The 57,671-nt window shown below is 47.7% G+C and carries 44 protein-coding genes and 6 tRNA genes (2 of these 50 cut by a window edge); 37 read left to right on the plus strand and 13 right to left on the minus strand.

Annotated elements, in window-relative coordinates; genetic code table 11:
• Positions 1 to 991: the 5' portion of a 2-oxoacid:acceptor oxidoreductase subunit alpha gene (locus tag BACSA_RS12550; protein WP_013618462.1), read on the minus strand. Its footprint begins 863 nt before the window's first position; 991 of the gene's 1,854 nt are visible here — the first part of the coding sequence; the start codon lies at positions 989 to 991; its stop codon lies off the left edge, out of view.
• A 164-nt stretch (positions 992 to 1,155) separates the two neighbouring features.
• On the opposite strand from BACSA_RS12550, the gene BACSA_RS12555 reads away from it, so the two are divergent.
• Positions 1,156 to 1,227 (plus strand) — tRNA-Arg (locus tag BACSA_RS12555).
• Positions 1,228 to 1,303: 76 nt separating this feature from the next.
• Here the strand turns inward: BACSA_RS12555 and BACSA_RS12560 are convergent.
• The 3 genes from BACSA_RS12560 to secDF all read right to left on the minus strand — a co-directional run bounded on the left by BACSA_RS12560 (position 1,304) and on the right by secDF (position 5,301).
• A complete protein-coding gene (locus BACSA_RS12560; RefSeq protein ID WP_013618463.1) occupies positions 1,304 to 1,849 on the minus strand; it encodes a 7-carboxy-7-deazaguanine synthase QueE in 546 nt (181 codons plus the stop codon).
• Positions 1,836 to 2,168 carry a 6-pyruvoyl trahydropterin synthase family protein gene (locus tag BACSA_RS12565; RefSeq protein WP_013618464.1) on the minus strand — a complete coding sequence of 111 codons (333 nt, stop codon included), beginning with the start codon at positions 2,166 to 2,168 and terminating at the stop codon, positions 1,836 to 1,838. The genes BACSA_RS12560 and BACSA_RS12565 overlap by 14 nt, the downstream gene beginning before the upstream one ends.
• 139 nt (positions 2,169 to 2,307) lie before the next feature.
• A complete protein-coding gene (secDF, locus tag BACSA_RS12570) occupies positions 2,308 to 5,301 on the minus strand; it encodes a protein translocase subunit SecDF (RefSeq protein WP_013618465.1) in 2,994 nt (997 codons plus the stop codon).
• 480 nt (positions 5,302 to 5,781) lie between these two features.
• On the opposite strand from secDF, the gene BACSA_RS12575 reads away from it, so the two are divergent.
• Positions 5,782 to 6,807 carry a threonine aldolase family protein gene (locus BACSA_RS12575; protein WP_013618466.1) on the plus strand — a complete coding sequence of 342 codons (1,026 nt, stop codon included), beginning with the start codon at positions 5,782 to 5,784 and terminating at the stop codon, positions 6,805 to 6,807.
• A gap of 66 nt (positions 6,808 to 6,873) precedes the next feature.
• Here BACSA_RS12575 and BACSA_RS12580 read toward each other — a convergent pair whose 3' ends face one another.
• Together BACSA_RS12580 and BACSA_RS12585 are read right to left on the minus strand one after the other, a co-directional pair.
• Positions 6,874 to 7,386: a gamma carbonic anhydrase family protein gene (locus tag BACSA_RS12580; protein ID WP_013618467.1), complete on the minus strand. Its 513-nt coding sequence runs from the start codon at positions 7,384 to 7,386 to the stop codon at positions 6,874 to 6,876.
• 204 nt (positions 7,387 to 7,590) lie between these two features.
• Complete coding sequence (locus tag BACSA_RS12585; protein WP_013618468.1) at positions 7,591 to 9,378, minus strand: aminopeptidase P family protein; 1,788 nt, start codon at positions 9,376 to 9,378, stop codon at positions 7,591 to 7,593.
• Positions 9,379 to 9,544: 166 nt separating this feature from the next.
• Here BACSA_RS12585 and rpsU point away from each other — a divergent pair, with 166 nt between their 5' ends.
• The 20 genes from rpsU (at position 9,545) to BACSA_RS12680 (ending at position 29,332) form a co-directional block, all read left to right on the plus strand.
• Positions 9,545 to 9,736 carry a 30S ribosomal protein S21 gene (gene rpsU, locus BACSA_RS12590; RefSeq protein WP_013618469.1) on the plus strand — a complete coding sequence of 64 codons (192 nt, stop codon included), beginning with the start codon at positions 9,545 to 9,547 and terminating at the stop codon, positions 9,734 to 9,736.
• A 75-nt stretch (positions 9,737 to 9,811) separates the two neighbouring features.
• Positions 9,812 to 10,690: a tyrosine-type recombinase/integrase gene (locus BACSA_RS12595; protein ID WP_013618470.1), complete on the plus strand. Its 879-nt coding sequence runs from the start codon at positions 9,812 to 9,814 to the stop codon at positions 10,688 to 10,690.
• Positions 10,691 to 10,705: 15 nt separating this feature from the next.
• Positions 10,706 to 11,005 (plus strand): ribosome hibernation-promoting factor, HPF/YfiA family, encoded by a 300-nt coding sequence (gene hpf / locus BACSA_RS12600; RefSeq protein ID WP_013618471.1) that lies wholly within the window; start codon positions 10,706 to 10,708, stop codon positions 11,003 to 11,005.
• Between the two features lie 93 nt (positions 11,006 to 11,098).
• A tRNA-Thr gene (locus BACSA_RS12605) sits at positions 11,099 to 11,172 on the plus strand.
• 17 nt (positions 11,173 to 11,189) lie between these two features.
• Positions 11,190 to 11,272: transfer RNA gene (locus tag BACSA_RS12610), tRNA-Tyr, on the plus strand.
• Between the two features lie 11 nt (positions 11,273 to 11,283).
• A tRNA-Gly gene (locus BACSA_RS12615) sits at positions 11,284 to 11,356 on the plus strand.
• An 18-nt stretch (positions 11,357 to 11,374) separates the two neighbouring features.
• Positions 11,375 to 11,446: transfer RNA gene (locus tag BACSA_RS12620), tRNA-Thr, on the plus strand.
• 60 nt (positions 11,447 to 11,506) lie between these two features.
• Positions 11,507 to 12,691 carry an elongation factor Tu gene (tuf, locus tag BACSA_RS12625; RefSeq protein ID WP_013618472.1) on the plus strand — a complete coding sequence of 395 codons (1,185 nt, stop codon included), beginning with the start codon at positions 11,507 to 11,509 and terminating at the stop codon, positions 12,689 to 12,691.
• 57 nt (positions 12,692 to 12,748) lie between these two features.
• Positions 12,749 to 12,821: transfer RNA gene (locus BACSA_RS12630), tRNA-Trp, on the plus strand.
• A 16-nt stretch (positions 12,822 to 12,837) separates the two neighbouring features.
• Entirely contained in the window at positions 12,838 to 13,035 is a 198-nt protein-coding gene (gene secE / locus BACSA_RS19410) for a preprotein translocase subunit SecE (RefSeq protein WP_013618473.1), read from the plus strand.
• A gap of 11 nt (positions 13,036 to 13,046) precedes the next feature.
• A complete protein-coding gene (nusG, locus tag BACSA_RS12635; protein WP_013618474.1) occupies positions 13,047 to 13,589 on the plus strand; it encodes a transcription termination/antitermination protein NusG in 543 nt (180 codons plus the stop codon).
• Positions 13,590 to 13,651: 62 nt separating this feature from the next.
• The gene (gene rplK, locus BACSA_RS12640; protein ID WP_013618475.1) at positions 13,652 to 14,095 is read left to right on the plus strand and encodes a 50S ribosomal protein L11; all 444 of its coding nucleotides are present in this window, start codon (positions 13,652 to 13,654) and stop codon (positions 14,093 to 14,095) included.
• Between the two features lie 16 nt (positions 14,096 to 14,111).
• A complete protein-coding gene (gene rplA / locus BACSA_RS12645) occupies positions 14,112 to 14,813 on the plus strand; it encodes a 50S ribosomal protein L1 (RefSeq protein WP_013618476.1) in 702 nt (233 codons plus the stop codon).
• A gap of 12 nt (positions 14,814 to 14,825) precedes the next feature.
• Positions 14,826 to 15,341 (plus strand): 50S ribosomal protein L10, encoded by a 516-nt coding sequence (gene rplJ, locus BACSA_RS12650; protein ID WP_013618477.1) that lies wholly within the window; start codon positions 14,826 to 14,828, stop codon positions 15,339 to 15,341.
• Positions 15,342 to 15,391: 50 nt separating this feature from the next.
• Positions 15,392 to 15,769, plus strand: a complete 378-nt coding sequence (gene rplL, locus BACSA_RS12655; RefSeq protein WP_007564160.1) for a 50S ribosomal protein L7/L12 — start codon at positions 15,392 to 15,394, stop codon at positions 15,767 to 15,769.
• A gap of 112 nt (positions 15,770 to 15,881) precedes the next feature.
• Complete coding sequence (rpoB, locus tag BACSA_RS12660) at positions 15,882 to 19,694, plus strand: DNA-directed RNA polymerase subunit beta (protein ID WP_013618478.1); 3,813 nt, start codon at positions 15,882 to 15,884, stop codon at positions 19,692 to 19,694.
• 25 nt (positions 19,695 to 19,719) lie between these two features.
• Positions 19,720 to 24,006, plus strand: a complete 4,287-nt coding sequence (gene rpoC, locus BACSA_RS12665; RefSeq protein WP_013618479.1) for a DNA-directed RNA polymerase subunit beta' — start codon at positions 19,720 to 19,722, stop codon at positions 24,004 to 24,006.
• A gap of 141 nt (positions 24,007 to 24,147) precedes the next feature.
• A complete protein-coding gene (locus tag BACSA_RS12670) occupies positions 24,148 to 24,618 on the plus strand; it encodes a DUF456 domain-containing protein (protein ID WP_013618480.1) in 471 nt (156 codons plus the stop codon).
• A 431-nt stretch (positions 24,619 to 25,049) separates the two neighbouring features.
• The gene (locus BACSA_RS12675) at positions 25,050 to 26,852 is read left to right on the plus strand and encodes a sigma-70 region 4 type 2 (protein ID WP_013618481.1); all 1,803 of its coding nucleotides are present in this window, start codon (positions 25,050 to 25,052) and stop codon (positions 26,850 to 26,852) included.
• A gap of 155 nt (positions 26,853 to 27,007) precedes the next feature.
• Positions 27,008 to 29,332, plus strand: a complete 2,325-nt coding sequence (locus BACSA_RS12680; protein WP_013618482.1) for an outer membrane beta-barrel family protein — start codon at positions 27,008 to 27,010, stop codon at positions 29,330 to 29,332.
• Positions 29,333 to 29,439: 107 nt separating this feature from the next.
• On the opposite strand, the gene BACSA_RS12685 is transcribed toward BACSA_RS12680, so the two are convergent.
• Positions 29,440 to 30,324: an Rpn family recombination-promoting nuclease/putative transposase gene (locus BACSA_RS12685; RefSeq protein WP_013618483.1), complete on the minus strand. Its 885-nt coding sequence runs from the start codon at positions 30,322 to 30,324 to the stop codon at positions 29,440 to 29,442.
• Positions 30,325 to 30,558: 234 nt separating this feature from the next.
• The gene (gene lgt, locus BACSA_RS12690; RefSeq protein ID WP_013618484.1) at positions 30,559 to 31,389 is read right to left on the minus strand and encodes a prolipoprotein diacylglyceryl transferase; all 831 of its coding nucleotides are present in this window, start codon (positions 31,387 to 31,389) and stop codon (positions 30,559 to 30,561) included.
• A 358-nt stretch (positions 31,390 to 31,747) separates the two neighbouring features.
• Between lgt and BACSA_RS12695 the strand changes: the two genes are divergently transcribed.
• Positions 31,748 to 32,983, plus strand: coding sequence for a site-specific integrase (locus tag BACSA_RS12695; protein WP_005861712.1), 1,236 nt, complete (start codon positions 31,748 to 31,750; stop codon positions 32,981 to 32,983).
• A gap of 12 nt (positions 32,984 to 32,995) precedes the next feature.
• Positions 32,996 to 33,358, plus strand: coding sequence for a hypothetical protein (locus tag BACSA_RS12700; RefSeq protein WP_005861710.1), 363 nt, complete (start codon positions 32,996 to 32,998; stop codon positions 33,356 to 33,358).
• A 77-nt stretch (positions 33,359 to 33,435) separates the two neighbouring features.
• On the opposite strand, the gene BACSA_RS12705 is transcribed toward BACSA_RS12700, so the two are convergent.
• Both BACSA_RS12705 and BACSA_RS12710 read right to left on the minus strand, forming a co-directional pair.
• Positions 33,436 to 33,741, minus strand: coding sequence for a helix-turn-helix domain-containing protein (locus BACSA_RS12705; protein ID WP_005861708.1), 306 nt, complete (start codon positions 33,739 to 33,741; stop codon positions 33,436 to 33,438).
• Between the two features lie 31 nt (positions 33,742 to 33,772).
• Complete coding sequence (locus BACSA_RS12710; RefSeq protein WP_004291426.1) at positions 33,773 to 34,072, minus strand: helix-turn-helix domain-containing protein; 300 nt, start codon at positions 34,070 to 34,072, stop codon at positions 33,773 to 33,775.
• Between the two features lie 202 nt (positions 34,073 to 34,274).
• Here BACSA_RS12710 and BACSA_RS12715 point away from each other — a divergent pair, with 202 nt between their 5' ends.
• From BACSA_RS12715 to BACSA_RS12775, 13 genes are all read left to right on the plus strand, one after another.
• Positions 34,275 to 34,631 (plus strand): helix-turn-helix domain-containing protein, encoded by a 357-nt coding sequence (locus tag BACSA_RS12715; RefSeq protein ID WP_005861705.1) that lies wholly within the window; start codon positions 34,275 to 34,277, stop codon positions 34,629 to 34,631.
• Between the two features lie 2 nt (positions 34,632 to 34,633).
• Entirely contained in the window at positions 34,634 to 34,984 is a 351-nt protein-coding gene (locus BACSA_RS12720; protein WP_005861703.1) for a helix-turn-helix domain-containing protein, read from the plus strand.
• A gap of 19 nt (positions 34,985 to 35,003) precedes the next feature.
• Positions 35,004 to 36,572 carry a DUF3945 domain-containing protein gene (locus BACSA_RS12725; protein ID WP_005861701.1) on the plus strand — a complete coding sequence of 523 codons (1,569 nt, stop codon included), beginning with the start codon at positions 35,004 to 35,006 and terminating at the stop codon, positions 36,570 to 36,572.
• A gap of 62 nt (positions 36,573 to 36,634) precedes the next feature.
• Positions 36,635 to 38,725 (plus strand): type IA DNA topoisomerase, encoded by a 2,091-nt coding sequence (gene topB, locus BACSA_RS12730; protein WP_008672316.1) that lies wholly within the window; start codon positions 36,635 to 36,637, stop codon positions 38,723 to 38,725.
• A gap of 239 nt (positions 38,726 to 38,964) precedes the next feature.
• Positions 38,965 to 39,417 carry a DUF1896 domain-containing protein gene (locus tag BACSA_RS12735; protein ID WP_009292480.1) on the plus strand — a complete coding sequence of 151 codons (453 nt, stop codon included), beginning with the start codon at positions 38,965 to 38,967 and terminating at the stop codon, positions 39,415 to 39,417.
• Positions 39,407 to 45,238: an N-6 DNA methylase gene (locus tag BACSA_RS12740; RefSeq protein WP_013618485.1), complete on the plus strand. Its 5,832-nt coding sequence runs from the start codon at positions 39,407 to 39,409 to the stop codon at positions 45,236 to 45,238. Before BACSA_RS12735 ends, BACSA_RS12740 begins: the two co-directional genes overlap by 11 nt.
• A 655-nt stretch (positions 45,239 to 45,893) precedes the next feature.
• Positions 45,894 to 47,819 (plus strand): tetracycline resistance ribosomal protection protein Tet(Q), encoded by a 1,926-nt coding sequence (gene tet(Q), locus BACSA_RS12745; protein ID WP_005861693.1) that lies wholly within the window; start codon positions 45,894 to 45,896, stop codon positions 47,817 to 47,819.
• Positions 47,819 to 50,137 (plus strand): hybrid sensor histidine kinase/response regulator, encoded by a 2,319-nt coding sequence (locus BACSA_RS12750; RefSeq protein ID WP_005861691.1) that lies wholly within the window; start codon positions 47,819 to 47,821, stop codon positions 50,135 to 50,137. Before tet(Q) ends, BACSA_RS12750 begins: the two co-directional genes overlap by 1 nt.
• Positions 50,130 to 51,452, plus strand: coding sequence for a sigma-54-dependent transcriptional regulator (locus BACSA_RS12755; protein WP_005861689.1), 1,323 nt, complete (start codon positions 50,130 to 50,132; stop codon positions 51,450 to 51,452). The genes BACSA_RS12750 and BACSA_RS12755 overlap by 8 nt, the downstream gene beginning before the upstream one ends.
• A gap of 280 nt (positions 51,453 to 51,732) precedes the next feature.
• Complete coding sequence (locus tag BACSA_RS12760) at positions 51,733 to 52,155, plus strand: dihydrofolate reductase family protein (RefSeq protein ID WP_005861687.1); 423 nt, start codon at positions 51,733 to 51,735, stop codon at positions 52,153 to 52,155.
• A gap of 238 nt (positions 52,156 to 52,393) precedes the next feature.
• Positions 52,394 to 52,999, plus strand: a complete 606-nt coding sequence (locus BACSA_RS12765) for an RteC domain-containing protein (protein ID WP_005861685.1) — start codon at positions 52,394 to 52,396, stop codon at positions 52,997 to 52,999.
• A 103-nt stretch (positions 53,000 to 53,102) separates the two neighbouring features.
• Entirely contained in the window at positions 53,103 to 53,582 is a 480-nt protein-coding gene (locus BACSA_RS12770; RefSeq protein WP_004293873.1) for a Panacea domain-containing protein, read from the plus strand.
• Positions 53,551 to 54,306, plus strand: a complete 756-nt coding sequence (locus BACSA_RS12775) for a hypothetical protein (RefSeq protein WP_004293874.1) — start codon at positions 53,551 to 53,553, stop codon at positions 54,304 to 54,306. Before BACSA_RS12770 ends, BACSA_RS12775 begins: the two co-directional genes overlap by 32 nt.
• Positions 54,307 to 54,358: 52 nt before the next feature.
• Here BACSA_RS12775 and mobC read toward each other — a convergent pair whose 3' ends face one another.
• The 3 genes in view from mobC to mobA are tightly spaced (at most 30 nt apart) and all read right to left on the minus strand, a layout consistent with a single transcriptional unit that may run on beyond the window.
• On the minus strand, positions 54,359 to 56,365 hold the full coding sequence (gene mobC / locus BACSA_RS12780; protein WP_005861683.1) for a conjugal transfer protein MobC: 2,007 nt from the start codon (positions 56,363 to 56,365) through the stop codon (positions 54,359 to 54,361).
• Positions 56,366 to 56,395: 30 nt separating this feature from the next.
• Positions 56,396 to 57,643 (minus strand): conjugal transfer protein MobB, encoded by a 1,248-nt coding sequence (gene mobB / locus BACSA_RS12785; RefSeq protein WP_005861681.1) that lies wholly within the window; start codon positions 57,641 to 57,643, stop codon positions 56,396 to 56,398.
• Positions 57,622 to 57,671, minus strand: the 3' portion of a protein-coding gene (mobA, locus tag BACSA_RS12790) for a conjugal transfer protein MobA (protein WP_004312006.1). Its footprint extends 379 nt past the window's final position; 50 of the gene's 429 nt are visible here — the last part of the coding sequence; its start codon lies off the right edge, out of view; its stop codon occupies positions 57,622 to 57,624. The genes mobB and mobA overlap by 22 nt, the downstream gene beginning before the upstream one ends.

Raw genomic sequence — 57,671 nt, forward strand, 5'->3', positions numbered from 1 at the left:
CAGCCAGGTTCATCGCCTCACTCTTCAGACAGATGCCCGGTCCGGAGGTTGTAGTAACCGCCAGTGCACCTGCAAAAGCCGCTCCTACTGCCGAAGCACATCCGGCAATCTCGTCTTCGCATTGCACGGTTTTCACACCCAGTGACTTATGTTTTGCCAATTCATGCAAAATGTCTGTGGCGGGAGTAATCGGATACGAACCTAAATAAAGTTGCAGCCCTGCTTTTTCGGCAGCGGCAATCAATCCGTATGACGTAGCCTTATTTCCGTTAATATCCATATAACGGCCTTTTTCCTTTACCTGCTTGCTTGGCACCATATAGCTTGCTGAAACCGAAGCATGCGTGTTCTCGCCAAAATGGAAACCGTCATACAATACTTTCACGTTGGCTTCTGCTATTTCGGGCTTCTTGGCAAATTTCTCACGAAGCAGTTTTTCGCCTACGCTGATGTCGCGATGGAACAGCCAGCAAACCAATCCTAACGCGAACATATTCTTGGTACGCATGATGGATTTGTTGTCCAGCCCGCTATCTTTCAGGCTTTCTTTACACATGGTGGTAATAGCGGCTTCCACTACTTCATTCTTAATGCCTAATTCCGAAAACGGATTCTCCAATTGGAATTGCGCCTTTTCCAAATCCCGCTTGGTGAACGAGTCTGTATCAATGATAATTACCGATTGAGGCTTACAAAACTTATATTGTGTCTTCAATGCTGCCGGATTCATCGCAACCAACACATCGCATTTATCACCCGGTGTATAGACTTTGCCCGAACCAATGTGCACCTGAAAACCTGACACGCCGGTCAACGTACCTTGCGGAGCACGGATGTCAGCCGGATAATCCGGGAATGTACTGATATCATTTCCTTCTGTTGCCGAAATATTGGAAAACATATTTCCGGCAAGCTGCATGCCGTCGCCCGAATCTCCAGAGAAACGGACAACCACATCATTTAGTTCCTTGACTACCATTTCTTTTGCCATATTCTTTTTTTTAAGAGTTCACACATTTCAACCTCGCAAAATTGGTGAACTTCCTTTAAAATTCAAAATAAAAAGGCAATTTTATTGCTGGGAGTCAAGTTATTTACTATTTTTCTAAACAAAAATATGGAAATTAGCAAAGAAAGCAGTACATTTGCACACCCGCCTTGGTAGTTCAACGGATAGAACAAGCGTTTCCTAAACGTTAAATAGGGGTTCGATTCCCCTCCGAGGTACTTTTATTTACTATTTTGCTATTTACGGTTTACTATTTTAAGCAAATGACAAAATAGTAAATTGTAAAGCCGCAAATCAAGGGATGTTTATCAATTTATGCGTCTGAAGGCTTAACCGCCACTGCGGATGCTTCTTTATATACTCAATCACTTCTTCGGTATTTTGACACGAACACGGCTGGAGGAAATGCTCTTTTGCTTCTATTAATAAATAAGGAGAGACATCTTGCCCGATATAAACCACTTTCACCTCATCAATATGTCTGACGCGGAGCACTGTTCCTTCTTTGGGGGAACAAGTCACCCAATCCACCGCTTCGGGCAGAACTTGTGTTCCATTGGTTTCGACGGCAACATATTTGCCGGCTTTGTGCAGCAAATCGACCAATGCGTCGTCTATCCACAATCCCGGCTCTCCGCCTGTCATGATAACCATCCGGCAGGGATATTTGCATACTTCTTCTATAATTTCCTCATCGCCCATTTCGGTTCCAGACTCATGCGATGTATCACAAAAAATGCACTTCAGATTGCATCCCGAAAAGCGTACAAATACAGCAGGGGTTCCTGCATGTGCCCCTTCTCCCTGCAGGCTATAGAATATTTCGTTAATCTTTCTCATAAATTACCGTATTCCCTTCCGATTCCCTTACCTCTACCTTAAAACAATACGGCACTTGTTCACATACCCAACGGGCAATATTCTCGGCTGTCGGGTTGAATGGCAACACATCGTTCAGGTGGCGATGGTCTAACGCACCTTGTACCACTTCTTTAATCTGAGAAAAATCAACAACCATGCCATATTCATTCAGTTCCTTGCTACGGCAATATACGGTAATAATCCAATTGTGACCATGCAGATTTTCACACTTGCTGGGATAGGGAAGTGTCAGGCTGTGCGAAGCCGATATTTCCATGCGCTTTATAACTGTGTACATATCTTAAGAAGTTAAGAAGTTAAGGAGTTATAGAAGTTAAGGAGTTAAGTCAATAGCCTTATTGCTGAATATATCGCAAAAGTATTGACTTAACTCCTTAACTTCTTCACTCCTTAACTCCTGATTACATTATTATGAGTTAAGCTTTTACAGCTTTCGCTTCTTTTTCGTCTTTCTTTCCTCCTAAAGCCAGATAAGCTACCGGAGCCGCTACAAACAATGAAGAGAATGTTCCGATTACGACACCCAGAATCATTGCGAACGAGAAGCTACGGATGCTGTCACCGCCCAAGAAGAAGATAATGAGCAATACAATCAATGTACTCTGACCGGTATTCAACGTACGGGCCAATGTCGTATTCAAGGCATCGTTAAACAGTTGGGTACGGTTCCGGTTCGGATAAAGATGGGTAAACTCACGCACACGGTCGAAAATAACCACCTTGTCATTGATAGAATAACCGATTACGGTCAAGACGGCACCAATAAAGGTCTGGTCTACTTCCAATGAGAACGGCATCCATCCATAGCACAATGAATAGGCACCCACAACCAAGAAGGCATCGATAGCCAACGCTACAGTAGCACCCAAGCTAAACGCAATGTTGCTGAATCGGATCAAGATATACAAACCGATGGCAATCACGGCAAAAATAACCGCCCAAACAGCCGAAGTACGCATATCATCCGCCATACTCGGACCTACCTTCTGTGAACTGATGATAGAGCAGCCCTCCGTGTTGTCACGGTCGATAAATTGAGCCAAGGTCAAACCGTCGGGAAGCAAATTGCCTTCCTTGAAAGCTTCATACAGAATACCCTCTATTTCGGTATCTACGTGAGCGCCGTCTTCTTCAATGCGGTAGTTGGTGCTGACACGGATGCGGTGACCGTCTGTACCCAACGCGATAGCCTGAATATTGGCATCTTCTACCTTATTTTCCAATAAGTCGCGGATGGTTTCAGGCTGTACCACTTTATCGAACTGTACGACAAAGTTACGTCCGCCGGTAAAGTCAATACTTTGAGACAAGCCACGCACTGCAAATGAAATAATGCATATTACGATGATGGTGCCCCAAATTGTAAACGAACGTTTGGTAATGCCCATGAAGTTATAATGCGCATTTTGGAAAAGGTTCTTCGACAGGCTGGTCGAGAAAGTCAGGTTACGCAATTTGCCTTTCGACAAGAAGTATTCGTATATCAAACGGGTTATATACACCGCAGTAAAGAACGAACAGATAATACCGATAATCAAGGTCGTAGCGAATCCGCGGATAGGTCCGGTTCCGAAATAGAACAGGATGACACCGGTAATGATTGAAGTCAGGTTCGAGTCGAAGATTGCCGAGAAAGCACCTGAATAACCAGCCGAAATGGCTTCTTTCATATTCTTTCCGGCTTTCAGCTCTTCCTTCGTACGTTCGTGAATCAGCACGTTCGCATCGACCGCCATAGCCAAAGACAATACGATACCGGCAATACCCGACAACGTAAGGGCAGCCTGGAACGAAGACATGATACCCATGGTAAAGAAGAAGTTGAGTACCAACGCTGTATTGGCAACCATGCCCGGGATAAACCCGTACATCAGACAAAGGTAAGCCATCAGGGCTATCAATGCCACTACAAATGAAATCAATCCTTGGTTAATGGATTGCTGACCCAGCGAAGGACCTACGATGTCCTCTTGCACGATACGCGCGGGAGCCGGCATCTTACCCGACTTCAACACGTTTGCCAAGTCTTTGGTCACTTCCGGAGTAAAGTTTCCGGTGATTTCCGAATTACCCCCTGTAATTTCCGTATTTACACGCGGCGCACTGTATACATAACCGTCCAATACAATGGCTATTTCCTTTCCAATATTCTTTTTGGTCAGAGCTGCCCAACGGCGAGAACCGTCGGTGTTCATCGACATCGTTACACAAGGCTTGTTAAACTGGTCGTAAGAATCTCTTGCATCCGTGATGACATCACCTTCCAGCGGAGCACGGCCGTTGCGTTCGGTTACCCGGATGGCATACAATTCAAAGATGTGCCCGGTCTTATCAATGTCAGAAGCTTTCACGCCCCACATCAATTTTAAGTCGCGCGGCATGATTTCCTTTACTTCTTTCATGTTCAAGACCGTATTGATGGATGCGGTGTCCTTATAGTCCGCATAACCCACAATAGCTCCGATGCCACTCTGGTTAGGCTGGAATACAGCCAACAGCGGATGCTCTTTCTTCAATTGCTCCAGATTAACGGCATTGTTGTCAACGGTTTCGCCTTTCAATACAGCCGCCAGGCTGTCTTTCGAAGAAACCGCTTCCGTTTCTTCCGCTGCTGCAACCGTTTCTTCAACTTTCACCGTATCAGAAGTTAAGTTCATGGCTACACGGGCGCGTTCGTCTGCTGAAACCAATACAGGAACAATGTCTTTTGCCTCGTATGTTTCCCAAAACTCCAGATTGGCGGAACCTTGCAACAGGTTTCTCACACGTTCAGGCTCTTTGATACCCGGAAGTTCCACCATGATACGTCCCATGGTACCTTCCAGCGGTTGGATATTCGGCTGAACTACACCGAAGCGGTCGATACGCGTACGCAATACATTATAAGAATTGTCGATGGCAGCCTGCACTTCTTCGCGCAATGCCCGTTCCACTTCCGCATCCGTGCTGCGTGTGTTCACTTTCTCCTTCAACTGCTGGGTGGCAAACAACTCTGCCAATTTTCCGTCCGGAACCAGTCTCTTGTACTCTCTCACAAAAAGGGTGATGAAATCTTCCTGGCTGGTCACTTGTTGCTTGGCCGCTTCTGCCACTGCCTTATTGAAAGCCTCATCGGGCTTGTTGTCAGCCAAAGCCTTTACTACATCCGGAACAGATACTTCAAGGATGACGTTCATACCGCCCTTCAAATCCAGTCCCAAACCGATTTCCATCTCACGACATTGTTTCAGCGTATAACTGCCCAGCCAAACCTTCTTGTTCATCATTGAGTCAAGATAGTGTGCCTCTCCTTTCGGGTCTTCTGCCGCTTTGTTCATGTGATAGCGGGTCACGAATGAAAACGAAAGATAGAACACGCAGACCAGTGTCAGTAATATCGCAAAAACCTTTACGAATCCTTTGTTTTGCATGTTACTTTAATTTATTATTTACCTTTTAATTAATATGCGTTTATTTCAAGGTTGCAAATATAGTTCTTTTTTCTTTTCCATGCGGAAAGCTTTTTAAATATTTCAATTTTCTGATATAAAAAACACGATTTTCCATAAGAATCGGTTTAAAAACAAGCCTCTGCAACCCTTCATTTTTATAATAAGGCAGATAAAAGGAAATATTCTGATTTTATCCAGACGCATACCCATGCCAAGGCAACTATATGCACTGGGCTGATGCAGCCCAGTGCATCGGGCATTGCGGTTATCCGTATCTTCGCCCTGTTTTCACACTTCTTTACTCAATTATTATCAAATGATAATGAAAGGGTTGGAAGATGCTGATGAAGGGAAATGGAGGCGATGTGCCGAAAATGGGACGGGAAAGTTTACAGAACTGTGGTCATGAAAGCATTTTCTTTCTTATATTTGTATCATCTTATTAATGCTGAAAAAACTATGCTACATTTTGAAAGTGATTATCTGGAAGGTGCTCATCCGTTGGTTTTAGAGCGGTTGATGCAGACGAATATGGAGAAGACTCCGGGGTATGGAACGGATTGCTATTGCGAAGCGGCACGGGAGAAAATACGCCGGGCGTGCGGTGCGCCTGAGGCGGAAGTGCATTTCATGGTAGGCGGCACTCAGACCAATGCTACCATGATAACGGCTATGCTTCGTCCGTATGAAGGCGTGATAGCAGCCGAAAGCGGGCACATCAACCAGCACGAGGCAGGTGCCGTTGAGGCCGGAGGACATAAGGTGTTGGCATTGCCCCATGCCGAGGGCAAGCTTTCGGCTACGGATGTAGACCGTTACATTACAGATTTTTATCAGGGCCCGAGCTGGAGCGCAATGGTTGCGCCGGGTATGGTGTACATTTCGCACCCTACGGAATACGGCACGCTTTATACATTAGGTGAACTGGAAGCTTTGTCAGCGGTATGCCGCAAGCATCATGTGCCTTTGTTCTTAGACGGGGCGCGGCTGGGATATGCTTTGGCATCTGCCGGTACGGATGTAACGTTGGAAGCAATCGCTTCGCTTTGTGATGTGTTTTATATTGGTGGGACGAAAGTCGGAGCCTTGTTTGGCGAGGCGGTGGTCCTTCCTCGTCCGGGGCAGGTGAAACAACTGGATACGATTATCAAGCAACGGGGAGTTTTATTGGCTAAGGGACGTTTGCTCGGGCTTCAGTTTGATACCCTTTTTACCGGCGGGCTTTATATGCGCATTGCCCGGCATGCGATTGAGCTGGCAGATAAGATTGTAAGGGCGTTGAAAGAAAAGGGATACCGTTTCTTGGTGACACCTCAGAGCAACCAGCTGTTTGTGGTGATGGAAAACAGGCAATGGGAACGCATTTCTGCCCAGGTAGGGCTGGAAGTGTGGGAATATCCGGACGAACATCATACCGCGGTGCGCATTGCTACCAGTTGGGCTACCCGCGAGGAAGATGTGGATGCATTAATCGGGATGCTTTGATGGATGAAGAATGAGGAATGAAGAATTCCATGCGGACGCAGCGATTCTTCATTCTTCATTTTTCATTTATTTGTACCACGATGCATACATCAGGTATCCGTTTGCGATTTTCTGGTTCAGTTCCTTGCTTTGGGCAGGGTCTACTCTCTTGATGAACTTTGCCGGGACACCTCCCCAGAGGGTATGCGGTTCGATAATGGTATGGGAGAGCACCAGTGCGCCGGCGGCTACGATGGCGCCTTCGCCCACTACGGCATGGTCGAGCAGGGTAGCTCCCATTCCGATAAGGGCATTGTCGTGTATGCATGCCCCGTGAAGCGTGACGTTGTGTCCGATAGACACATCATTGCCGATTTCTACGGTCGATTTTTCATAAAGCGTATGCAGCACGCTCCCGTCTTGGATATTTACCCGGTTCCCGATGCGTATGGAGTTGACGTCTCCTCGCAAGACCGTGTTGAACCAGATACTGCAATCGTCTCCCATTATGACATCGCCAATGATTGTGGCATTGTCGGCAAGGAAACAATTGTTCCCTATTTGAGGAGTGAATCCTCTTACAGATTTGATTAAAGCCATTGTTCAGATAAGTTTAAAAGTGAAACATAACGGGTTGGCAGGTTGGGTTATATGCCTGCGTCTCCTGCACGATTAGTAATCGTATATCTGTACGATTAGTAATTGTCATGCCGTACGATTACTAATCGTGCAGGTGATGCAGTTATCCGCACCGGGCGGCGCAGCTATAAGGAAGTGTGCGGATGCCTATCTGCCTTGCTTGGCTCAGATAGGTGCGGTGGCACCTTCCAGCCATTTTTGTTCTTCGGGGTTCAGCAATGGGGCGAGCTCCTGGTACACTTTCCGGTGGTAGGCATTCAGCCACGCTTTTTCTTCGGGTGTCATCATGTCGGGACGGATCGGCTTCTTGTCGATGGGACAAAGTGTCAGCGGTTCGAATTTATAAAACTCCCCGAACTCGGTGGTCTGGCTGGGCACGATGAGCATGGTGTTTTCGGTGCGCACGCCATATTGCCCGGCACGGTAGATGCCCGGTTCGTTGGTTATGGTCATGCCGGGTAGGAGTGGAGCCGGGATATGGTTCATGCGTATCTGGTGAGGCCCTTCGTGTACATTCAGGAAATGTCCTACGCCGTGTCCGGTGCCGTGCCCGTAATTGATTCCGGCTTTCCACATGAATTGGCGGGCGAGCACGTCGAGCTGAGTGCCGCAGGTTCCTTCCGGGAATTCGGCTTTGGAGAGAGCGATGAATCCTTTTAATACTAAGGTGTAGTCGGTGCGTTGCGCTTCGGATACCGGTCCGAGGGCGATGGTTCGGGTGATGTCGGTAGTTCCGTCGGTATATTGTGCTCCGCTGTCCAGCAAGAGAAGCCCTTCAGGCTTTAATGTGGATGCCGATTCGGGCGTTGCTTCATAATGGACGATGGCTCCATGTGCCTGGTATCCGGCAATGGTGTCGAAACTGATGCCTTGGAACAGGTCTTGCCCGGAACGGAATTCGTATAATTTCTCGTCGATGCTGGTTTCGGTCTCTTTCCCGCTCTGCACGGCTTGCTCCAGCCACATCAGGAAGCGTACCATTGCCACTCCGTCGCGTTTCATCGCTTCGTGGAAACCTTTGATTTCGGTTTCGTTCTTGATGGCTTTCATGTATTTGACGGGGGAGTCCGTCCGGATAACGGAAACGGAAGAAGGGATGGAGGCGGATAACGCGTAGTTCGTTTCGGGAGGTACCAGCAGGCTTTTTCCCGTGAAATGGGTGATTTCATCGGCTATTCCGGCATAGTCTTTGGTTTGAATCCCGTTTCCAGAAAGGTATGCGCTTACTTCGGGGGTGAGTTTCCGGGGCGAGATGAAAAGGGTCACCTCGTCGGGCGTAATGAGCAGATAACTGATGAATACCGGATTGCAGTGCACGTCGTTTCCCCTGAGGTTGAGTGTCCAGGCTATTTCATCGAGTGCGGAAACCAGGATGCTGTCGGCATTGCATTGGTTTAGATGCCGGCGTATGGCTTGTATCTTCTCGGATGCGGATATGCCTGCGTAAGCCAACGGGAGTATATGTGCCGGGCTTTCCGGCAGGTTGGGGCGGTCTTCCCACATGTGTGCGAAAGGGTCTTCGGTGATTGTCAGTTGTAAGCCGTAAGATTTGAGTTCCGTGCGCAAGGCAATTGCCTCTTCGGTGGTGTTCACCCATCCGTCGATGCCCACTTCGCTTCCGGGAGGAAGTACGCTTCCCAGCCATTCGGGGATAGAAGGGGTTTCCGGCATCCGCTCTTTGAATAAGGTGATGCCGGTGTCTTTCAATTGCTCTTCCGCCTGAAGGAAGTAGCGCGAGTCGGTCCAAAGCCCTCCTATATTATATAAGGTGATGACTGCCGTTCCGGCTGAGCCTGTAAATCCTGAAATCCATTTGCGCGACTCCCAATGTCCGGGCACGTATTCGCCCGAATGCGGGTCGGTGCTGGGGACGATGAATGCGGCAAGCCCTCTTTCTTTCATAAAGGCCCGCAAGGCTTCGATTCTTTCTCTTATTTCTGTCTTAGTATCCATCTTTTGCGTAATTAAGGTTTGTATACGGGAAACAAAGATACAATTTCCGTGTCATATTTAATAAAATCTGACGGAAAGTTTTGTAAATAAAGAAAGTATATGTAATTTTGCGCCGCGAATTGACTATGCAAAATAATTTAATAACAACATATTAATTTTTTAAAACATGATTGTAGTACCAGTAAAAGAAGGCGAAAACATTGAAAAAGCGCTGAAGAAATTCAAAAGAAAATTTGAAAAAACAGGTGTTGTAAAAGAATTGAGACGCAGACAACAGTATGACAAACCGTCTGTATTGAAACGTTTGAAGATGGAACATGCCATCTACGTTCAAAAAATGCATCAAACAGAAGAATAATTTCCGCGAAATTCTTTGAATTATTGAATTCTTTTTCATAAATTCGTTGCTGTAAATGATAAAGGCGATATTTTTATGTTGAAAGAATCTTTCCTGAAGTATCTTCAGTTCGAAAAGAACTATTCCGAGAAGACGGTAGTCAGTTACGGAATCGATCTTTCGGGCTTTGAGGCATACTTTAAGGCGGTGGATGAAACATTGGACTTTGCTACGGTCGATGCGGATGTCATCCGGGGATGGGTCGTCTCATTGATGGATGAAGGGTATGCCGCTTCTTCGGTAAACCGGAAGCTGAGTTCGCTGCGTTCTTTTTATCGTTATCTGTTGCGCGAGAAGGTGGTTTCGGTAGACCCTGTCCGGAAGGTGACAGGTCCTAAAAAGAAGAAACCGTTGCCTGTATTCGTGAAAGAGGCCGATATGGACAGGCTGCTTGACGCTGAATGCGGGACTGATTTTGAAAGTGTCCGGAATAAGGCGATTGTGGCTGTTTTCTACGAAACGGGCATCCGGCTCTCGGAACTGATAGGTTTGAAAGACGCAAATGTGGATTTCTCGGCAGGCACGATTAAAGTGACGGGGAAGAGGAATAAGCAACGCGTGATTCCTTTTGGCGAGGAATTGGAAAATATTCTGCAAGTTTATCTTTCTGCAAGAAACGAATATTGCCATACAGAGTGCGAAGCGTTTTTTGTCCGTAAGGAAGGAAAGGCAATGTATCCGGGTATGGTGTATTTGTTGGTGAGACAAAATTTGTCGAGGGTTGTTGCGCTGAAGAAGCGAAGTCCTCACGTGCTGAGGCATTCTTTCGCGACGGCGATGCTGAATAATCAGGCAGGGCTGGAGGCGGTGAAGGAACTGTTGGGGCATGAGAGTCTGACTACGACTGAAATCTATACGCATACAACTTTCGAAGAATTAAAAAAAGTTTATCAACAAGCTCATCCAAGAGCGTAAAAAAAGGAGGTTTTTATGGAAGTAAGAATTCAATCCATTCATTTCGATGCATCTGAGAGGCTGGAAGCTTTTATTCAGAAGAAGGCAGAGAAGTTAGAAAGATTTTGCGATAATATAAAGAAAGTAGAGGTGTCATTAAAAGTCGTAAAGCCGGAAACAGCTATGAATAAGGAAGCTGGAGTTCGCGTATTGGCGCTGAATACAGAGTTTTACGCTGAAAAAGTATGTGATACATTTGAAGAATCCATCGATGTATGTATGGAGGCCTTGTCGAAACAATTGCTGAAAGCAAAAGAAAAACTGCAAGGAAAATAAAAAAATCACGGTAAAAGTTTTGTGATTCAAAAAATATATCTAACTTTGCAGCCGCTAAGCTACGAAAGCGGTGTGGCTGCAAAGTTTTAATTTGCCTCTTTAGCTCAGTTGGCCAGAGCACGTGATTTGTAATCTCGGGGTCGTTGGTTCGAATCCGACAAGAGGCTCGAAGTAAAGAAAAGTTGGGCAAATACCAGAGTGGCCAAATGGGGCAGACTGTAAATCTGCTGGCTTACGCCTTCGGTGGTTCGAATCCATCTTTGCCCACTTGATGACATGCGGAAGTAGCTCAGTCGATAGAGCATTAGCCTTCCAAGCTGAGGGTCGCGGGTTTGAGTCCCGTCTTCCGCTCTCTTTCTTTTCTTCTTTGCTGTTATAGCTCAGCGGTAGAGCACTTCCTTGGTAAGGAAGAGGTCCCGGGTTCAAGTCCCGGTAACAGCTCGCGAATATATATTAATGTGTAAATACTGATTATTAATCAAATAAACAAATAGTAAAGCTATGGCTAAAGAGAAATTTGAACGTTCAAAACCGCATGTTAACATCGGTACTATCGGTCACGTTGACCATGGTAAGACTACTTTGACCGCTGCCATTACTACAGTATTGGCTAAGAAAGGTCTCTCTGAAATGCGTTCTTTCGATTCTATCGACAACGCTCCTGAAGAAAAGGAAAGAGGTATTACAATCAACACTGCTCACGTTGAATATCAGACTGCAAACCGTCACTATGCACACGTTGACTGTCCGGGACACGCCGACTATGTGAAGAACATGGTAACTGGTGCCGCTCAGATGGATGGTGCAATCATCGTGGTTGCTGCAACTGATGGTCCGATGCCTCAGACTCGTGAACATATCTTGTTGGCTCGTCAGGTAAACGTTCCGCGTTTGGTTGTATTCTTGAACAAATGCGATATGGTTGACGATGAAGAAATGTTGGAACTGGTAGAAATGGAAATGCGCGAACTGCTGTCATTCTATGACTACGATGGTGACAACACTCCGATTATCCGTGGTTCTGCATTGGGTGCTTTGAATGGCGTTCCTCAATGGGAAGAAAAGGTAATGGAATTGATGGATGCTGTAGACAGCTGGATTCCTCTGCCTCCGCGTGATGTAGATAAACCGTTCTTGATGCCGGTTGAAGACGTGTTCTCAATCACTGGTCGTGGTACTGTTGCTACAGGCCGTATCGAAGCAGGTCGTGTAAAAGTTGGCGACGAAGTTGAAATCTTGGGTCTGGGCGAAGACAAGAAATCAGTTGTAACTGGTGTTGAAATGTTCCGCAAGATCTTGGATGAAGGCGAAGCTGGTGATAACGTAGGTTTGTTGCTCCGTGGTATCGACAAGAACGAAATCAAACGTGGTATGATTTTGTGTCACCCGGGTCAGGTTAAGGCTCACTCTAAGTTCAAAGCTGAGGTTTATATCCTGAAGAAAGAAGAAGGTGGCCGTCACACTCCGTTCCACAACCACTATCGTCCTCAGTTCTATCTGCGTACTATGGACTGTACAGGTGAAATCTCTTTGCCAGAAGGAACAGACATGGTAATGCCGGGTGATAACGTAACTATCACTGTAGAATTGATTTATCCGGTTGCATTGAACGTAGGTTTGCGTTTCGCTATCCGCGAAGGTGGACGTACAGTAGGTGCTGGTCAGATTACTGAAATTCTTGACTAATTAGAGAATTAACTCATTATTATATAGTTCCCGGACTTGTCTTCGGGAACTATTTTTACGGGAATAGCTCAGTTGGTAGAGCATCGGTCTCCAAAACCGAGTGTCGGGAGTTCGAGTCTCTCTTCCCGTGCTAAATTGATAAGAATATGTTTAAAAAGATAACGAATTATTGTAAAGAATCTTACGACGAACTAGTCCATAAAGTATCTTGGCCTACTCGTAAAGAACTTTCTAGTAGTGCAGTAGTTGTTTTATATGCTTCCCTGCTTATTGCACTCGTTGTTTTTCTTATGGATTCTGCCTTCCAGTTCATCATGGAAGATGTTATCTATCCGCACTCATAAACAGTTAGAAAATGTCTGAGATTGAAAAAAAATGGTACGTGCTTCGTGCTGTGAGTGGTAAGGAAGCCAAGGTGAAGGAGTATATTGAAGCAGAAATGCGGAATACCGAACTTGGCGAATACGTATCTCAGGTATTGATCCCTACCGAGAAGGTATATCAGGTTCGCAATGGTAAAAAGATTGTGAAAGAAAGAAGTTATCTTCCGGGGTATGTCTTGATAGAGGCTGCATTGGTCGGTGAAGTTGCTCACCAGTTGAGGAACATTACTAACGTAATCGGCTTCTTGGGCGGTTTGGATCATCCGGTGCCTTTGAGACAATCAGAGGTTAACCGCATATTGGGTACGGTAGACGAACTGCAAGAAGTAAGTGAGGACATGAATGTGCCTTATGCCGTAGGAGAAACAGTGAAAGTTTCTGTGGGACCGTTTAGCGGATTCAGTGGTGTCATTGAAGAAGTGAGCGCGGAAAAGCGGAAACTGAAAGTGATGGTCAAGATATTCGGACGGAAGACTCCGCTCGAATTAGGCTTTACGGATGTGGAAAAGGAATAAGGGCATTTTGTTACGTGCTGTTGTTCCCTTCGTTAATTACACTTATATTAAAAATTAAAGAAATGGCTAAAGAAGTTGCTGGACTAATCAAATTACAGATTAAAGGAGGCGCTGCAAATCCATCTCCTCCCGTTGGACCTGCCTTAGGTTCTAAGGGTATTAACATTATGGAGTTTTGCAAGCAATTCAACGCCAGAACCCAGGACAAGGCAGGCAAGGTATTGCCTGTAATCATTACCTACTACACAGACAAGTCTTTTGACTTCGTGATTAAGACTCCTCCTGTAGCGATTCAGTTGCTTGAGGCTGCGAAGATTAAGAGTGGTTCTGCTGAGCCTAATCGTAAGAAAGTCGCAGAGTTGACTTGGGATCAGATCCGTACGATTGCTCAGGATAAGTTGGTTGACTTGAACTGTTTTACTGTTGAGGCTGCTATGACAATGGTAGCAGGTACAGCTAGAAGTATGGGTATCGCTGTAAAAGGTGACTTCCCGGGTAATAATTAATTAACTTCAATTCACAATGGGTAAACTGACAAAAAATCAAAAGTTGACTGCAGGTAAAATTGAAGCAGGGAAAGCATACTCACTGAAGGAAGCTGCGGAATTGGTAAAAGAAATCACTTATACCAAGTTTGACGCTTCGTTAGATATCGACGTACGTTTAGGTGTAGATCCTCGTAAAGCTAACCAAATGGTAAGAGGTGTCGTATCTCTGCCTCATGGTACTGGTAAGCAGGTTCGTGTACTTGTTTTGTGTACGCCGGATGCTGAAGCTGCTGCAAAAGAAGCAGGTGCTGACTATGTTGGTCTTGATGAATATATAGATAAGATCAAAGGTGGATGGACTGATGTGGATGTTATCATCACAATGCCGTCTATTATGGGTAAAATTGGTGCTCTGGGTCGTGTGCTCGGTCCTCGTGGCTTGATGCCGAACCCGAAGAGCGGAACTGTGACTATGGATGTAGCTAAAGCTGTTAAGGAAGTTAAGCAAGGTAAGATTGACTTTAAGGTTGACAAGAACGGTATCGTTCATACTTCAATCGGTAAGGTTTCTTTTACTCCTGAACAGATTCGTGAGAACGCGAAGGAATTTATCGCAACTATCATTAAACTGAAGCCGACTACAGCTAAAGGTACTTATATTAAGAGTATTTATCTTTCAAGTACTATGAGTAAGGGTATTAAGATTGACCCGAAATCAGTAGACGAGAATCAATAATAAGGAGGAATCATGAGAAAGGAAGATAAAGGCGTAATTATTAGTCAGTTAGCTGATGCCGTAAAGCAATATGGACATTTCTACCTGGTAGATACAACTGCAATGGATGCAGCCGCTACCAGTGATTTGCGTAGAAAGTGCTTTAAAGCCGGCATTAAGTTGGTGGTTGTGAAGAATTCATTGCTTCACAAGGCTTTGCTAAGCTTGGATGTTGATTATTCACCCTTATTTGATTCTTTGAAGGGTACTACTTCGGTAATGTTTTGCGAAGTAGCCAATGCCCCTGCAAAATTGCTGAAAGAATATAAAGAAGGTGTACCTGCACTGAAAGCTGCTTATGCAGAAGAAGGTTTCTATATCGGTGCGGAACAATTGGAAGCCTTGGCAACTATCAAGAGCAAGAACGAAGTTATCGCAGATATCATTGCTTTGTTGCAATCTCCTGCGAAGAATGTGGTTTCGGCTCTTCAATCTGGTGGCAACACCATTCATGGAGTTCTTCAGACACTTGCAGAACGTCCTGAATAACAACTTTAATATTTTTCAATTAGTAACAAACATTTAAATTTCATACAAAAATGGCAGATTTGAAAGCTTTTGCAGAACAATTAGTTAACTTGACAGTAAAAGAAGTTAATGAACTTGCAACTATCCTTAAAGAAGAATATGGTATTGAACCTGCTGCTGCAGCTGTAGCTGTTGCTGCTGGTCCCGCTGCTGCTGGTGCAGCTGCTGCTGAAGAAAAAACTTCATTCGATGTAGTTTTGAAGAGTGCAGGTGCTGCTAAATTGCAGGTAGTTAAAGCTGTTAAAGAAGCTTGTGGTCTTGGTTTGAAAGAAGCAAAAGACTTGGTTGACGGAGCTCCTAGCACAGTAAAAGAAGGCTTGGCTAAAGACGAAGCTGAATCTTTGAAGAAAACTCTGGAAGAAGCTGGAGCAGAAGTTGAGCTTAAATAATATTAGCCTGTTAAACAGGTAATCCGGTTAAGAGTCCTCTTCCGAGGATTCTTAACCTTTTTGCGTCTACACAGGTTTTTACTCCTGAAATTAACAAATTAACTCCATACAGATGTCTTCAAATACAAATAACCAACGAATTAATTTTGCTTCTATTAAGAATCCGATGAAGTATCCGGATTTTTTGGAAGTGCAGTTGAAGTCATTTCAAGACTTTTTGCAATTGAACACGCCGCCTGAAAAACGTAAGAATGACGGCTTGTATAAGGTATTTGCCGAAAATTTCCCGATTGCAGATACACGTAACAATTTCGTATTAGAGTTTCTTGATTATTACATTGATCCGCCTCATTATACCATTGATGAATGTTTGGAGCGTGGATTGACGTATAGTGTCCCCTTGAAGGCTAAGCTGAAACTTTATTGTACCGATCCTGACCATGAGGATTTTGATACAGTCATCCAAGATGTATTTTTGGGCCCTATTCCGTATATGACCCCCAAAGGCACTTTTGTCATCAATGGAGCTGAACGCGTTGTCGTTTCTCAATTACACCGCTCTCCGGGTGTGTTCTTCGGACAAAGCATTCATGCCAATGGCACCAAGTTATACTCTGCCCGTATCATCCCGTTTAAAGGTTCTTGGATAGAATTTGCTACTGACATTAATAATGTCATGTATGCTTATATCGACCGTAAGAAGAAATTGCCTGTAACCACATTGTTGCGTGCTGTCGGATTCGAGAATGATAAAGATATCCTCGAAATCTTTAATCTGGCAGAAGATGTAAAGGTAAATAAGGCTAATCTGAAAAAGATTATCGGGCGCAAGTTGGCTGCGCGTGTTTTGAAGACATGGACAGAAGACTTTGTAGATGAAGATACCGGTGAAGTGGTTTCTATCGAACGTAATGAGGTAGTAATCGACCGCGAAACAGTTATCGAACCGGAACACATCGATTTGATTTTAGAGTCTGGTGTCCAAAATATACTTGTTCATAATGAAGAAGCTAACGCTTCGGATTATTCTATTATATTCAATACTTTACAGAAAGACCCGAGCAACTCGGAAAAAGAAGCTGTATTGTATATCTATCGCCAGTTGCGTAATGCCGATCCGGCTGATGATGCAAGTGCAAGAGAAGTGATTAATAACCTGTTCTTCTCGGAAAAGCGTTATGATTTAGGTGAAGTCGGCCGTTATCGTATCAATAAGAAATTGAATCTTGATACGCCGATGGATGTCAAGGTCTTGACCAAGCAGGATATCATTGAGATTATCAAGTATCTGATTGAACTGATTAACTCGAAGGCGGATGTAGATGATATCGACCACTTGAGCAACCGCCGTGTACGTACGGTAGGAGAGCAGTTGTCCAATCAGTTTGCAATCGGGCTGGCACGTATGTCCCGTACAATCCGTGAACGCATGAATGTGCGCGACAATGAAGTGTTTACTCCGATAGATTTGATTAACGCGAAGACTATTTCTTCGGTTATCAATTCTTTCTTTGGAACGAATGCTTTGTCTCAGTTTATGGACCAGACAAACCCGTTGGCGGAAATTACACACAAGCGCCGTTTGTCTGCATTAGGTCCCGGAGGTTTGTCGCGTGACCGTGCCGGATTCGAGGTGCGTGACGTACACTATACTCACTATGGCCGTCTGTGTCCGATTGAGACTCCTGAAGGTCCGAACATCGGTTTGATTTCTTCTTTGTGTGTATATGCGAAAATCAACGATTTAGGCTTTATCGTCACTCCTTACCGTAAGGTGAAGGACGCTACAGTCGACTTGTCTCCGGAAGGCATTGAATATTTGTCTGCCGAAGAAGAAGAAGACAAGATCATTGCACAGGGAAATGCGCCATTGAATGATGACGGTACATTTATCCGCGATAGAGTAAAAGCTCGTCGGGATGCCGATTATCCTGTAGTTACTCCCGATCAGGTTGAACTGATGGACGTATCTCCTCAACAGATTGCGTCAATTGCCGCTTCGTTGATTCCGTTCTTGGAACACGACGACGCGAACCGTGCGTTGATGGGTTCGAACATGATGCGTCAGGCAGTGCCTTTGTTGAGAACAGAGGCTCCGATTGTGGGTACAGGAATCGAAAAGCAGTTGTGTGAAGATTCTCGTACGCAAATTGCGGCAGAAGGGGACGGTGTCATCGAATTTGTTGATGCGACAACCATCCGTGTATTGTATGACCGTACTCAGGAGGAAGAGTTTGTTAGCTTTGAACCGGCATTGAAAGAATACCGCATTCCGAAATTCCGTAAGACGAACCAAAGCATGACCATTGACTTACGCCCGATCTGTAATAAAGGCCAGCGCGTGAAGAAAGGCGATATCCTGACTGAAGGTTATTCTACCGCAAACGGTGAATTGGCATTGGGTAAGAACTTGCTGGTCGCTTACATGCCGTGGAAGGGATACAACTATGAGGATGCGATTGTACTGAACGAACGCATGGTGCGTGAAGACATTTTGACTTCAGTACATGTCGATGAATATATCTTGGAGGTCCGCGAAACGAAGCGCGGTATGGAAGAGTTGACTTCTGATATTCCGAATGTAAGTGAAGAAGCGACCAAAGACTTGGATGAAAACGGTATCGTACGTATCGGCGCACGCATCGAGCCGGGCGATATCTTGATTGGTAAGATTACTCCAAAGGGAGAATCAGACCCTTCACCAGAAGAAAAACTGTTGCGTGCAATCTTCGGTGATAAAGCAGGTGATGTAAAGGATGCCTCTTTGAAAGCTTCTCCTTCATTGCGGGGTGTAGTAATCGACAAGAAGTTATATTCTCGTGTAATCAAGACACGTAGTGAGAAGAATGCAGACAAGCAGATACTTCCGAAACTGAATGAAGAGTTCGAAGAAAAGGCGGCTGCATTGAAAGAGATTCTTGTAGAAAAACTGTTGGTACTGACCGAAGATAAGGTTTCACAAGGAGTGAAAGACTATTTGGGTACCGAAGTGATAGCTAAAGGCGCTAAGTTTATCAAACATGACTTGGAATCTTTGGACTATACCGTGATTCAGTTGAGCAAATGGACTTCGGATGCTCATAAGAATGAGATGATTCGTGATTTGGTAATGAATTATCTGAAGAAGTATAAGGAATTGGATGCCGAGTTGAAGAGAAAGAAATTCGCTTTGACTATCGGTGATGAATTGCCTTCAGGTATCATTCAAATGGCGAAAGTTTATATTGCGAAGAAACGTAAGATCGGTGTCGGCGATAAGATGGCGGGCCGTCACGGTAATAAAGGTATCGTGTCGCGCGTAGTCCGTCAGGAAGATATGCCGTTCTTGGCAGACGGAACTCCGGTGGATATTGTATTGAATCCGTTGGGTGTGCCTTCTCGTATGAACATCGGTCAGATTTTCGAAGCTGTACTTGGACGTGCCGGTAAAGAATTGGGCGTGAAGTTTGCGACTCCGATTTTTGACGGCGCTACATTGGACGATTTGGATAAATGGACGGATAAGGCAGGTCTGCCGCGTTATTGCAAGACTTATTTGTATGACGGTGGTACAGGCGAACAGTTTGACCAGCCTGCTACGGTGGGTGTGACTTACATGTTGAAGCTGGGTCACATGGTAGAAGACAAGATGCACGCGCGTTCTATCGGTCCGTACTCTTTGATTACTCAACAGCCGCTTGGCGGTAAAGCACAGTTTGGTGGACAGCGTTTCGGAGAAATGGAGGTTTGGGCAATTGAAGCATTCGGTGCGGCTCACGTTCTTCAGGAAATCCTGACAATCAAGTCGGATGATGTTGTCGGACGTTCGAAGGCATACGAGGCCATTGTAAAAGGTGAACCGATGCCTACTCCGGGTATTCCCGAATCGTTGAATGTCTTGCTGCATGAACTGAGAGGTCTTTGCTTGAGTATTACATTGGAATAATAGTTAATTTTGAAAATAAGAAAGTATGGCTTTTAGAAAAGATACTAAGATAAAAAGTAATTTCTCGAAGATTACGATCGGATTGGCGTCACCTGAGGAAATCTTGGAAAACTCGTATGGTGAAGTGCTGAAGCCGGAAACTATCAATTACCGTACTTATAAGCCGGAACGTGACGGTTTGTTTTGCGAACGCATTTTCGGTCCGGTGAAAGACTATGAATGCCATTGCGGTAAATACAAACGTATCCGTTATAAAGGAATCGTCTGCGACCGGTGTGGTGTAGAAGTGACAGAAAAGAAAGTGCGTCGTGAACGTAGCGGGCATATACAGCTGGTAGTTCCTGTTGCACATATCTGGTATTTCCGTTCTTTGCCGAATAAAATAGGTTATTTGTTAGGCTTGCCTACCAAAAAGCTGGATGCTGTTATTTATTACGAACGTTACATCGTGATTCAGCCGGGTGTAAAAGCTGAAGACGGTGTCAATCAATATGATTTGTTGTCTGAAGAAGAATATCTTGACATTATGGATACGCTTCCGAAGGACAACCAATACTTGGAAGATACCGACCCGAACAAGTTCATCGCCAAGATGGGTGCGGAAGCTATCTACGACTTGCTGGTACGTCTGGATTTGGATGCGCTTTCATACGAGCTGCGTCATAAGGCAAACAATGACTCTTCGCAGCAGCGCAAGAACGAGGCTTTGAAGCGTCTGCAGGTAGTAGAATCATTCCGTGCGTCTCGTGGACGTAACAAGCCGGAATGGATGATTGTACGTATCGTGCCGGTTATCCCGCCCGAACTTCGTCCGCTGGTTCCGCTGGACGGTGGCCGTTTCGCTACGTCCGACCTGAATGACTTGTACCGTCGTGTGATTATCCGTAACAATCGTCTGAAACGATTGATTGAAATCAAGGCTCCGGAAGTTATCTTGCGTAACGAAAAACGTATGTTGCAGGAAGCTGTTGATTCGTTGTTCGATAATTCACGTAAGTCGAGTGCTGTGAAGACGGATGCCAACCGTCCGTTGAAATCATTGTCCGACAGCTTGAAAGGAAAGCAAGGACGTTTCCGTCAGAACCTGTTGGGTAAGCGTGTCGACTATTCTGCCCGTTCGGTTATCGTCGTTGGTCCGGAATTGAAGATGGGCGAATGCGGTATTCCGAAACTGATGGCTGCCGAACTGTACAAGCCGTTTATCATTCGCAAGCTGATTGAACGCGGTATCGTGAAGACCGTGAAGTCTGCAAAGAAGATTGTAGACCGCAAGGAGCCGGTTATCTGGGATATCCTGGAACATGTAATGAAAGGCCATCCGGTATTGTTGAACCGTGCGCCGACATTGCACCGTTTGGGTATTCAGGCATTCCAGCCGAAGATGATCGAAGGAAAGGCTATCCAATTGCACCCGTTGGCTTGTACGGCGTTCAATGCCGACTTCGACGGTGACCAGATGGCTGTTCACTTGCCTCTGAGCAACGAAGCTGTACTGGAAGCGCAATTGCTGATGCTTCAATCGCACAATATCTTGAATCCGGCTAATGGTGCGCCGATTACCGTGCCTGCACAGGATATGGTATTGGGATTGTATTACATTACCAAGATACGTAAAGGGGCTAAAGGTGAAGGACTGATTTTCTACGGACCGGAAGAAGCCTTGATTGCTTATAACGAAGGTAAGGTAGACATCCACGCCGAAATCAGCGTTTTGACGAATGATTTGGATGAAAACGGCAATATCGTCAAGAAGATGATTAAAGAGACATCTGTCGGACGTATTATTGTCAATGAACTGGTTCCGGACGAATGCGGATACCTGAACATGATTATTTCTAAGAAATCATTGCGCGATATCATTAGTGATGTAATCAAGAAAGTGGGTGTGGCTCGTGCTTGCGAATTCTTGGATGGTATCAAGAATTTGGGATATCAAAAGGCATTCGAAGGCGGATTGTCATTCAACTTGGGCGATATCATCATTCCGAAGGAGAAAGAAGAACTGATTAAGCGTGGTAATGAGGAAGTGGAACAAATCATGATGAACTATAACATGGGTTTCATTACCGACAACGAACGTTATAATCAGGTTATCGATACATGGACACATGTCAACAGCGACTTGTCCGACATCTTGTATAAGACGATTAAGAACGATGACCAAGGGTTCAACTCTGTATTCATGATGTTGGATTCCGGTGCCCGTGGTTCTAAGGAACAGATTCGTCAGTTGTCTGGTATGCGTGGTTTGATGGCGAAGCCGCAGAAGGCAGGTGCCGAAGGCGCACAGATTATTGAAAACCCGATTCTTTCGAACTTTAAGGAAGGTCTTTCGGTGTTGGAGTACTTTATCTCTACCCACGGTGCCCGTAAAGGTCTTGCCGATACCGCGTTGAAGACAGCCGATGCCGGATACCTGACCCGTCGTCTGGTTGACGTGTCACACGATGTGATTATCAATGAAGAAGACTGCGGTACCTTGCGCGGACTGGTTTGCACGGCATTGAAGAACAACGATGAAGTTATCGCTACGCTGTACGAACGCATCTTGGGACGTGTGTCGGTACACGATGTGATTCATCCTACGACCGGAAAGCTGATTGTAGCTTCGGGCGAAGAGATTACCGAAAGCATTGCCGAGGAAATCGAAAACTCTCCGATAGAAAGCGTGGAAATCCGTTCGGTATTGACGTGCGAATCGAAGAAAGGTGTCTGTGCGAAGTGTTACGGACGTAACCTTGCTACCAGCCGTATGGTTCAGAAAGGTGAAGCGGTCGGAGTCATTGCCGCACAGTCTATTGGTGAGCCGGGTACTCAGTTGACATTGCGTACCTTCCATGCCGGTGGTATTGCCGGTAACATGGCAGCCAATGCAAGCATCGTGGCAAAGAATGACGCGCGTCTGGAATTCGAAGAACTGCGTACGGTAGATGCTGTAGAAGAAACCGGCGAACCGGTGAAGATTGTGGTAGGCCGTTTGGCGGAAGTCCGGTTTATTGATGTCAATACGGGCATTGTATTGTCTACCCACTATGTACCATACGGTTCTAAGCTGTATGCTTCAGACGGTGAAGTGGTAGAGAAGGGCAAGCTGATTGCCAAGTGGGACCCGTTCAATGCCGTTATCGTAACCGAGGTTGCAGGTAAGATTGCATTCGAGTCGGTTATCGAGAATGTAACGTATAAGGTAGAATCGGATGAGGCTACCGGTTTGCGTGAAATCATCATTACAGAGTCGAAAGACAAGAACAAGATACCTTCATTGCATATCCTTGATGAAAATGGCAATGAAATCCGTACGTACAACTTGCCGGTAGGCGGACACGTGGTAGTAGAAGACAAGCAAATCGTGAAGGCGGGTGATATTCTGGTGAAGATTCCGCGTGCCGTAGGTAAGGCGGGCGATATCACCGGTGGTTTGCCTCGTGTGACAGAGTTGTTCGAGGCACGTAATCCGTCCAATCCTGCTGTGGTATCTGAAATCGACGGTGAGATTACCATGGGTAAGATCAAACGTGGTAACCGTGAAATCATTGTGACTTCAAAGACCGGTGATGTGAAGAAGTATCTGGTAGCATTGTCCAAGCAGATTCTGGTACAGGATAATGACTATGTACGTGCCGGTACTCCGTTGTCCGACGGCGCCATTACGCCTGCCGATATCCTGGCGATTAAAGGTCCTACGGCTGTACAGGAATACATCGTTAATGAAATCCAGGACGTTTATCGTCTGCAGGGTGTGAAGATTAACGATAAGCACTTCGAGATTATCGTACGCCAGATGATGCGCAAGGTACAGATTGACGAGCCGGGAGATACCCGTTTCTTGGAGCAACAGGTGGTAGACCGTCTGGAATTCAATGAAGAGAACGACCGTATCTGGGGCAAGAAAGTTGTGGTTGACGCAGGTGATTCGCAGAACCTCCAGCCGGGGCAGATTGTTACGGCACGTAAGTTGCGTGACGAGAACAGTATGCTGAAACGCCGCGACCTGAAACCGGTGGAAGTACGTGATGCTGTTCCGGCAACTTCTACGCAGATTCTGCAAGGTATTACCCGTGCCGCATTGCAGACTTCCAGCTTCATGTCGGCAGCATCCTTCCAGGAAACGACGAAGGTGCTCAACGAAGCGGCTATCAACGGTAAGGTAGACCGTCTGGAAGGTATGAAGGAGAATGTGATTTGCGGTCACTTGATTCCTGCAGGTACCGGACAGCGCGAGTTCGACAAGATTATCGTAGGCTCGAAAGAGGAATACGACCGTATCCTTGCCAACAAGAAGAATGTGCTTGACTATAACGAAGTAGAATAATCATTATCTCTTTGGTGTTTATCATAGAAAGCTCCCGCCCGTCAAGGGTCGGGAGCTTTTTTTATCCATGCGTTTTTCCCTCTGCTTGCTTTTGAAGTCTGAAGGAAATGGCTAACTTTGTGGACGGATAAACTTGAGGCTATGGATATATTCCTTATCATATTAGGTGTCATTTGTCTGGTGGCGGGTATGCTGGGGTGTGTGCTTCCGTTACTTCCCGGACCTCCGCTTGCCTATGTCGGCATGTTGTTGTTTCATTTCACCGGGCGGTTGCAGTTTACTCCGGTGCAGTTGGTTGTGTGGGCTGTATTGGTTGTTCTGGTGCAGGTGCTCGATTACGTGATACCGATGTTGGGGACGAAGTATGCCGGAGGCACCAAATGGGGCAATTGGGGATGTGTCATCGGTACGGTAGCAGGCTTGTTCTTTCCGCCTTGGGGAATTATCCTCGGTCCTTTCGTTGGAGCGGTTATCGGTGAGTTGGCGGGAGACAAGAACCTGAAAGATGCCTTGCGCTCAGGGTTCGGCTCTTTGGCGGGCTTCTTGTTCGGAACAGTTGTCAAGCTGGCATTGTGCGGTTATTTCGTTTGGCAATTCCTTGTAGCCTTCTGAGTTTGTTGGAGGATGGTCAGTCAGAAATGAAATGCGAATATTTCTAAGCCTGTACACATGGCGGTGCGGGCTGGGAGTTAGATGCCAATACCTCTTGCATTGTTTTTGGATGCGGCAGTTTGTGTCGCCCGATGCGGTTAGCTGCTTTCCTGTCAGCATCTATCTGCGTTTTCAGTCCTCTATAGCCAGTACTGCTGTCCTGACAGGTCAGGACTCCAGTCCTTGCCCGCTGGGACTGCAGTCCTTGCTGGGAGGACTGGGAAGAGGAGCAGGATGTGTCGGGCGAAGCAAGCTTTTGCGTTGTCGGATGAGGTTTATTGGCAGAAGGGATAAATATGATGAACTGTTGTGTTCCAGCGTATTGAATTGTAAATCCTGTATGGTGGATTTTAAAAAATTGTTATACCTTTGCAGGCATAAAAGGACAAGCCATGAAACCGAATGCCGTAACCTGCCTATTGTTGATTTTCTGTGTGATGAACCTGTTCTTCGGCTGCTCTCAGCGGAAAGCCGCCCCTTTGCCCGAACTGGAGCAGGCGGAAGCGGTGATGTTCGACTATCCCGACAGCGCCTTGCGTATTTTAGAATCTATGCCCATGCCTGCCGATAAGGAGCAGCATGCCTTGTGGTGCCTGTTGGTGACGCAGGCGAAATACAAACAATACCTTCCTATCACTTCCGATTCGTTGATTCGTATCGCGTACGATTATTACAAGCTTACGGATAATGCCCGGCGTAAGGCGATGGCGGCACTTTATATGGGTAATGTGAATTACGAATTGCAGAAGATAGAAACCTCCATGGCTTATTATTTGGAAGCGAAAGATGAAATGGTACATACCGATGATTATACCTTGGGATATTTGGTAATGTCCAGTCTTGGCGATTTATACCTTTACAGGGACTTGACAGATTATGCATTAGAGGTGATTCAAAAGTCGTATGATTATGCCGTGAAAACGCCTTATTTAAAATATAAAGCTTATGCTTTAAGAGATATGGCAAGAGTCTATGCAGTAAAAGACCGATTGGATTCGGCTATTGTTTATTATAATAAGGCTATAGGGGAAACTCAAAAAGCGAATTTGTCGGATTTGGAGCAAGCGTTTAAAAATGAATTGGCATCTATCTATATTTTATTAGGGGATTCCAGAAAGGCATTGGATTTAAAAAAAGAAGTCATTGAAAGCCCTTATCGCACCGCTCAGATCTATTATGGCATGGGAGTGGCTTATATAAATGTGCACGAATACGATTCAGCCTATTATTGCTTGAATCGGGCATTGGGCGCTTCAAATATTTATACGCGTGGTGCGGTTTACCAAAGCTTGTTGTCTTTAAGCAAACGTTGCCCGCAATATCGGGACTATGCGCTTCAGTACAGCGATTCCTTACGTTTTTATGAGGATTCCATCCGTTCGATAGACAAGAGCAAGGAAATCGTTGTTTACCAGGAGCAGATAAAGCAGGAGAAGCTGAAGCTGGAAAAAGCCAATGCCACCCGCTGGCTCTTGGTTTCGGTGCTGGCGGGCGTGGTGCTTCTCGCCTTGCTGGTCTACGTCTACCAACGCCGTAAAATCGTCCTGCACCGCAAGGAAGAGGAACTGAACCGTCTGGGCTTGCGGCTTCACGAGCATGAATCGCTGATGGACCGGAACAACGCTTACATTGCGGAACTGGAAGCGCAGATAGCCGAGGGGCGTGAGGCTTCGGACCAGTTGGGTGAGCAAGAGGAAACGCTTGCCTCCCTACGTAAGGAAAACGATTCCTTGCGCCGTGATGCGGACCGCTTGCGTAAGGAAATGGAGAAGCTCCGCCTCCCTTCGGAAGAGTCGGGAGGTACGGAACGCATCGCCGCAGAACTTCGCCAGACCAGGCAGGAGAACGAGGAGCTCCGCATCCGCATGCTGGAACGATACCCCGAGCTTTCCTCCCTCCATGCCCATCCGGTGTACCTTCAGGCGGAAGGCATGTCACGGCTCCGCCAGATATGCGATACGGTGTACGGGGGCTTTTGCCGGCGTCTCTCGCAATCCGTCCCTTCGCTGAGTGAGTACGAGGTGGAGCTGTGCTGCCTGATCAAGCTCCGCTTCACAGTCGGTGAGATAGCCGCCCTGCTGGGCATTTCCCCTTCCTCGGTCTCTACCAGCAAGCACCGTGTGAAGAAGAAAATCTATTCGTGCTTCGGCATCACGGACAAGAAGAGCCTGGACTTATGGGTTTGGGAAGCCTGAACATGCCGCATCTGTATAGATTCGGATTTCCTTAAAATGGGTAATCTGTTTATTATAAGCTGTTTGTAGGATTGTCGCTGTATAGATGGATTTCTTGTTTCATCGGATAATAGTCTTTAACTTTGCGCCAAACAAAACAAAGACAATCAACCGAAATGAGACAGATTTTATTCTTTTTGCTGTGTCTGTGCGCGGCATCCATCCTTCCGGCGCAGACCTACACGGGCAAGGTAACGGACGAGAAAAACCAGCCATTGCCCTACGCCAATGTAGTGTTGTTATCCCTTCCCGATTCCGCCTTTGTGACGGGAACGGTAAGTGATGAATCGGGTGCTTTTGCCCTAAAGACGAACCGGGACAATCTGCTGCTCCGGATTTCCTCCATCGGCTATGCTACTATATATAATAAGGTAGAGAAACCGGACTTGGGAACCATCCAGCTTTTGCCCGATGCACAGCTGTTGGGCGAAGTGGTGGTAAAGGGCGATTTGCCCAAAGTGCAGTTGAAAGGGGATGCGCAGGTGACGAATGTGACGGGCACTATCTTGGAGAAGGCAGGTACGGGCAATGACTTGCTGAGCAAGCTTCCGGGCGTATCGGCGGAAGAAGGTACGGTAAACGTGTTCGGTTCGGGTGAGGCTGAAATCTATATCAACGGGCGCAAGATGCGTAATGCTTCGGAACTGGACCAGCTTTCATCGGATAACGTGAAGCGTGTAGAGATGGTGCGCAATCCCGGTGCACGGTATGACGCAACGGTGAAAGCCGTGGTGCGCATCTATACCAAGAAGGCACAAGGGGAGGGATTTGGTTTCAATAACCGGGCTTATGTAAGATACCAATACGGGTGGAGCGTACTTGACCAGTTCAATTTCAATTACCGTAAGGGTGGATTTGATTTTGGAGGTATGCTTTTCGGTTCCCATTCATATAATGAGGATAACAAGATCCTGACGACGGAGACTTACCTTGATAAATATTGGAAACAGGTGAATGATATTCACTCTCAGTCGCAAAGCCAAAACTTTTCCGCCAGACTTTCGCTCAACTACCAATTTAATGAGAATCATTCCATGGGTGCCCGTTATGAGTTTGACCGTACTCCCAAAGACAAATGGTCGATTTCCCCTATGTATTCGGAGGTGTTCCAAAGTGGAGAGCTTTATGAACAGAACACAAGCAATGGATGGCAAAAAACTCCTGCTACCACTCATTCGTTTAATGTATATTATAACGGACAGATAGGAGAGTGGAATGTTGATTTCAATGCCGACGGGATGTGGTCGTACACCAAAAACTTGCAGGACATGAATGAACAGTACCTTCCGGCAGACGGCATTTGGCAAGAACAGAACATCTCTTCTTACAACAAGGACGAAAATACGCTTTATGCTGCTAAACTGATTGTGAGCCGTCCTTTGTGGGGTGGCAATTTTTCATTCGGCGGTGAGTATACATACACAGACCGGGTGAACACTTATGTCAACTATCAGGGAATCTTAGCTGATGACGACAGCAATATCGAGGAAAGCGCAGCTTCAGCTTTTTTGGAGTATGCCCGTAGCTTCGGTAAGTTGCGGGCTCAGGTAGGTGTACGTTACGAACACATTACGTCCGATTATTATGAGGATGACATTCGGGTGGATGGACAGAGCCGTACATACGACAATGTATTTCCGACCGTTTCCTTCTCCTTGCCTGTGGGCAAGACACAGCTTTCGTTAAGCTATACGGGTAGCATCGAGCGTCCGTCATATTGGGATTTGCGGAGCAACGTGACCTACGCTAACCGTTATACGTACGAGAGCGGTAACCCCTTGCTTCAGCCTTCACTCATCAACCGTCTGTCATTGGATGCTTCTTGGGAATGGATTTATTTCAACGCACGCTATACACATACTAAGGACGTGATGATTCAGACCAGTGCCGCTTATTCGGATGACGACCCGACCATCACGCTTTTGATTCATGACAACAAGTATAATTTGGATAATATTAATGCGACTTTGTCTTTTTCACCAGTTATCAGTGTTTGGTCACCTCGACTTACATTGATGTATCTTCAGCAATGGTATAAGGTGGATATGCCTAACGGGAAACGGAAGAATTTTAATAATCCGATAGGCAGCTTTACGTGGAATAATAATTTTCGTCTCCCCTTGGGCTTTATGCTTGATGTGGATTTCTTTTTGCAGACGACTGGTGAACAAGAAAATTATCACATAGCGAAGACTGTTTGGTCAGCAGATTTCGGTCTGCGTAAGACTTTTTTTAATGAACGCTTTAGCCTGCAATTACAAGCAACGAACTTATTCAACTCTAAAGAATACGATGGTTTCGTTTATAGCGGTAATCGGATACTGGGGTTAGATCAGCAATCGCGCCGCCGCTTCACACTGACCCTCCGCTACAAGTTCAATGCCACCAAGAGCAAGTACAAAGGCACGGGAGCAGGTCAGGAACAGCGAAGCCGAATGTGATGCTGAGTTTGTGAGTTTTTTAGTTCTTGAGTTTTTAAGTTTCTCTGATGCTTAACTCAAGAACTTACGAACTTAAAAACTCAAGAACTAAAAACTTAACAACTAACCTACAAGCTGTTGATTTCCTTTTCGGACAATCCGCTGCATTCAGCAATTATGCTGATTGCAACTCCTTTAGCCTTCAGGCTTTGCGCCATTTCAATTGCTTTTTTCTTTTCTCCTTTTTCAATACCGATTTTTTCTCCTTCTTTCAATCCTTCAGCTCTTCCTTCTTCCAATCCTTCTCTACGTGAGCTGCTGATTTGCATTTTTGCAGTGCTAACCACATCCCAAAAGTGGTCGTATCCGAGGAGCTGTTCTTTGCTGAAGGCGGATTCTTCCAGTTGGGTTACGGCTTTCTTGATTTCGGGATTCTCCATCAGCTCTTCCGGTGCCTCGCGTGTCTTTTCGTTGATTTCGGTCAGGTAGCGTAGCCAAAGCACCTGCATCTTCTTGCCTTGGTAGTTGTCCGGCGTGAACTTGGGGAGTTCGATGAAGATGAACCGCAGCCCTTCGATGACTTCCCTGGTCTCGGTTTCTTCCACAATCTGGAAGTCGTGGTAATACCCTTTGCTGTCCGAGAAGGTGTCGTTCACGAGGTTCAGCGAGTAGACGGGCTGCAGCAGTTCGTAGTCTTTCCCCTTGTCCAGCTGGCTGACGTATGCTTTCGACGCGTTGAACAGGACGCGCTGCTTGTATGCCGAAGTCCACATCATCTGCATCTCTACGATGAACTGCCTTCCGCTTTGGTCCTTGCATCGCACGTCCACGATGCTGTCTTTGTGGAAAGGCGTTTGCGGAACCATTTCGGGGTTCAGGTATTCCACCTGTGTAATCTCTTCTTCGGGTTTCTCGAATGGGAGCAATGCGTTCAGGAAACTGATAATCAAGTCGGGATGTTCTCCGAACACTTTCTTGAAGGTAAGGTCTGCTTTGGGATTAAGGTATCTCATAATCAAAAAACATTTAGCGGTTGGCTTTTTGCAAAAATACGGATTTCCGTGGATACCTCCTCCATTTTCAGCATTCTTTTGAAAAGTTTATTGAATATCCGTATTCCACCCAATTGCCATGTAGGGTCGTTGCGCCTTCCTTCTTCGGTTTAATATTTGCGGTTTCGATGGTATTTATCCCGTCTCGGTAGATTTTCAGTGTGGATGTGGAAGCCCTGCAGGATGCAGGCAGGCTTATCTCCAATCCGCTTTCCGTTTTTTACAAGTCGCAATGAGGAAGATTCCCAATAAAATCAGTGGAATGCTGAGAAGCTGTCCGATATTGAGCGTCATGCTGACCTCTTCGGCAACCTGCGGATTCTTCATGAACTCCAGCCCGAAACGGGAGCCGAAGAATATCAACAGGGATACGCCTGTAATCAGCCCTACGTATTTCTGCAAATGGTATTTATGATACATCACCCACGAAACGATGAAAGCCGCCAGGCAATAAAGCATTTCATAAATCTGCGTGGGATGACACGCCTGCGCCACACCGTTCTGATTATACAGTTCCTGCCACTCGCGCGAACGGACAAACTCGAAGCCCCAAGGCAACGTGGTAGGATAGCCGAAGATTTCAGAATTCATTAAGTTTCCGAACCGAATGCAAAAACATACGGCAGCTACGGCGGGAATCATCCGGTCGAAAAGCCACCAGACGCTTTTCTTGGTTACTTTCTTGGAATACCATACCAATGCCAGTATCAGGAGGAACACGCCTCCATGGCTGGCAAGCCCGCCTTTCCATATCTTCAGAATCTCTGCCGGATTGGCACTGTAATAGTCCCACTCGTAGAACAGGCAATGTCCCAGCCGGGCACCGACCACACTGCTTACAATGCAATATACAAAGAGCTTGTCTGCCCAATTGTCGGGATACCCTTCTTTCTTGAACAGGCGCGATACAATCTCGTACGCCAAAATAAACCCCAATCCCCACATCAGTCCATACCAGCGGAGTTCAATCTGTCCCAAATGTACCAAAACAGGATCTACATCCCATACTATGCTTGCTAACGTCATCGTCTTTTCCTTTTATGTAATTACGGTTGCAAAGTTACTACAAAAAAGTGAAATGCGGAAAGATATAGTGATAGAATTGAGTTACAAGGGTTTTAGTTGAAGTGGCGAAAATTCGTGAAGCCATTACAATCCCTGCCAAAGCCAAATCCTGACGCCGCAACGTTACTTGTTCGTAACCATGCCCGAAAATGCGACAAACGGGTACGGATGACGAAACAAGACGCTAAGGAATAGTGAGTTACCGACAACTCACGCGAAAAATTTGCTTACGGAAAAAGATTGCGCCGTTCCTCCCCGTTTTGCGTACCGACACCGGACTCTTCACCAACTAATTTTGAAACCAAAAAAATTAAGGACGATGAAGAGTACATTTTCAGTAATCTACTATCTCAAGCGTCAGGTAGTGAAAAAAGACGGGACAGTTCCCGTCATGGGACGCATCACGGTGGACGGCAGCCAGACGCAGTTCAGCTGCAAGCTGACTGTCGATCCGAAACTGTGGGACACCAAAGGGGGACGTGTCACGGGCAGAAGCACGGCGGCACTCGAAGCGAACCGTATGCTTGACAAAATGCGGGTACGCATCAACAGACACTATCAGGAAATCATGGAGCGTGACAACTTCGTCACGGCGGAAAAGGTGAAAAACGCCTTTCTCGGACTGGAACACCGCTATCACACGCTGATGCAGGTGTTCCGCCAGCACAACGAGGACTATGAGAAACAGGTGGAGGCAGGCATGAAAGCCAAAGGCACACTGGAAAAGTACCGTATCGTTTACAAGCACCTGCAAGAGTTCCTCGACATCCGCTACCATGTGAAGGACATCGCCCTGAAAGAGCTTACCCCGGCTTTCATCTCCGACTTCGAGATGTTCCTGCGCACGGACAAGCACTGTTGCACCAATACCGTCTGGTTGTACGTCTGCCCGCTACGGACGATGGTATTCATCGCCATCAACAACGAGTGGCTGACGCGCGACCCGTTCCGCGAGTATGAAATCAAGAAGGAGGAAACGACACGCAGTTTCCTTACCAAAGAGGAAATCCGCCTGCTGATGGAGGGCAAACTGAAAAACGCCAAACAGGAACTGTACCGTGACCTCTACCTGTTCTGCGCTTTCACCGGATTGTCATTCTCGGATATGCGCAACCTCACGGAAGAGAATATCCGCACCTATTTCGATGAACACGAGTGGATAAACATCAACCGCCAGAAAACGGGCGTGGTGTCCAACATCCGCCTGCTTGACATCGCCAACCGCATAATCGGCAAATACCGTGGACTGTGCGAGAACGGCAGGATATTTCCCGTCCCGCATTACAACACGTGCCTTGCCGGTATCCGTGCCGTCGCCAAGCGTTGCGGCATCACCAAGCATATCACGTGGCATCAGAGCCGCCACACGGCGGCCACAACGGTATTTCTCTCCAACGGCGTACCCATCGAAACGGTCAGTTCTATGCTCGGACACAAGAGCATAAAGACAACGCAGATTTACGCGAAGATAACCAAAGAAAAACTCAATCAAGACATGGAGATCCTTGCGGCAAGGTTGAACGGCATTGAGGAATTTGCAGGTTGTACCATCTAAAAAAGAGAAGCCATGAAGCGTGACATAATCATCATAGAGGACAAGGCGGTCAGCGTAACCGGTAACGAAGTGTGGATGACCGCCACCGAAATCGCCGGACTGTTCCATACGACCGTCCCGGCAGTGAACGCTGCCATCAAAGCAGTCCGCAAGTCGGACGTGCTTAACGACTACGAGTTGTGTCGCTACATGCAGCTTGAAAACGGGCTGTACGCGGACGTGTACGCGCTTGAAATCATCATCCCGGTCGCTTTCCGGCTGAACACCTACAACACCCACCTGTTCCGCACATGGCTGGTGGGAAAGGCACTCTCAAAAGATAACCGGCAGGCATACGTGATGTTCATTCAGAACGGAAAGGTCGGGTACTGTTAAAAACAGATTCCCCATAAGACAAGTAAACGGGCAGCACCACAAAAGGTGTCGCCCGTTTACTTTTTCATGCAACCGCCTCACTCCAGCGGCTTGCGGTAGTTCGCTTCCAGCACCTCGCGCAGCCCCGTTTCCGGGTAAAGCACCTTCCCTCCCAAAAGGATAAAAGGCAACACGCGGTTGTTGCGGTATTCCTGCAAGGTGCGTCGGCTCACACGGAGCAGTTCCGCCACCTCGCCGTCCGTCAGGTAACGCTCCCCGTCCAGCGGAGGACGGTAACTTTCCAGAAATGCGGACAGCCATTTAGAGCCTTTGCGCATATCCTGCATCACAGAGGCTATCGGCTCGTCTTCCATCGTAAAAACATCGTTGGTCTCGTTCATCATAACTTCGGATTCAGTGGGTGAATAAATCAAATCATCTGCCATGCGGATAGAGCGTGCCGACAAGCGGTATCAGCCGCTTCACCTCCTCCGGCTTGTAATAGAACCTGCGGTTTATCTGCGAGTAGCCGATAAGCCGCCTGTCGCGCAGCGTCTGCAACGTGCGCGGGCTTATTCTCAACTGCCCGCAGACCTCCTCGCCCGTGAGCCATCTTTCCATGCGCCCCGTGTCGCTTTTGCGCCTCAGGGCGGCGACCTTCTCCGAGAGTGCGCCGAATGCCGCCACCATCATCTCGAAAGTCTTTTTCTCGATAGATACTATTTCCATATTCATGCAATTACCGGTTTGCCCGCAAAGGTAACGATGCAGCCCTTAACACGTACCGTTTTCCGCTGAAAGGCTGCCTGTTGCGCCGTTTGACCGGGTTATGGAGCCATCTTCCGTAAAAATCTTACGTGAGTCACGTAGTGAGTTGTTAAAGCCCCTTTTGTTTATTGCCGAATTTTGCCGCAGAAACAAAAAGAAAGGACTGAATATGAAAGTGATAACGATGGAAAGTTCCGTCTTCCGGTCATTGACGGAACAGATAGCGGAGATTGCGGCACACGTCCGTGCCGCCTCCGGCGACAAGAAAGCGGCATCGTCCGACAGGTTGCTCACCACACGCGAGGCGGCGCAGCTGCTTAACGTGAGTACCCGCACCCTCCAGCGTATGCGCAGCGAGCAACGCATCGTCTATGTCGTGCTTCGCGGTAAATGCCGCTACCGGCAGTCTGAAATCGACCGCCTGCTTGATGAGTGTACCGTCAACGAGGACGCCGCGACACCGCAGGAGCTGAAACGCAACCACACGCTACGAACGGGAGGCACACCCAAAGGAAGGAGGACATAGCTATGGAACTGCTCACACGAAACATCTTCGAGGGCTGGATGCAGAAGCTGATGGAACGGCTCGACCGTCAGGACGAACTGCTGCTGGCAATAAAGACGGAGGAACGACAGCCCGCCCTCACGGAAAGCATCCACCTTTTCGACAATCAGGACCTGTGCATGCTGCTCCAGATAAGCAAGCGCACACTGCAACGCTACCGCAGCGTCGGTGCATTGCCCTACAAGACACTGGGCAAGAAAACCTATTACAGCGAGGAGGATGTGCTGACATTCCTTTCCAACCATATCAAGGACTTCAAAAAAGAAGATATAGCCTTCTACAAGGCTCGTATCCATAATTTCTTTCATAAATAACCCATTAAAACATTTTTAGATGGCAAAGAAAAAAGACGAAAAGGACGTGCTGGTAGTCCGTGACGAGAAGACGGGCGAGATTAGCGTGGTAGCCGGGCTGAACGCAGACGGTACACCTAAACGCACCCCCGCGAAAGCGGAGAACGCGCAGAGTTTCCTGCAATTCGACCGACATGGCGACGTGCTGGACAACTTCTTCAAGAACTTCTTCCGGCAGTGCAAGGAACCCAGCCGCTTCGGTTTCTACCGCATCGCGGCGGACCAAGTGGATTCCATGCTGGGCGTGATGAAAGACCTGCTCCAGCATCCGTACCAGAACAAACAAATCCTCGCACCGCACAAAATCGACACCTTCCCCTATCAACAGCAGGTGATGGAAGAGCAAGCTGCGCAACAGACAGAGAAACAAGAACCTCAAAAACAGGAGAACATGGAACAACAGAAAGAACAGCAACAGGACAATTCCGAACAGACGCAGGGCAAACGGGGCTACCGGCCCATCGACGAGAGTAAAATCAACTGGCAGGAACTGGAGGACAGATGGGGCGTGAAGCGTGACGACCTTGAAAAGTCCGGTGACCTTACGAAGATGCTCCACTACGGCAAGTCCGACTTGGTGAAGGTCAAACCGACCTTCGGCGGCGAATCGTTCGAGCTGGACGCCCGCCTCTCCTTCAAGAAGGACGGCGAGGGGAATGTCAGCCTCGTGCCGCACTTCATCCGCAAGGAGCAGAAGTTAGATGAGTACAAGGAACACAAATTCTCCGACAATGACCGGAAGAACCTCCGCGAAACGGGCAACCTCGGCAGGGTCGTGGACATTGTGGACAGGGAAACGGGCGAAATCATCCCCTCCTACATCAGCATCGACCGCAAGACGAATGAAATCACGGACATTCCGGCGAGCAAGGTGCGCATCCCGGAGCGCATCGGCAAGACGGAAATCACCGCGCAGGAACGGGACATGCTCCGCGCCGGACTGCCCGTGCGCGACAAGCTCATCGAGCGCAACGATGGCAGGAAGTTCGTCACCACCCTGCAAGTGAACGTGGAGCAGCGCGGCGTGGAGTTCGTGCCGGGAACCGGCAAGTCACCCCGTACCGCACAGACGCAGGAAACCAAAGGCGACACCTCGAAAAATCAGGCGCAAGGCGGGGAAAATGCCGACCAGACCAAGAAGGAGCAACGCCGCAACACGTGGACGAACGAGGACGGCAGCATCCGCCCCATCAGCAAATGGAGCGGCGTGAACTTCACCGAACAGCAGAAAGCCGACTATGTGGCGGGCAAGGCCGTGAAGCTGGAGAACGTGACCGACAAGCAGGGCTTCCATGCCACGATGTATATCAAGTTCAACCCGGAGAAGGGACGCCCATACCGCTACGACACGAACCCCGATGTCGGGCAGCAGGTCGCCCCGTCCAACGAGAGCCGCACGCAGGTGGCGGTGAACAACGAGGGCAAGACCAACGAGGCGACAAAGAACCTGAAAGAGCCTTTGCAGAAAGGTCAGACAGCCCCGAAGACCGCCCGCCAGCAACAGCAGCAGGACAAACCGAAGAAAACGGGCAAGGGCATGAAAATGTAATCCCGTGTCCGCCACTGAATCCAAAATAAAATCCAAAGTATCAACAACAAAAGCAAGAAAACATGAAGACAATCATTGCAGAAAAGCCCTCCGTGGCACGTGAAATCGCCCGCATCGTGGGCGCGACAAAAAGAGAGGAAGGATATTTCGAAGGAGGCGGCTATGCCGTGACATGGGCATTCGGACACCTCGTCCAGCTTGCCATGCCTGACGGCTACGGCGTGCGCGGATTCGTCCGTGACAACCTCCCGATTATCCCCGACACCTTCACGCTCGTCCCCCGTCAGGTCAGGACAGAGAAGGGCTACAAGCCCGACAGCGGCGTGGTGTCGCAGATAAAAGTCATCAAAAGACTGTTCGATGCAAGCGAACAAATCATCGTGGCGACCGATGCCGGACGCGAGGGTGAACTTATCTTCCGCTACCTCTACCACTACACGGGCAGTACCACTCCTTTCGTGCGCCTGTGGATAAGCTCGCTCACCGACAAGGCTATCCGCGAGGGATTGCGCAACCTCGAAGACGGCGGCAAGTATGACAACCTATACCTCGCCGCCAAAGCGCGAAGCGAATCCGACTGGCTCGTGGGCATCAACGGCACGCAGGCACTCTCCATCGCCGCCGGACACGGCACGTATTCCGTCGGACGGGTGCAGACACCCACGCTGGCGATGGTGTGTGAACGCTACTGGGAGAACCGCCGTTTCACGCCCGAAGCCTTCTGGCAGCTCCATATCGCAACGGACGGTTGCGACGGCAAGGTCGTGAAATTCTCATCCTCTGAAAAATGGAAGTCGAAAGAACCGGCAACGGAGCTATATAATAAGGTAAAGGCGACAGGCTTCGCAACGGTAACGAAAGCCGAGCGCAAGGAGAAAACGGAGGATACCCCGTTGCTGTACGACCTGACCACGCTCCAGAAAGAAGCCAACGCCAAGCACGGCTTCACGGCGGAACAGACGCTTGAAATCGCGCAGAAGCTCTACGAGAAGAAGTTGATAACCTATCCGAGAACGGGAAGCCGCTACATTCCCGAAGACGTGTTCGCTGAAATCCCCAAGCTGCTCGCCTTTATCGGCACGCAGCCCGAATGGAAAGACAAGGTGCGGGCAAAAGCCATCCCGACACGCCGCAGCGTGGATGACGGCAAGGTAACAGACCACCATGCCCTGCTCGTCACGGGAGAGAAACCGCTCTTCCTCTCCAAAGAGGACAGCACCATTTATCAGATGATTGCCGGACGCATGATAGAGGCATTCTCCGAAAAATGCGTCAAGGACGTGACTGCTGTCATGGCGGAATGTGCCGGAGTGGAGTTTACCGTGAAAGGCAGCGTCATCAGGCAAGCCGGATGGCGTGCCGTCTATGGCGAGGAAAACAAGGATGAAACCACTATCCCCGGCTGGCAGGAAGGCGACACGCTGACACTGAAAGCCTCTTCCATCACAGAAGGGAAGACCAAGCCCAAGCCGCTACATACCGAAGCCACCCTGCTGTCCGCAATGGAAACGGCGGGCAAGGAAATCGAGGATGACGCACTGCGGCAGGCGATGAAGGACTGCGGCATCGGTACTCCCGCCACACGCGCCTCCATCATCGAAACGCTCTTCAAGCGCGGTTACATGGAACGCTGCAAGAAATCGCTTGTCCCCACTGAAAAGGGGCTTGCACTCAATTCCGTGGTGAAGACGATGCGCATCGCCGATGTCGCCATGACAGGCGAATGGGAGAAGGAACTTGCACGCATCGAGCGTGGGGAGCTGTCCGCCGATACCTTCCGCAAAAAGATAGAGGCGTACACGCGGGAGATTACCTCCGAACTGCTCTCATGCGACAAACTCTTCGGCAGCCGCGATTCCGGTTGCGCGTGTCCCAAGTGCGGCACGGGCAGGATGCGGTTCTACGGCAAGGTGGTACGCTGCGACAACACGGAGTGCGGGCTTCTCGTGTTCCGGCTGAAAGCGGGACGCACCCTGTCCGACGATGAAATAAAAGACCTGCTCACTGACGGGCACACCAAGCTGCTCAAAGGCTTCAAGAGCAAGCAGGGCAAGAACTTCGATGCCATAGTCGCCTTTGACGGGGATTATAACACGACGTTCGTGTTCCCGGAAAAGAAATGCAAGTCTTCCTATCCGAAAAAAAGGAAATAATCACTAACTTTTGATAAGTTAGGCTGCATCTCAACAATAGAAACAAACAAGTTTTTTTCGTATTGTCTTCGATTTGCACTAACTTTGCCACTTGTTCAGAGTAATGAATTGTTCTTCAATACCGGATTACACTCATACTTTGGATTTAGTGGTGGCACTCGGAGGGATACCGAGTGCCTTTTTCTTCCTTTTTTCAACCGATTATCCCGTTAAATATCAATCCACTAAACTCCAAAGTAATGAACAACAAGAAGAAAAACGAGGGTCAGGCCGACTTTTCCTATTACGGTCTGTACCTGCTGGACTATCTCCGCACGAACAAGTTTGAACAGGCTGATGACACTGCTTTCATACGGGAACGCGCCGACCGTGCCGCCGAAACGTATGAAAAGGCTCGGCTCGAAGGCTATCCCGCCGACGGTGCGCAGGAACTGGCTATGGACACGCTGCTGCGCGGGCTGCGTTATTCCCGTTACGACATCCTCCGCGAAGTCGTGGAGAACGAGTTTTCCGATGAAGTGCCGGAAGAGAAGCGTGAAGCCTTTATCCATAAACTCCTGCCGCTTGTCGGCAACGTGTTCTCCGTCTATGACCTCTCGGACGACAACTTCGCCCTGTCTTCCGATTACGACCTGCTCTACACGGAGCTGACGGGGGCAACCGTCCTTTACTTAGACGAATATGGCGTTTAACCGCAAACAGAAACTGCGGGACAACATCGAGGCGATACGGACGGCATTCATCCTTGACAGGGAACAGAGAACGGCGACAACCGAAGAGCGTGCCATACTCCAAAGGTACTGCGGTTTCGGCGGTCTGAAATGTATCCTCAACCCTGCGAAGGAACTGACGGATGCCGTCCGGTGGGCGAAATCCGACCTCGAACTGTTCGCCCCGACGGTGGAGCTGCACAGGCTTATCCGTGAGAACAGCAATGACGAAACGGAGTACAAGCGGTTTGTGGATTCGCTGAAAGCGTCCGTGCTGACCGCTTTCTACACCCCCAAAGAGATAACCGACACCCTTGCGGACGTGCTGGCGGATTACAGCGTCCGTCCCACCCGTATGCTCGAACCGTCGGCAGGTGTCGGCGTGTTCGTGGATTCCGTGCTACGGCACAGCCCCGGTGCGGACGTGATGGCTTTCGAGAAGGATCTGCTCACGGGTACAATCCTGCGGCATCTCTATCCCGACAAGAAAACGCGCACCTGCGGTTTTGAGAAAATCGAAAGACCGTTCAACAATTATTTCGACTTGGCGATGTCCAACATTCCGTTCGGTGACATTGCCGTGTTCGACGCGGAATTTGAAAAGAGTGGGTCCTTCGGCAGACGATCGGCACAGAAAGCCATCCACAACTATTTCTTTCTCAAAGGACTGGATGCCGTGCGTAACGGCGGTATCGTGGCGTTCATCACCTCGCAAGGGGTATTGAACAGCAGCAAGACCTCCGTGCGTAACGAGCTGTTCAGTCAGGCTAATCTGGTATCTGCGATACGCCTGCCCAACAACCTGTTCACGGACAACGCGGGGACAGAAGTGGGCAGTGACCTGATTGTCCTGCAAAAGAACCTCAGCAAGAAGGAAATGTCGCAGGACGAGCGGCTGATGACCGTGATACAGACGGACACGAAAACCGACCTGACCGACAACGCCTATTTCATCCACCACCCGGAACGCATCGTGCATACGACGGCGAAACTTGACACAGACCCCTACGGGAAACCCGCTATGGTCTATCTGCACGAGGGCAAGACCGCAGGCATAGCCGGGGACTTGCGCCGTATGCTTGACGAGGATTTCCATTACAGGCTCGCCATGCGCCTGTATTCGGGAACAATCCGGCAGGCGGGAACGGAAGAGAGGGTTGCCGTACAAAAGGAAATGGAGCGTCCTGCCATAAAATTGGAAACGGTACCTCCGGCACAAGCGGTGGAAACTCCGACGGAGAAACCGCAATCCGCAGAGGAAAAGCCGGAGATAGAACCTCGTCCGAAATATTCCGCCGGAGTGCAGCTCACGTTGCTCGACCTCTGGGGCATGACGGAAGAGGTCAGCCAGCCTAAAACCGCCAAAAAGAAAAAAACGGCGAAAAAGGAAAGCCCGGCAAGGCGCGTTACGCCCAAGTCGCAGGTGCAGACCACACAGAATGTTACGGCTGTGCCGACGGCTTCCACCCCTAAGAATGTTACGGAAAACAAAGAGGCGAAAGCGGACAGTGCCGCCAAGCCTGCCGACCCGGACGACATCTATGCAAAGCTGGACTGGGAAACCAATCCTCCCATCAACGGCTTCTACGAGATGATGATGGGACTCACGCCGGAGCGCAGGAAGGAACTTCGGGAGCTGGCAAGGCAGCATAATGAGAAACAGGAAAACAGAACGGTTGCGACGGTCACGCCGGAAGTACCACGTGAACACCCCCGGCAGGAGAAAACACAGCCGGAGGTTGCCGCCACACCTGCCGCTACCGCTGCTCCACCGGAAGCGGTGGCGACTTCCCTTTTTCCCGACATCGAACCGGAAAAGCCGAAGGAGGAAGTCGTGGACCTTACGCCGCGTGCCTACCACCGCACGCCGGAGATGCACCTGCGCGAAGGGTCGTTAGTGACAGATTGGGGACGTCATAACATCGGCTATCTGAAGGACATCACACCATACGGGGCTACATTCCAGCCGCTCGACCTGAAAGGCTACCAGAAGGAGAAGGCGTTACAGTATGTTTTACTCCGTGACGCCTACGAGCGGCTGTACCGCTATGAATCGAACCTGCACGAAGCAAATGTCCAGTGGCGTGAGCATCTGAACACCTGTTACGATGAGTTCGTCATGCGTTACGGCAACCTCAACGCCAAGCAGAACGTGAAGCTGGTGATAATGGACGCGGGCGGGCGTGACATCCTTTCGCTGGAACGGGTGAAGAACGGAAAGTTTGTCAAGGCGGACATCTTCGAGCGTCCCGTTTCCTTCGCGGTGGAGAGCCATGCCAACGTAGGCTCTCCTGAAGAAGCACTGTCCGCGTCGCTCAACAAGTTCGGCACGGTCGATCTCGACTATATGCGGGAGATAACCGACAGCACGGCGGAGGAGTTGCTCACAGCCCTGCAAGGACGTATCTATTACAATCCGCTCGTGACCGGTTACGAGATCAAAGACCGTTTCATAGCCGGAAACGTGATAGAGAAGGCGGAACGCATAGAGGCTTGGATTGGTGACAATCCCGAAAATGAGCGTATGCCTGAAGTGAAACAGGCGTTGGAAGCCTTGAAAGACGCCGAACCGCCGCGCATCGCCTTCGAAGACCTTGATTTCAACTTCGGGGAACGATGGATTCCGACGGGTGTCTATGCCGCCTACATGAGCCGTCTGTTCGACACGGAGGTGAAAATCGCCTACTCCGCAAGCATGGACGAGTTTTCGGTGGCGTGCAGCCACAAGAACTTCAAGATATGGGACGAGTTCTGCGTGAAGGGCTATTACCGCAGTTATGACGGTATGCACCTCCTGAAACATGCCCTGCACAACACCTGCCCCGACATGATGAAGTCCATCGGCAAGGACGAGCATGGCAACGACATCAAGGTGCGCGACAGCGAGGGAATACAACTCGCCAACGCCAAGATTGACGAGATACGAAACGGTTTCTCCGAATGGCTCGAAGAGCAGTCGCCGCAGTTCAAGGAACGGCTGACGACGATGTATAACCGCAAGTTCAACTGTTTCGTACGCCCGAAGTATGACGGCTCGCACCAGACTTTCCCCGACCTCAATCTGAAAGGGCTGGCAAGCCGGGGCATCAGGAGCGTCTATCCCTCGCAGATGGATTGCGTCTGGATGCTCAAGCAGAACGGCGGCGGAATTTGCGACCACGAGGTTGGAACCGGCAAGACGCTGATAATGTGTATTGCAGCGCATGAAATGAAACGTCTGAACCTGGCGCACAAGCCGATGATTATCGGGTTGAAAGCCAATGTCGCGGAGATTGCTGCCACCTATCAGGCGGCATATCCCAATGCGCGTATTCTGTACGCTTCGGAAAAGGACTTTTCGACCGCCAACCGCGTGCGTTTCTTCAACAACATCAAGAACAACGACTACGATTGTGTCATCATGTCGCACGACCAGTTCGGCAAAATACCGCAGTCGCCGGAGTTGCAGCAACGCATCCTGCAAGCGGAACTTGACACGGTGGAGGAAAACCTCGAAGTGCTGCGCCAGCAGGGAAAGAACGTGTCGCGGGCGATGCTGAAAGGTCTGGAGAAGCGCAAGCACAACCTTGAAGCGAAGCTGGAGAAGGTGGAACACGCCATAAAGTCACGCACGGACGACGTGGTGGATTTCAAACAGATGGGCATCGACCACATCTTCATTGATGAATCGCACCAGTTCAAAAACTTGACGTTCAACACGCGCCATGACCGTGTGGCGGGGCTGGGAAACAGCGAGGGAAGCCAGAAGGCACTTAACATGCTCTTTGCCATACGCACCATACAGGAGCGCACAGGAAAAGACTTGGGTGCGACCTTCCTCTCCGGCACGACTATCAGCAACTCACTGACTGAATTGTACCTGCTGTTCAAGTACCTGCGCCCGAAGGAGCTGGAACGGCAGGACATAAGGTGTTTTGACGCTTGGGCGGCGATATTTGCCAAGAAGACGACGGATTTTGAATTTAACGTGACGAACAATGTGGTCCAGAAGGAGCGTTTCCGCTACTTCATCAAAGTGCCGGAGCTTGCCGCCTTCTATAATGAAATCACGGACTACCGCACGGCGGAGGATGTGGGCGTTGACCGCCCTGCCAAGAACGAGATACTGCACCACATACCGCCAACGCCGGAACAGGAGGACTTCATACAGAAACTGATGCAGTTCGCAAAGACTGGCGATGCCACCCTGTTGGGCAGACTGCCGCTTTCGGAAACGGAGGAAAAGGCGAAGATGCTTATCGCCACGGACTATGCCCGCAAGATGGCACTCGACATGCGTATGATAGACCCGAATTATGAAGACCACCCCGACAACAAGGCGAGTCACTGTGCCAAGATGATTGCGGAGTATTACCAAAAATACGACGCGCAGAAGGGAACGCAGTTCGTATTCTCTGATTTGGGGACATACCAGCCGGGAGACGGGTGGAACGTCTATTCGGAAATCAAGCGCAAGTTGACGGAGGACTACGGCATACCGCCAAGCGAGGTGCGCTTCATTCAGGAGTGCAAGACCGACAAGGCTCGGAAGGCGGTGATAGACGCCATGAATGCCGGAACGGTGCGTGTGCTGTTCGGCTCCACCTCCATGCTCGGAACGGGTGTGAACGCACAGAAACGGTGTGTGGCTATCCATCACCTTGATACACCGTGGCGACCGTCCGACCTGCAACAGCGTGACGGACGCGGAGTTAGAGCCGGAAACGAAATTGCCAAGCATTTCGCCGGGAACAACGTGGACGTAATAATCTACGCGGTGGAGAAGTCACTGGACAGCTACAAGTTCAACCTCCTGCATTGCAAGCAGACTTTCATCAGCCAGCTTAAAAGCGGTGCGATGGGTGCACGTACCATCGACGAGGGGGCTATGGACGAAAAATCGGGCATGAACTTCTCGGAGTACATGGCGTTGCTATCCGGCAACACCGACCTGCTGGACAAGGCGAAACTGGAAAAACGTATCGCCTCGCTCGAAGGGGAACGCAAGTCTTTCAACAAGGGCAGGCGTGATTCGGAGTTCAAGCTGGAGTCAAAGACAGCCGAGTTGCGTAACAACACGGCTGTCATAGATGCCATGACGGAGGACTGGAACCGCTTCCTTTCGGTGGCGCAGACCGACAGGGAGGGCAACCGCCTTAATATAATAAAGGTGGACGGTGTGGATTCCACCGATGAGAAGGTTATCGGAAAGCGTTTGCAGGAGATAGCGAAAAACGCCACTACGGGCGGGCTTTACACACAGGTCGGAGAACTTTACGGTTTTCCGATAAAGGTGGTGAGCGAGAGGATACTCAAAGAGGGATTGGAGTTTACCGACAACCGCTTCGTGGTAGAGGGGAACTACAAGTACACCTATAACAACGGACATCTGGCAATGGCTGACCCGTTGGCCGCCGCCCGCAATTTCCTCAACGCTTTGGAGCGCATCCCCTCCATCATCGACCAGTACAAGACTAAGAATGAAGTGCTGGAACGTGAGATACCGCAGTTGCAGGAGATAGCGGGCAAGGTGTGGAAGAAGGAGGAAGAACTGAAACAATTGAAGTCTGAACTTGCCGCACTTGACCGAAAAATACAACTGGAACTTGCGCCGCCCACGCCCGAAGTCGCCGAAAAGGAGAACGAAGGGCAACAGGTCAAGCCGGAAGCGGAAGATGTGCGGAACAGGCAGGCGCAATATTCCGAAAATGCACCGCCGCAGATACGCAATCCATCGGAAAGTATTATCCCCAATCACACCATAACTGGGCATCCGGGGCTGTATGCCAAGGAGGAAACCCGGTTCAAAGGATTGAAAATATAACCTTAGGAATTTTATCTGAAGTATTAATAGGGGCTATCCCAAAAGGTCTAAAAGTAAATTTTATCCTCTCTGCAAGTATCTGTAGGATGGTAACTGCATTTTTTCTTTTTGGGCAGCCCTTATTAAAATTTATTCTTATTTTAGGTTATATACATTCATGTCCATTTATGTAAAAAATTCCTGCTGACCTTGTTTATGTCTTGTCAGTCACCATTTGCAAAACCATATTTGACCCTCAAAGAGGCTGAATTTGATAAGCAACTTGCTACATACTCATAAAAGGAGCTAAATAGAACACGAATGGGAAATACTCAAATGCCAAACTAAAGAAGATATTGGCCAAAATAAACGCTATACCGAGAGAGAAACTTGATTTTTCAACTTCCTAAAACGGTGTTGTTCAAACATTTCTACTTATTTGTACTTACCAGTTGAACCTACGCTTCCCTAATAAAATGTCTATGGTAAAAAGTTAAAAAATCCTCCCACTTTTGTTAGATATATTTTTTTTCTTAATTTTGTAATCGTTATGCGGCAGTAATAATATACATATTAATACGAGTTAGTAATCCTGTAGTTCTCACATGCTACGAGGAGGTATTAAAAGGTGCGTTTCGACAACGCATCTAATGTAGTATATTATTGCTTAATCCAAATGAATATTATAAATTTAGGAATTCTTGCTCACATTGATGCAGGAAAAACTTCCGTAACCGAGAATCTGCTGTTTGCCAGTGGAGCAACGGAAAAGTGCGGCCGTGTGGATAATGGTGACACCATAACAGACTCTATGGATATAGAGAAACGTAGAGGAATTACTGTCCGGGCTTCTACGACATCTATTATCTGGAACGGGGTGAAATGCAATATCATTGACACTCCGGGACACATGGATTTTATTGCGGAAGTGGAGCGGACATTCAAAATGCTTGATGGAGCAGTCCTCATCTTATCCGCAAAGGAAGGCATACAAGCGCAGACAAAGTTGCTGTTCAATACTTTACAGAAGCTGCAAATCCCGACAATTATATTTATCAATAAGATTGACCGTGCCGGTGTGAATTTGGAGCGTTTGTATCTGGATATAAAAACAAATCTGTCGCAAGATGTCCTGTGTATGCAAACTGTTGTCGATGGATCGGTTTATCCAGTTTGCTCCCAAACATATATAAAGGAAGAATACAAAGAATTTGTATGCGACCATGACGACAACATATTGGAACGATATTTGGCGGATAGCGAAATTCCACCGACTGATTATTGGAATACGATAATCGCTCTTGTGGCAAAAGCCAAAGTCTATCCGGTGCTACATGGATCAGCAATGTTCAATATCGGCATCAATGAGTTGATGGACGCCATCACTTCTTTTATACTTCCTCCGGCATCAGTCTCAGACAGACTTTCAGCTTATCTCTATAAGATAGAGCATGACCCCAAAGGACATAAAAGAAGTTTTCTAAAAATAATTGACGGAAGTCTGAGACTTAGAGACGTTGTAAGAATCAACGATTCGGAAAAATCCATCAAGATTAAAAATCTGAAAACTATTTATCAGGGCAGAGAGATAAATGTTGATGAAGTGGGTGCCAATGATATCGCGATTGTAGAGGATATGGAAGATTTTCGAATCGGAGATTATTTAGGTGCTGAGCCTTGTTTGATTCAAGGATTATCTCATCAGCATCCCGCTCTCAAATCCTCCGTCCGGCCAGACAAGCCCGAAGAGAGGAGCAAGGTTATATCCGCTCTGAATACATTGTGGATTGAAGACCCGTCTTTGTCCTTTTCCATAAACTCATATAGCGATGAATTGGAAATCTCGTTATATGGTTTGACCCAAAAGGAAATCATACAGACATTGCTGGAAGAACGGTTTTCCGTCAAGATCCATTTTGATGAGATCAAGACTATCTACAAAGAACGACCTGTAAAAAAGGTCAATAAGATTATTCAGATCGAAGTGCCACCCAACCCTTATTGGGCCACAATAGGGCTGACTCTTGAACCCTTGCCGTTAGGGACAGGGTTGCAGATCGAAAGTGACATCTCCTATGGTTATCTGAACCATTCTTTTCAAAATGCCGTTTTTGAAGGAATCCGTATGTCTTGCCAATCAGGATTACATGGATGGGAAGTGACAGATCTGAAAGTGACTTTTACTCAAGCCGAATATTATAGCCCGGTAAGTACACCTGCTGATTTCAGGCAGCTGACCCCTTATGTCTTCAGGCTGGCTTTGCAACAGTCAGGTGTGGACATTCTCGAACCGATGCTATATTTTGAGTTGCAGATACCCCAGGAGGCAAGTTCCAAAGCTATTACAGATTTGCAAAAAATGATGTCTGAGATTGAAGACATCAGTTGCAATAATGAGTGGTGTCATATTAAAGGGAAAGTTCCATTAAATACAAGTAAAGACTATGCCTCAGAAATAAGTTCATACACTAAGGGCTTAGGCATTTTTATGGTTAAGCCATGCGGGTATCAAATAACAAAAGGCGGTTATTCTGATAATATCCGCATGAACGAAAACGATAAACTTTTATTCATGTTTCAAAAAACAATGTCATCAAAATAATGGAGCGGTCAGGAAATTTCTATAAGGCAATACGGTTGGGATATATACTTATCTCCATTCTTATCGGATGTATGGCATATAATAGCCTCTATGAATGGCAGGAGATAGAAGCATTAGAACTTGGCAATAAAAAAATAGACGAGCTCCGAAAAGAAATAAACAATATCAATATTCAAATGATAAAATTTTCTCTATTGGGTGAAACGATACTGGAATGGAACGATAAAGATATCGAGCATTACCATGCACGGCGTATGGCAATGGACAGTATGCTCTGCCGTTTCAAGGTCACCTATCCAGCAGAGCGCATCGATAGTGTGCGCAGTCTTTTAGAGGATAAGGAACGACAGATGTTCCAGATAGTCCGGTTAATGGATGAACAACAATCTATTAACAAGAAGATAGCCAATCAAATTCCGGTTATTGTGCAGAAAAGTGTGCAGGAACAGTCCAAAAAGCCAAAACGAAAAGGTTTCTTGAGCATCTTCGGCAAAAAAGAGGGAACGAAGCCAACGACAACAACGACTACGCTCCGTTCATCCAATAGAAACATGGTCAACGAACAGAAAGCGCAGAGCCGTCGATTGTCAGAACAAGCCGATAGTCTTGCTGCCCGTAATGCAGAACTTAACAGACAACTGCAAGGATTGATTTGCCAAATCGAAAAGAAGGTACAATCTGATTTACAAAATAGAGAAAGCGAGATAACAGCCATGCGTAAAAAATCATTTATGCAGATAGGCGGCTTGATGGGATTTGTTCTTTTGCTGTTGGTCATTTCCTATATCATCATACACCGTGATGCAAAGAACATTAAACGATACAAACGCAAGACAACGGATTTGATCGAGCAATTGGAACAGTCCATGCAACAAAATGAGGTACTCATAACCTCCCGAAAGAAAGCGGTACATACTATTACCCATGAGTTGCGTACACCACTGACGGCAATAACCGGCTATACCGAACTTTTGCGGAAAGAATGCAATAGCGGTAATAATGGGCAATATATCCAAAATATACTGCAATCCTCCGACCGTATGCGGGATATGCTCAACACTTTGCTTGACTTCTTCCGCCTGGACAACGGCAAGGAACAGCCCCGTCTGTCACCCTGCCGGATTTCTGCAATCACGCACACACTTGAAACGGAGTTCATGCCTGTTGCCGTGAACAAAGGGCTGTCCTTGTCCGTGAAGACTGGACACGATGCCATTGTATTGACCGACAAAGAGCGAATAATACAAATCGGGAATAACCTGCTGTCAAACGCTGTCAAGTTCACAGAAGAAGGCGGTGTTTCTTTGATTACTGAATATGATAATGGAGTTCTGACACTGGTCGTTGAAGATACAGGTACAGGCATGACAGAAGAGGAACAGAAACAAGCGTTCGGTGCGTTTGAACGTCTATCAAATGCCGCCGCAAAGGAGGGTTTCGGGCTTGGGCTTGCCATAATGCGTAATATTGTGTCGATGCTTGGCGGAACAATCCGTTTGGACAGCAAGAAAGGGAAAGGCAGTCGTTTCACAGTTGAAATTTCTATGCAGGAAGCTGAAGAACAGCTTGGATATACAAGCGATACACCTGTTTATCATAACAATAAATTCCATGATGTTGTCGCTATTGACAATGATGAGGTATTACTTCTGATGCTGAAAGAGATGTATTCCCAAGAAGGAATACACTGCGACACTTGCACCGATGCTGCGGCACTGATGGAAATGATACGCCAGAAAGAATACAGCCTGTTGCTGACAGACTTGAATATGCCCGGTATAAACGGTTTCGAATTGCTGGAACTGTTGCGTTCGTCCAACGTGGGCAATTCACCAACAATCCCGGTGGTTGTGGCAACCGCTTCGGGCAGTTGTAACAAAGGGGAACTATTGGCAAAAGGCTTTGCCGGATGCCTGTTCAAGCCGTTCTCCATATCGGAACTGATGGAAGTTTCCGACAAATGTGCCATAAAAGCGACACCGGACGGAGAACCTGATTTTTCAGCCTTGCTGTCTTACGGCAATGAAGCCGTCATGCTGGATAAGTTGATGACGGAAACTGAAAAAGAGATGCAGGCGGTACAGGATGCGGCAATAGAGAAAGACCTGCAAAAGCTGGATTCTCTTACACACCACCTGCGCAGCTCGTGGGAAGTACTACGTGCCGACCAACCGCTAAGGGAACTTTACGGATTGCTTCATGGCGATACACTCCCGGATGGTGAAGCGTTAAGCCGTGCTGTGACTGCCGTGTTGGAAAAAGGAGCGGAAATAATCCGGTTGGCAGAAAAGGAAAGGAGAAAATACGAAGATGGATAAGACAAAAATAATTGTGGTGGAAGACAACATTGTGTATTGCGAATATGTCTGCAATATGCTGTCACGGGAGGGCTACCACACTATGAAGGCTTACCATCTCTCAACCGCGAAGAAACATCTGCAACAGGCAACGGATAATGACATCGTGGTTGCCGACCTGCGTCTGCCTGACGGTAACGGTATAGACCTTTTGCGCTGGATGCGAAAGGAGGGAAAGATGCAACCCTTCATTATCATGACCGACTATGCCGAAGTGCATACCGCAGTGGAAAGCATGAAGCTCGGTTCGATAGACTATATCCCCAAACAGCTTGTGGAGGATAAACTGGTCCCTCTTCTCCGTTCCATACAGAAAGAACGACAGGCGGGACAACGCCGTATGCCCGTGTTTGCCCGTGAAGGTTCCGCCTTTCAGAAAATCATGCACCGTATAAGGCTGGTAGCCGCTACCGATATGAGCGTGATGATATTCGGAGAGAACGGAACAGGTAAAGAACATATTGCCCACCACCTGCACGACAAAAGTAAACGGGCAGGCAAGCCATTCGTGGCGGTGGACTGCGGTTCACTCACTAAAGAGCTTGCACCATCAGCTTTCTTCGGACACGTCAAGGGCGCGTTCACGGGTGCGGATAGTACCAAGAAAGGGTATTTCTATGAAGCGGAAGGCGGCACGCTGTTTCTGGACGAGGTGGGCAACCTTGCGTTAGAAACCCAACAGATGTTACTCCGTGCCATACAAGAGAGGCGGTATCGCCCGATCGGTGACAAATCGGACAGAAGTTTCAATGTTCGCATCATCGCCGCCACCAATGAGGATCTGGAGGCGGCAGTGAGTGAAAAGCGTTTCCGGCAGGATCTGTTTTACCGTCTGCATGACTTCGGGATAACCGTTCCGCCCTTGCGTGACTGTCAGGAGGACATCTTGCCGTTGGCGGAGTTCTTCCGCGAGATAGCCAACAAGGAATTGGAATGCAATGTGAGCGGTTTCAGTTCCGAAGCACGTAAAGCGTTGCTGACACACGCATGGCCGGGCAACGTGCGGGAACTTCGGCAAAAGATAATGGGAGCTGTATTGCAAGCGCAGGAAGGTGTGGCGACGAAAGAACATCTGGAGCTTGCCGTAATCAAACCTACCTCACACGTCAGTTTCGCCCTGCGCAATGACGTGGAGGATAAGGAACGGATATTACGGGCGTTGAAACAGGCAAACGGCAACCGGAGTGTCGCCGCAGAACTGCTCGGAATAGGCAGAACAACACTATACAGCAAACTTGAAGAGTATGGACTTAAATATAAATTCAAGCAATCATAGCCCGTAATTCACTGAATTTGGCTATCTTTGCATAACATTTGAGAAAAACGGCGATTGGCAGGAGCTTTTTGCCGCCAACATATAGGATAAGACCGCAAGGCGTTTCAAGCGAAAATCTGGTAAATTGGAACTACGGAGACGATTGCGTGATGCTTATGCTATGCTTATGCATAGCGTGCATTCACGTACTCTCCGTAAAGGCTTTACCAGAGCCATCGCTTGAAGGTAGTGTGAATTGCACGCTACTTTTTTTACCCTTGCCTAACGAAAGGAAACGATTATGGGTAAAGTTCAGATTCTCGCCGTACTGACGATGGACGGATGTCTTTCTTCAGAGTTATATGATAAAGCACATCAGGATTTGTGCCTTGACCGTTGCGGTCTTGATGAAATCAGGGAGAAAGCCCTTTACCATGTCACACCGGACTATTCCATTTCAATGCTGCACGAATGGCGGAAAGACGGTACAAACATTCGTTACCTCGCGGAAGCCACACCAGACACGTCGGACTATATCAACGGACTGCTGCGTATGCACGCTGTGGACGAAATCATACTATACACCGTTCCTTTCATCGCGGGAACAGGACGGCATTTTTTCAAATCGGCTCTGCCGGAGCAACACTGGACGCTTTCCTCCTTGAAAAGCTATTCCAACGGTGTATGTCGCATTATCTATATCCTTGATAAAAAAGCAAGATAGCCAAAATGTGCGGCAAGCATACATTTCTATTTTCAGGAATAGAATAAATGTTCTGATTACAAACAATTTAAGTCGGAGATAATTTGTCCTTGTGAAAAAATATTGAATTTTATGCCTTTGAAATCCAGCACCTTGTAAAATTGAGTGTTGGATTTAATATTTTCTGCCGCGCTTTTTGCCAATTATATTTATGTGCGCACGCAGAAAACAAAGTGTAATTTTCAAAATTGACAGAACCATGAATTATTTCTTGTTGGCGGAAACCGACTTTTTCCGCCTGATAAACGAAGCCGGCGACTGCAATATGGAAACGGCATACACGGCTTTCGCCACCCAAGTGATCGAACTGTGCAACGGCGGCATGGACATGAACCTTACCGTCATCGCGCTTGCCTACATCGAAATCGAGTTGCAGCACCATCCCGTGCGTAATCTGTCAGAAGAAAAAAGAGAGATTGCCGCCTACGTCAGCAAGGCTCTGTCTTTCGTAAGAAAGATGCAGAAATTCCTTGCCACGCCCCAAGTGCCACCACTAATATCCGCCAATAACGCAACAGAAACCACCGCCAGCCTCCTGCAATGGACGGGCAATGCCATCGACCTCGTGGAACTTATCTACGGCATCGACGAGATGGGCTGCATCAACAACGGCAACATGCCGCTCAAACAGCTTGCCCCGCTCCTTTACAAGATATTCGGGGTTGAGTCGAAGGACTGCTACCGTTTCTACACCGACATCAAACGCCGGAAGAACGAAAGCCGCACCTACTTCCTTGACAGAATGCAGGAGAAATTGAACGAGAGGATGCTGCGCGATGATGAGTTGGATCGTATGAGGAGATAAAAAACAAATTCATTAGAATAAATCACATCAATTCAATTCATTATTTTGTTATATTAGAAAAAGATATTAACTTTGCATTGAAATTGATATAGTCATAATTCAGATGAACTCAATACACGATATAACAGACTACATTATCTTACGAGTAAAATCGGAAGATAGATTTGCGTCTTTAATAAATTTAAAGTTGCAGAAGTTATTGTATTATGTTCAAGCATGGTCTTATGGTATCAATAAAAAACCTATGTTTGACGGCGAGTTTGAAGCATGGATTCATGGTCCGGTAAATCGAGAAATCTACAATCGATTTAATTCTACAAAATATCTCTATTCAGAAATCAATATTGATGATTGCATGAATCACAATGTGAGTTTATCATCAGAAGACGCTGAATTTATTGACTTTATATTGGAGAATTATCTTAAATATAGCGGTGCTGAATTAGAACGATTGTCCCACAATGAGATGCCTTGGATTGAAACACGTGGAGATTTAAATGTAAATGAGCGTTGTGACAAGGTTATTACTCCAGAACTAATGATTGAGTATTATGGGAAAAAATGGGAAACTATTAAATCTTAATTCAGATTCTCCTAAATACGGAAACAAATCATTAGTTACCAAAGAACAAGAAAATGAGTTAAAGAGAAGGAAGATAACTTTTTCCTTCTCTTACTTTAAGCAGATACCTAATTTTCAGATTGGAGAGTGTTCTAAGGGATGGCATATTGGGCTTCTTGAACGATTAGGTGCTTTGGGTACTATGACACCGCAAGAAGTATTAGAAGAAAATAGAGGTAGTATTGCATTAAGATGTCATCCAATAGATTGGAGTGCTAAAAACATTCCTATTCAACGAAAAGATTTAGATTGGCTACCAAAAGAAATATTGGACAATGAGACAGATTTTCCAATAATGCAATTTTCGATAACAAAAAGTACGGGGCGTATTGTAGGTTATTTTGATCGGGATTCTTCTATATTTCACATAGTATTATTAGATCCTGAACATAATATACAACCGGCAAAGAAAACTAATTATCAAATACAACCAACTACAAAAGGGTTATCTCAATATGATGATTTATTAAATAAGTTGGAACGAATTAAAAGTATCGTATCAGATTGTTCTGATAAAAAGTGCAAATTGCATTCACATATTAGTGTTATAGAAGAATTACATGACAATATTGTTTATATAGGACTTGATAATGACTTCTATAGCACTTATCAAGAAATCTTAAAGAAAATTCCATTGCAAAAAATTTTGGAAAACGGAATCTTAGTAAGTATGGATAATGCTTAAGTTCTAAAAAAATGAAGAAAGGTTTATGGTAAGCCTTTCTTCATTTTTTTATTTACTTCTGCTGCAACAAATGCTTCAGGTTGTCATCGCCTGCGATGCGCTCCAGTTCATCCTGCACAATCTGCTTCACCTCTTCCTTGATGCGCCGGTAGTTCGCCTGCACCGTTTCCTTCATGTGGTCGTTGCCGTCCTCGTCCGTGAAATCGGTAATGACAGGAATTTTCTTGTAGGCACTTTCCTCCCGTTTGACCTTTTCGGCATCCACCACAATCTCGCAGTGGAAAATCTTCTGCTCGATGCGCTCGTTGAAGTTGTCGGACACAGAACCGACAAACATACCCTGCGTAAGACCGGAAATCTTGCTCGGCGGGATGAGCGCGTCCATCTGCGTGTTGATGGAGGTGGACACGTCCTGCCGGTTGATGGAGATGGACTGCCGTTTCTGCAACACCTTACCGAACCGTTCCGATAGTGTCTTTGCCGTTTCGCCTACCACCTGCCCGGAAAAGATATTGCCGACAGTGTTCATCACCACCTTCGCCTCCTTGTCCCCGTAGTCTCGCACCAACTGGCTGAAATCCTGAAAACCCAGACACACGGCAACCTTGTTGCTTCGGGCGGTAGCTATAAGATTGTCCAGCCCTTTGAAGTATATCGTGGGCAGCTCGTCAATGATGACCGACGACTTCAGCATCCCCTTCTTGTTGATGAGTTTCACGATGCGGGAGTTGTACAATCCGAGTGCCGCCCCGTAGATGTTCTGGCGGTCGGGATTGTTGCCCACGCATAGGATTTTCGGCTCTTCGGGATTGTTGATGTCCAGCGTAAACTCGCTGTCCGACATCACCCAATAGAGCTGCGGTGAAATCATCCTTGAAAGCGGAATTTTCGCCGACGCTATCTGCCCCATGAGCTGCTCCGCAGCCCCTCCGAGCCAAGCGTCCATGAATGGTGAAAGGTAGTTCTCCAGCTCCGGGTAAGAGGTCAGTATCGGAAATATATCCTCGTAACGGCGGTTCAGAAACTCGATGGCATGAGGAAAAGTGCAATACTTCCCGTTCTGATAGATTTTGAGATACCAGATAATGCTGGCAAACAGAATGATAGGAGACTCCACGAAGAAGTCGCCCTGCTTTTGCACCCACGTTTTATTGAGGTTGAGCATTATCGTGTAGGCACTCTCGTAAGCGTCCGTAATATCCTCCATGAAATCCGGGTGAATGGGATTGCAACGGTGTGAACGGCGCGGGTCGTCGAAGTTGATTACATAGAATTTCGGTTTCACCTTGTAGCCCTCCGGGTGGTTCAGCAAATGGTTATAGGCAATAGTGGACAAGTCGCTGAATTTGAAGTCATATACATACATCGAAAATCCCTTTTCAATCTGTTGCTTGATAAAATTGTTTACAACGGCGTATGACTTGCCGCTGCCCGGCGTACCCAACACGATGGACGCACGGAAGGGATTAACCACATTGATCCAGCCGTTGTTCCAGCGTTTCCTGTAATAGAAACGTGTCGGCAGATTGACCGAATACTCGCTTTCGATAAGCCTCGTTTCCTGCATGAAACTCTCGTTCTCGTTGTTGAAAACATCCTCCATCAAATTGTGTTTCAACAGACGGCTCATCCACAGACCTCCCATCAGCAGGCAGACATAGCCCGTTCCAATGGTAAGGACATATAGTCCCGTCACCGCTTCAAGCGGCAGCGGCAGGGGCAGCAACCACCAGTTCAGGAAAAACAGCACGAACCCGACGGCAAATGCTGTCCAGATTCTCCCCCAAGTGATTTTCTCACCCTTGACACCTTTCGTACCCAGACAGGACAGGGCAAGCAAAAGGACGGAAAACAGTTTCGTGTACAGTATGGAATGGAACAACCCCGCCGTGCGGTCGAAGTTCAGAAGGATTTTGTCCACCACGCCGATGTTCACGCCCCACATCCTGATGGCTTCGTAGCAGAACCAGTACACGTTCATGACCACTAAAATGATACTCACGGCACGCAGAAAATCCATGATTTTCGCCAATGCCCTCAAATCGTCTTCTTGTGACATACATTGATTTTTTAATTGTTGATACTCTGATTACATACCCAAGCCCTTGCGCTTTTTCTTCTTTTTGCGCTTCATTGCCCGGATGAAAGCCTCTTCCTCGGCATCGGTCGCCGGACCTTCGGGAGTGAGCAAGCCCATACCGCCCGACATGTCTTCACGGTCGTATGCGGTCTGCCCATATACCTTGTCCGCAACATCCGCCGGGATGGAAAGCGGTATAGGCGGTTGTCCGGCGTATGGCAGTGTGAAGTGTTCCTGCAAGGCATTCGCCGAAAGTTCCTTACCCATGCGCGAACCGTTCAGCACGCATCCCGTGCGGTGGTCGATGAAGGTAGCCCCATAGATGCGCCCTTCCTCTGTGTAGCGCAGCACGGTATCTATGCCCTTCTCTTTGAGCCGGGAAATAAACCTGTCCTTGTCATAAGTGCCTTGCAGCACGGAAAGGACGGTGCGTTTCGTCATGTCTGCCAGTTTCCTGTCCTTGATTTCCGATTTGGAACGGACAAACTTCTTCTGCACGGCTTCATAGCCTGCGGACTTCCCGAAGAGCGAGGACTTGAACGGATTGCCAACTTTGTTACCCCTGTCGTCCGTGACGGAATAGACCAGCCCGTGATACTCCCGTCCGCGCACGTTTCCCCTCGCTTCCTCCACCGTCATATTATATAAGGAAAGGAGCGCACGGTATTCGCCCATCGTCTGGAAGCGGTACTGCCCGTTCAGAGCCTTCACGGTGTTGCCCACCTGCTTTTTCACATCGCCAGCCGATGCATCCACCTTGCGCAACGGGTTATCCAATCCCTGATTTTTTCGTTCTGCCGGATGCAATCCATACTTCTGTTCCAGTTCCCTGCGAATACGGTCGCTGCGGCGGTAGAGAAAATCCCGGTTGAGCCTTTTACCGTTCTCGTCCACGTTGACCGTCACGATGTGCAGGTGGTGGCGGTCGATGTCCTCGTGCTTGAATACAAGATAAGGCTGGTTTCCGAAACCGAGTTTTTCCAGATACTCGCGGGCGATATTCTGCAACTCAATATCGGTCAGCACATCCTCCGGGTGCGGGTTGAGTGAGATATGCACCACCGGCTTCTCGACCTTCATCTGCGGTGGCAGGAAGGTGTGGAAACCCTCCATCGCCTTGCTTATGTCCACCGTTCCCGAACCGTCATTGTAGATGCGGTTGGTGGTGAGAAGCCGCCCCTGCGCCTCGTTAATCTTCTCCCCGTTGTAGGCAATCGCGCCGTACAACGAGTTTCCTACACTGATTTTTGCGACCATTTTGCTTCCATTTCTCTCGACAATTCCA

Origin of the sequence: Phocaeicola salanitronis DSM 18170 (assembly GCF_000190575.1) — a bacterium.
Taxonomy (GTDB): domain Bacteria; phylum Bacteroidota; class Bacteroidia; order Bacteroidales; family Bacteroidaceae; genus Phocaeicola; species Phocaeicola salanitronis.

Excerpts from the sequence above, each read along its gene's own strand:
- BACSA_RS12700 (WP_005861710.1), top strand. The coding sequence starts at position 32,996 with ATGAAGCGTGACATAATCATCATAGAGGACAAGGCGGTCAGCGTAACC.
- BACSA_RS12560 (WP_013618463.1), bottom strand. The coding sequence starts at position 1,849 with ATGAGAAAGATTAACGAAATATTCTATAGCCTGCAGGGAGAAGGGGCA.
- BACSA_RS12705 (WP_005861708.1), bottom strand. The coding sequence starts at position 33,741 with ATGATGAACGAGACCAACGATGTTTTTACGATGGAAGACGAGCCGATA.
- rplA (WP_013618476.1), top strand. The coding sequence starts at position 14,112 with ATGGGTAAACTGACAAAAAATCAAAAGTTGACTGCAGGTAAAATTGAA.
- mobC (WP_005861683.1), bottom strand. The coding sequence starts at position 56,365 with ATGTCACAAGAAGACGATTTGAGGGCATTGGCGAAAATCATGGATTTT.
- rpoB (WP_013618478.1), top strand. The coding sequence starts at position 15,882 with ATGTCTTCAAATACAAATAACCAACGAATTAATTTTGCTTCTATTAAG.
- mobB (WP_005861681.1), bottom strand. The coding sequence starts at position 57,643 with ATGGTCGCAAAAATCAGTGTAGGAAACTCGTTGTACGGCGCGATTGCC.
- BACSA_RS12720 (WP_005861703.1), top strand. The coding sequence starts at position 34,634 with ATGGAACTGCTCACACGAAACATCTTCGAGGGCTGGATGCAGAAGCTG.
- BACSA_RS12740 (WP_013618485.1), top strand. The coding sequence starts at position 39,407 with ATGGCGTTTAACCGCAAACAGAAACTGCGGGACAACATCGAGGCGATA.
- BACSA_RS12580 (WP_013618467.1), bottom strand. The coding sequence starts at position 7,386 with ATGGCTTTAATCAAATCTGTAAGAGGATTCACTCCTCAAATAGGGAAC.
- BACSA_RS12595 (WP_013618470.1), top strand. The coding sequence starts at position 9,812 with ATGTTGAAAGAATCTTTCCTGAAGTATCTTCAGTTCGAAAAGAACTAT.
- hpf (WP_013618471.1), top strand. The coding sequence starts at position 10,706 with ATGGAAGTAAGAATTCAATCCATTCATTTCGATGCATCTGAGAGGCTG.
- rplK (WP_013618475.1), top strand. The coding sequence starts at position 13,652 with ATGGCTAAAGAAGTTGCTGGACTAATCAAATTACAGATTAAAGGAGGC.
- BACSA_RS12565 (WP_013618464.1), bottom strand. The coding sequence starts at position 2,168 with ATGTACACAGTTATAAAGCGCATGGAAATATCGGCTTCGCACAGCCTG.
- BACSA_RS12735 (WP_009292480.1), top strand. The coding sequence starts at position 38,965 with ATGAACAACAAGAAGAAAAACGAGGGTCAGGCCGACTTTTCCTATTAC.
- BACSA_RS12715 (WP_005861705.1), top strand. The coding sequence starts at position 34,275 with ATGAAAGTGATAACGATGGAAAGTTCCGTCTTCCGGTCATTGACGGAA.
- BACSA_RS12750 (WP_005861691.1), top strand. The coding sequence starts at position 47,819 with ATGGAGCGGTCAGGAAATTTCTATAAGGCAATACGGTTGGGATATATA.
- BACSA_RS12770 (WP_004293873.1), top strand. The coding sequence starts at position 53,103 with ATGAACTCAATACACGATATAACAGACTACATTATCTTACGAGTAAAA.
- BACSA_RS12725 (WP_005861701.1), top strand. The coding sequence starts at position 35,004 with ATGGCAAAGAAAAAAGACGAAAAGGACGTGCTGGTAGTCCGTGACGAG.
- lgt (WP_013618484.1), bottom strand. The coding sequence starts at position 31,389 with ATGACGTTAGCAAGCATAGTATGGGATGTAGATCCTGTTTTGGTACAT.
- rpoC (WP_013618479.1), top strand. The coding sequence starts at position 19,720 with ATGGCTTTTAGAAAAGATACTAAGATAAAAAGTAATTTCTCGAAGATT.
- BACSA_RS12710 (WP_004291426.1), bottom strand. The coding sequence starts at position 34,072 with ATGAATATGGAAATAGTATCTATCGAGAAAAAGACTTTCGAGATGATG.
- tuf (WP_013618472.1), top strand. The coding sequence starts at position 11,507 with ATGGCTAAAGAGAAATTTGAACGTTCAAAACCGCATGTTAACATCGGT.
- rplJ (WP_013618477.1), top strand. The coding sequence starts at position 14,826 with ATGAGAAAGGAAGATAAAGGCGTAATTATTAGTCAGTTAGCTGATGCC.
- BACSA_RS12755 (WP_005861689.1), top strand. The coding sequence starts at position 50,130 with ATGGATAAGACAAAAATAATTGTGGTGGAAGACAACATTGTGTATTGC.
- BACSA_RS12675 (WP_013618481.1), top strand. The coding sequence starts at position 25,050 with ATGAAACCGAATGCCGTAACCTGCCTATTGTTGATTTTCTGTGTGATG.
- BACSA_RS12575 (WP_013618466.1), top strand. The coding sequence starts at position 5,782 with ATGCTACATTTTGAAAGTGATTATCTGGAAGGTGCTCATCCGTTGGTT.
- nusG (WP_013618474.1), top strand. The coding sequence starts at position 13,047 with ATGTCTGAGATTGAAAAAAAATGGTACGTGCTTCGTGCTGTGAGTGGT.
- BACSA_RS12680 (WP_013618482.1), top strand. The coding sequence starts at position 27,008 with ATGAGACAGATTTTATTCTTTTTGCTGTGTCTGTGCGCGGCATCCATC.
- BACSA_RS12685 (WP_013618483.1), bottom strand. The coding sequence starts at position 30,324 with ATGAGATACCTTAATCCCAAAGCAGACCTTACCTTCAAGAAAGTGTTC.
- BACSA_RS12760 (WP_005861687.1), top strand. The coding sequence starts at position 51,733 with ATGGGTAAAGTTCAGATTCTCGCCGTACTGACGATGGACGGATGTCTT.
- BACSA_RS12765 (WP_005861685.1), top strand. The coding sequence starts at position 52,394 with ATGAATTATTTCTTGTTGGCGGAAACCGACTTTTTCCGCCTGATAAAC.
- secE (WP_013618473.1), top strand. The coding sequence starts at position 12,838 with ATGTTTAAAAAGATAACGAATTATTGTAAAGAATCTTACGACGAACTA.
- secDF (WP_013618465.1), bottom strand. The coding sequence starts at position 5,301 with ATGCAAAACAAAGGATTCGTAAAGGTTTTTGCGATATTACTGACACTG.
- BACSA_RS12670 (WP_013618480.1), top strand. The coding sequence starts at position 24,148 with ATGGATATATTCCTTATCATATTAGGTGTCATTTGTCTGGTGGCGGGT.
- rplL (WP_007564160.1), top strand. The coding sequence starts at position 15,392 with ATGGCAGATTTGAAAGCTTTTGCAGAACAATTAGTTAACTTGACAGTA.
- BACSA_RS12585 (WP_013618468.1), bottom strand. The coding sequence starts at position 9,378 with ATGGATACTAAGACAGAAATAAGAGAAAGAATCGAAGCCTTGCGGGCC.
- BACSA_RS12775 (WP_004293874.1), top strand. The coding sequence starts at position 53,551 with ATGGGAAAAAATGGGAAACTATTAAATCTTAATTCAGATTCTCCTAAA.
- BACSA_RS12695 (WP_005861712.1), top strand. The coding sequence starts at position 31,748 with ATGAAGAGTACATTTTCAGTAATCTACTATCTCAAGCGTCAGGTAGTG.
- topB (WP_008672316.1), top strand. The coding sequence starts at position 36,635 with ATGAAGACAATCATTGCAGAAAAGCCCTCCGTGGCACGTGAAATCGCC.
- rpsU (WP_013618469.1), top strand. The coding sequence starts at position 9,545 with ATGATTGTAGTACCAGTAAAAGAAGGCGAAAACATTGAAAAAGCGCTG.